Source organism: Bordetella tumbae, from assembly GCF_965139195.1.
In the GTDB taxonomy this organism is placed as follows: Bacteria; Pseudomonadota; Gammaproteobacteria; order Burkholderiales; family Burkholderiaceae_B; genus Bordetella_A; species Bordetella_A tumbae.
The window spans coordinates 1-52,402 of the sequence record NZ_CBCSJH010000008.1; the positions used below are offsets into that span (position 1 = coordinate 1).

Here is a 52,402-nt window from a genome sequence, read left to right on the forward strand (position 1 = left end):
AAGAGGGTCTGAAGAGTGCATTGCTCCACCTATATAAATGGAGACTTATGCTCATCGATACGCCCTAACGTATCAAGATGGGTTGCCCGGACGCTAACCTTTGACTCGCTGAAGGCGGTGATCTACGACTTTGCGCAGGGCCGTGCCGGCGAGGAGCAACGCGCCCGGGTTCCTATAACGACTCAGCCACGCTCCGCAAGTCTGAATCAGCGCGGCTTCGCTCTGCCTGCTTCGATCCGCTCGTGGCGTTCCTGTGCTTCGATGCACAGCTCCGCAGTAGGCCGAGCTAATAGCCGACCTAGTCCGATGGGCTCCCCGCTGTCTCGGCACCACCCGTAAGTACCCTCCTCGATACGCTCCAAGGCCTGATCGACCTTGCGCAATTGCTTGAGTTCTCGATCGCGCAACCGCAGTTCAAGCGTATGCTCTTCTTCGATTGACGCTTTGTCAGAGGGGTCAGCGTGGACCTCGTCCTCTTTAAGCCGAATCTGCATGTCGTACGCGGACGCCAACAGCTGCGCACGAGACTTGATCAAAAGCAGGCGAAAGAACTGCAATTGCCGCTCCGACATGTAATCGCGTTTGGGCGCTTTCAATAGTGCCGCCAGTGTCAATGGATGATCGGCCATTGCTAGCGCTCGGGCCTGTTGAGTGGACGGAATTTTCATAGCCACCTCCTAAATGAGCGGTCACTTGCCCGCCGGCCAATGCGGCCCCCGATTCTCACGGTTGCAGGGGCAGCGATACATCAAGGTGAGGACTACGATCCAACTCGGCTGACGCAATCACATGTTCTGAGGCTTGCGCCAGGGACAGTTCAAGTTTGGACGCAGTCAAATGTTCGGAGACATCGGCCAACAGCAAGGGCAACGATGAGCATGGCCCACGCGTGGCGCCCGCCCCCAGGTTGTACTTCATTATTGGCGCATCACCGGCATAAGTCCCTATGCTGATGATTCGGCCAGTTTCTCCACGCAACAGGAGCCTTGAATTGATCGCATACAAGCGATAAATCCGCCACGGCGACCGCATAGCGTCGCCATGACGTCGCGAATGCGACGACACCGGAGTTTCACTTCGTGTGGGGCCATTGGCGCGTGGCAGCAATTTCACAAAAACGTGCAGCACGCGTGCCAAGAAGCGTTCCAGGATCTTCATGATCATTCGCGCCTTGAATGTAGTCCGGCAATGATGAAGTGCACCGCAACATGCACGCTTGCATCCAGCATACACCTCTAGCGTGTAAATAACGATCTTTGCGTGGCCCCTCGGTGCGAGCTACGCCGATGCCAGTTGAAAACGCTCGAATCTGCCGAGCGTGTCCCTCCACCGCCGCCGTCGACGCCTTGCTGCGCGGTGCGATCCTGGTCCATTTTTGCACCAGCAGCTCGCGCGCTTTTCGGTCGACCTTCAGATGGCTGGCGCTACGCAACGTGCTGGCTAACTCCATAAAGGCGGCCTTCGACTGAAAAGCCGCCATGAATCAGCGTCTGTCAATGGAAACGATCACGCGGCTTACCTTCGATCCAACGAAGCGCGTTGTTAAGTTGCATTGCCAAATCTTCTGCTTGACCATTGGTCAGCGTGAAGACCTTCACCCGCGAAGTGGTGGTGGCACTATTCTCTCCGTGGACACCATTTGTGACATAGTCTATACGCAACATCAGGACATCGCTGGGGCCCGCAAGTGCACCTACCCGAATACTGACGACGCTTTGCGCGTCGCCCTTTGATTTGCTCATGATACGACGCCTCAGACTGGTATGTTGAGCCTTTACAGTATCGCGTGGGTCCGACCTGCAGAACGGCTAAGCAACCGCTGTGACCTTACGTCTGCATTGGCATTTGGATCTAGCAGACCCCCTCTTATCGAGACGCAAGCAACTCGGGAGAGTTGCGTATGGCGCACAGTATCGAGGCTTCAGCCACGAGCTCTCCATCAACAAATGCTTGCCCATGATACTTGCAAATCGCGCGGCTTAACCTCAATGCCTTTACCTCGATGCACAACTGATCTCCAGGGACGACCGGCTTCAAAAACCTTGCATCATCGATCCCAAGAAAATAGTAGACGGCCTTCCCCTGCTCCGGACGTCGCTCATCTCCCTCATCCGCAAAGGAAAACAAAGCTGCCGACTGTGCCATTGCCTCGACAATGAGTACGGCCGGCATGCATTGACCATGGGCGATAAATGGATCATTAGCTGACACATTTTTAGTGGCCGCAATCTTGCTCCGGGGAACAATTTCGACGACATAATCTATTAGGAGCATGGGGTAACGATGCGGGAGGCGCCCCATGATAGATTTGATGTCCAGGTCCATAGCAACCTCTAGTAGTATCACTGGAACCCGTGACTAAGGCATTGATCCAGACATGGATCAAACGCCTAGTATCCCACACACATCCTATCGAGCGACTCTTATCGCGATTGCCTTGGCATCAAGGGGCGCAAGCGGGCAACCCATACGGCGCCCATAATTATGGTAGGGAGTATGGCAATTACGCCTAAGGGCGAGATCGGTCAAAGAAGGCTAATTTACGGGTCAGGTTGAATCAACCCAACAGCGCTGCCGACGTCTCTACGCGCGGCGTCAATTAAACCATTGCGGCACTGGCATCTACGACACCGAAAATAGAATCCGTCTTCGTCATGCTCGGCGTCAGTTTCTCCGGCCTTCGCCTCTACTCCACAATGTCTGCAAATCCACATCTCCCCTCCTGGACATCGATCGGCGGCATCCTCTGCTACTTGAATAAGAGAGCAAGTCGAGCTTTCACGACAGACTCATCAAACGTTCTTTGAACCAACTCTCCGTTAAGAACCTTCTGGCGCGCGTCGTCTGGGAGCTCGTCCCACAAGCAAAGAACCGACGCGCCCAAAAACGCAAGAATGCGCCGATCCGTCTCCTCCAACTCATCTATTGCTAATGATTTAGCTAGCTCAGCAATTTGCGACCCGCCCTCACTATCCCATCGCTCATTGTCAGACTGCTGTGTTGACTTGGTCATATTGGTCTCCCGAAGTCCACGATTAGTGTACAGCTCACCAAATGATTAATTGTTTCAATTAAACGCTAGGGGATAAGGCAGCAAGAGCGCACCGTGAAGAGGTGGCATCCTGCCACAGCAACCTAAGAGGTACCATCATGACATTTCCCACCCGCTTCGCTGCTTCCGTCACCCCAGACGAGCCGGACAAGAAGCAAGCACCCAACCAATCGCAAGACCAGCAAACGCAGCAGCAAAAAGAGGATGCTGCGCGCAAGCAGGCTCAAAGCGATCCGAACAAACAAAGCACCCCCCAATAGCCTAGATCTGGGTTAGGTAACCCGATCCTATGTCCATATTGCCCCCAATCGAAGATAGACCGTAGGTACTAGATCTAATGTTTCTTTGGGGGAGCGCCGAGTGGCAAGGGGCGGGGCACCGTTGTGTGCTGACTCATCGTCTGAACACGAGGGTCGGCAGCAACAGGACATCCTGGTAACTCAAAGCGTCAAAAGCACGTAATGCGAGATGACTGCAATAGACGACATCGAGGTCGTACGAAAAAAGTACTTCTGCTCTTTCTAGGAGCACTCAATGAATAGCCAAAATAGCACCGATTCCCAATCACAACCCCAGGGCAATACATCTCCGGTAACTTCGGATAATGAAGTCAAGAACCTTCCTCAAGGAAGTGGCGAATCGCCAAGTGACGACAGTAATCGTTGGTTTGATTCTGTGCACGCCGCGACGAAGCATAATCTGGAAAGCGCAGCGGACGCCTCAGCCGAATTCGTGCGCGATAATCCATGGAAAATGATAGCTATATGCGCCGCCGCAGTGGTGGCGCTTGGCGTTCTGCTGGGACTACGATAAGGCACCCTTCAATTTGCGAGCGGTTCTGACATCCGCCATTGATGACGATTTGATCGACGCGAATCCAATGCGCAGCTGGACGTATAGGCGCAAAGAGGCACCAAAATCACGAGACAGGATAGACCCGTTTAAACCGGACGAGCGGGCACGAATTCTCTCATGTTGCCCGCCCACTCTTCTCAATCAATGGCAGTTCATGTTTTGGACCCGACTGAGAACGAGCGAGATGGTCGCCCTGAAATGGGGCGAGATCAAGCTACTCGGACCGGCACTGCACACGCTGTCACAACAGAAGGCAACTGCGTTCCTAGCTGGCGGCCCGGTCTTCGCTCATCACACAACCGGGCGTCGATGGGAGGGAGACCAACAGGTCAGAAAATCTACGTTGAAGCGGGTAGCAGGGCCGCATCGAAATTCTCCAGCCCTGAAGTCAATATATGGAAGTTAGTGTCCTTGACCGACAAAAAAAGGGCGGACCGGTTAACCCGTCCGCCCCTGTCCAAGACTTGCTAATTTGGTGGAGCCGGGGGGAATTGAACCGCCGGCAACCCCAAATTGCAAGGGGGAATTTATCCTACGAATCAAGCCTTTACGGACGCGCCCTTCAGGCTTTCTTCTTCGCCGTGCGAATCCCGTGCGAATGCGCCGGCCTTCTGGTAATTCCGGGGAATGAACTTGCCGTAGATTTTAAACACCATCTCAACATCGACGTGCCCGAGCTGGCTAGCCACCCAATAGGGGTTCGCACCGGCCGTCAGAAGTGTGCTGGCGTAGGTGTGTCGCAGCTGATAAGGGTTACGGTATCGGACCCCTGCCCGCTTGCACAGTGGTTGCCATAGACTCTTGCGGAACTGCGCTTCTGATTCCCACGGGGCGTTCTTCCTGGGGTCATGCCAGATCCGGCCGTCAGCCAAAAATGTGTATGCTTTCTGCGCCTGGAGCGCGGCCATGGCATCAGCATCGAGATCCACGTCGCGAACGCCGGCCTCGGTTTTGGGCTTTTTGATGACCTGCTGTACCTTGCCGTCCACCATGCCGGTCACCATGTTGTCCTCGATGCGCATGCGACCGTGCACCCAGTCCGTGCCGGTCCACGGCATAGCCAACATCTCGCCAGGCCTTGGCCCGGCCCTCAGCCAGAATTGGATCATCGGCCGTTCATCTGATCGAGCGGCATTCAATAACGCGGCCACCTCGTCCATGTCGAACGGATCGACAACGTACTCCGACTTCTTGGCAGTCTGCTTAATCAGCTTTTTCAGGGCAATCCGGTTCAACGGGTTGCTCTCGAGCAGCTCGTCATTTACAGCATCGTCCAGGACAGATCGTAAGGGCGTCAGCCGATTGCGCACGCTCTTGCTGGTGACACCCATCCCTGCAATCCATTCTCTCAACATCGAGGGTGTTAGCTCATCGAGCGGAGTGTTCTCCCAGCGAGGCAATAGATAGATCCGAATGGCCTTGTCGTAGCCCAGGAGCGTAGAGGCGGATAGGGTCCCGTTTTCAGCCTGTTTCTCGTACAAAGCCTTCTGACGCTTCAACATAGCCCCCAGAAGTATTTTCCCGCCTGGCCGACCACCATCGTCAGCGGGGTCCAGGCGAGCGGCTCTGGGAGACTCCGGGAAATATGCCCGGTAGCTGAACACGCCGTCTTTGATTTTGCGCCTGATCTCAGCTCGCAAGCCTGCCGCGTAGTCAATATATGACTTGGTGATCCTGCCAGGAGGGAGCAACTCGCGGCACTCTTCCCCCTTATAGCTGAACGCGATCTGCAGCCGCTGGCCATCTTTCAGATCGCGGATCGTTACGCCGCGCGGCGGCTTTGGCTCTGATCCTGCTCGACCCATTTATCCACTTCCTCGGTGTTGATCCACAGGCAACCGTCAGCCGCCTTCTTGTAGTGGACGCCATCCGTCCAGATCCTGCGACGATTTTTAGCATAGATGGCGTCAGGGGTGTCGCCGCTCATCTCGCAGTACTTGGCAAGTTTGACCCATTTCATGACTCACCTCCTTCAGCCCGGTTCAGCGTGGCGGATACCGACCACGCTTCATGACGTCGAAATTGAGATAAAGTTGAACCACAATGCATTGCCCCGTTCCATCTACCACGGAGAGTGTCATGTCGATTGCACGAGTTGTAGTGGCTTCGTTGATGATTGGTTTTGCGGCCAACGTCGTGGCGCAGGAAGATCCGATCTTTCGAGTACACATCGGCGCACCGCCGGGATATCCTGCCGTGTGCAACAGAGTGGATGGACACTCTAACGACTACGAGAGCGACACAAGGACTGTGACCATTGCACAAAACTGGCAATGCAGCCCGGACAGTGATTGCTCCACATGGCGGCTGAGGTTCCAGCGGGTGGACGATACAAACGCACATGGAGGTCGCTGTGCAACGAGACTTTCTTCGACGATAAAAGGTGATGGAGTGTTTTCTGCTCGCCTGTACATTCACTCGAATATCGCGACATCCGACGGGGTATATACGATAAACGCATCTCCAGTGCCATTCGAATCTGAGGAAGAGTTGGACCTGATCGTTGCTAATGTCGAAGAGGGGGTAGCCAAATTTGGTATGCCGGGGCAGGCCTTCGCCGTGCCCCTGGCTGAACTCCAGCAACGCTGGATCGTTGTTACGATGACCAAGAGTGGGAATTCGTGCAACTTGCTCATAGCGAGAGAGGATGGTGCGCCGTCGATCTCGAAGAACAACCTTTATTGCAACCTCAACCCCACTGAGAGTCGAGTGGTCATCAATTCTCGCGCCAGGAACCACGTAAGCGACACCAGTTCGTTTATGACAATTTCGAACGTGAGTTGGGTACCTCAATAGATAGGTGGGCGGATTGCTCATTGCTTCGCCTCCTTGCCCTGCTCGGCTATGGCGGCGTCGTATTCCGCTCGCACGATAGTGATGCGTTCGACGGGAATGGCATTACCACTGGTAAATTTGTCCTTGACCAAACGATACAGTGGGTCAGATTCACGCAAATCCGGATAAAGCTGGTTCCCGTCCTCATCCCACGCTGCTCCGATGTTGCCAAACGCATCGACCAGGTAGGTCATGCCGCTGCGGAATGGGTGGATGGCATCTTGCGCTAGCAGCGGAGTTCCGCAAGCCAGGCCGTAAAGTCTTTCGCGCTCGACGCCAGCAACTTCGGAGGCATGTCGTATAGCAAGATCGCCAAAGGTGTCTTGATAACGATGGGCGAATCCAGTGGGCTCTCGGTCACCCGCCAGGCGCAGCTTGGATATCTCTTCGTTGATCTGCGCAATTTCCGCTTTGTGCGCAATCTCGGTGCACACACAGCAATTAGCGGGATGGGTTCTACCGTGGGTACATTGGTTTGGATTGGCCGTCATGATCATCCCGCTATCCGATGCTGACGAATGCCAGTGACGCCCGGTGGCAAATCTTCCTTTTCCTTAAGGAAAGGCGATTCATGGCCACCGTTGTTGGCCCGGATGTAATCGACCTCGACCTTGGCGCTATTGATGATCACCTGGCCAACGTCGCTGATCGCCTTGGCCTGTTCGACCGTTATCTTCCCAGCCCGCAGATCGGCCAGCGTATCGAACATGGCTTCGCGTAAATCACTGATGTTTCTGGACACGATTAATTCTCCGATTGAGGACGGCGCGGGCGCGGATGACGTCCACGATTTCTTTGGGATAGTTGTGAAGGGTGTTGCGCCGCATGTTGTCGGCCTGGCTGATGCACTCGAGGCGATCGACAGTGATTTCCTCGAGGACGGATGTGCGCATGCCTGGCTTGAAGCAGACAATGTGGCCCTTGGGAATTGGCCCATGCTCGGCCTCCCAGACCACTCGGTGCACGGCCACCCAGCGCCGGACAGGCACCGGATGATCGTCGTTGGTCTTGACCTCGAGGTAGCCATCCTTACTCATACGGGTGGTCCCGATCGGCACGTAGTTATGGCGTGCAGCACCGCACATCTCGCCCTTCTTGAACTGCGTCCGTCGCGAGTTGGGATGGAGTCCCGCGGATCCGGGCTTGCCCTTGTTCCACGGGACGATACCTGGCTGAAACCGGCCGGAGACGCCGAGCGTCCCATCGGTAAGGCGCCCAGAGTGAGGGCCGTTGTAGAAAGATTCGGACTTGGCCAGGCCCAACTTCCTGGCTTTGCCATAGACCTGGGAAATTGGACGGCCCAGCGCAGCGGCGATCGCAGCGCCGGGCATGTCAGCATAGAAGCGCTTGAGCACCTTGATTTCGGTGTCTGTCCAAGGTTTACGAGTCATGCCGCGGCCCCTGCACCGTTCATGCGTGCAGCTTTCGCCGCAACAACGTACGCATGTTCTGACTCCGCCAAGGTCTCCGTGTCCAGCAAGCCGAGAATCGTATCGATGACGCTGGCCGTGTTCGCCAGGATGTGGCGGTCGTCATCACTGAGTACCGCCGGCGCGCGGTAGGCATTGAGCACGGTGGCCGCTTGCTCAAGCACAGCCTGCTCCTCGAGGAAACGCCGATCTCCCTGGATACACAAGCTGACCACGTTGAGAATGTCTGCGACATCGTCCCGTGCATCAGACGATGGATATACAAACAGCCGAGCTAAGGCCGTGTGCATATCCATGCTGATGCGATCGCACGACCGCCCCAAGAGCGGCGTTCGCTTCGGGTAGCGCGGCACGCCGCGCTTAATACGCCTGGCCTTGCGGTGCGGGTTGCTCATATCAAGCCGCCTCCGCCGCCTGCAGATCCTGGATGGCAAAGTACACGTCCATGCAGCCTTTCACGTCGGTCATGGCGCTGTGCGCGTTCTCCAGCGGCTTGCCGGTGAAGTGCAGCACCGCCTCGCTCAGGTTGGCGGTCTTGTAATGATTCCGGCCGGCGGCGACCATCTTGGCCGTGGGGGGGCATTTCACGATCGGCGTGGCCAGGCGTGCGGTACATTCTGCGGCTCCCCCCTTCCAGGCCTCGAGCTCGCCTTCCAGCTCGCCCGCTCGATGCTGGGCGATGCGGATGATGCGAGCGTCGAACTGTTCGTTGTGGGCAATGCGACGGCTGCACGCTGACCACATCTCGAGAAACAGAGACAGGGCCAGCGACTCGGGCACACCCAGCGCGGCTGCACGCTCAGTCGTGATGCCATGGACAGCTGCGACCGCGTCTGGGATCTCCCAACCATCCGGGCGGACGATCACATCGAGGCTGGCCAACGTTTCGCGGGTGTCCAGATCCACCAATGCAGCTGCCAACTGCACAATGTGAGGCTGGCCAGGATCCTCGGATGGCGCGCTAAAAATCGGCAGACCCGAGGTTTCTGTGTCGTAAAAGAGAGCGGTATTCATGGTGGTCCTTTCGTGAGGCGGTCGGCGGATCAGGCGGTTTTTTGCAATGGCTGTGCGCCGATATGGCCCTGCTCTACCCAATAAACGGTGAATGCATCGCTGGGCGCCGCGGGCGCGGTTTTGAGCGTGCCAAGCAACAGAACGGTGTCGATGTCCCCGTCGGCGGCGATCGCGTCGAGCAGGCCCAAGGCCTCCGATCGGCCGGCCAGGTCGAGATGGTCAAAGCGATCAAGGATCACGCAGCGCAGGCCAGATAGAAATGCGATCGCCAGGGCCAGCAGCGCATCGGCACGCCACTGTTCCGATTCCGACAGCAGACGATACGGACGGCCTCCGGCCGTGATGGCCATGTCGCCGTCGATCTGCACTGCACGCCAGCCAGCGCAATCGGACATGGACAGCAGCTCGTCATTGAACGGCTTGAGTGCCTTGGCCAGAATCTCGCCGGGGATGCCGTCGGGCGACAACGCGCTGCCGATCGCATCCCATGCCATGACCTCGGCGTGGTACGAGGCGGCGTTCTGCGTGCGCTGGTCTGCGCTGACGGCGGCGCGCTTGGCCTCGAGGAGCTTATCGACGCGGGCGCGCAGTTCCTGACGTTCGCCATGCAGGCTGGCCAGGTTTGTGCGGATCGTTGCCACATCGCTTTCAGAGATCGCCTCGGGTGCGGCGCTGCCGCTCTGTTGCTCTGCAGCAGCTTCAGCTGCAGCGATATCGCGCCGCGTGTTCTCAACCGCACGAGCAGACAGATCCCGCGCTTCGATGGCCTTGGGCAGCGCGGCAGACGACTCGGCGTCGCCTACGGCGTCTAATGCGCCGTACTGGAGCTCGTAGGCATTCAAGGCTTTCAACGCAGCACGGTCGCCGTCGTCCGCCATCTCCGATTTGATTCCGATGGCCTTGCTGGCCAGATGATCGAGACCTCTTGCCAGGTCATGCACCAACCCGTCACGTGGCCCGGTACCGGCCTTGGCCTGCAACTCTTCGACCTTTCTCGTCCACGTCGCCAGATCCTGCTGATCACACTCGAGTTTGGCGCGCAGCGCACTCACCCGCCCTGCCCGCTCCTTCAGGCTGGCCAACTGATCCTTCTGCGCTTGAAAGGCCTTGAGCTTCTGTTCCATGCCGCCTAGTGACTTCGCGACGATCTCGGCACGGCGTTCAACGCCGGCGAGCTCGGCCTGCGCTGCGTCCACCGCCGCTTGGTCGTAGGAAGGAACATCGGCCTGCCAGCTCTCGCCCTTTTGGCTGCCCCAGGTTTCACTGGTCACGCCCCGCCAGGCGCCCTTAGCCTCGGTCGCCTGCTTTTTCGCGAACTCGGCGCCGGCGGAAAAGCCGCTGCGCAAGATGGGTTTCATCTGCGTCACCAACGCCTTGTCGCACCCTCGCTCGAGTAGCTTGCGCTCGATCTCGTCAGGCGTAGCGCGAGTGCCGGTCAGAGTAAACAACAGCTGGCGGCGCTCGTCGGGCTTTGCCGCTGCGAACAGCTCAGGCGACAGCACGTAGGGCAACGCGGGACTGGTCGGCACAGCATCCTCACCAGAACGCTTACCACTGGGCAGCGCAATCGACACTGGTGCACCGTCCACTTCGACCTCAACGGCGGCCAGCTTGGTGCCCTCGTGCACGACCAGGCCGAGTTCCTTTTTCAAGGTCACGCGATCGGCGGCACCGAACAGGGCAGCGCGTACCGCGTCCGCAATGGTGGACTTGCCCGCGCCATTGTGGCCAGTGATAAACGCCACGGGTGTGGGCAGCGGCAGATCCGCTGCTGCAATGCCCTGAAAATTCGAGATAGATAGATTGGTCAAGCGCATGGCGTCAGGCCTCCGCGTCAGCCGGTTCAACCAGGCCATCGACAAACTGGCGGAAACTTTCGAACGCCCGGCCCTTCAGGCCGCTGTCGCTGCCCTTGGCATAGATTTGAATCAGGCGGCTTTGAATAGTGCGCAACGCATCCTCGCGGCTGTCGGCCGAAGCGTGGGATGACAACGGGCTGCTGCTGTACTGGCCATTGATGTTATTGAGCTCGACGGCGTACAACCATTTCCCGTTCTCGAGCTCAATCAACTCAATGATCACGGAATGCTTCAGACGAGACCATTCGATGGTGAGATCTGGATCTGCCTCATAAACGCCATTCTCGTTGGGCAGTTCGCCAGCGACTGTGCGCACAGGTTCGCTGTCTTCGTGGTAAGCCTTCCAGCCCTTAACCCACTGAATGCAGAGCTGGCCATCCATGACCGGGCACGCCGACTCTGGCTGGCCTTCAGATCCAGCGGCATAGCCATCGTTCCAAGCCTGGTCCAGATCCTCTTTCGTAGGGCCCTGAGGTCCCTCGAGTTGCGGCATATCCCGGAACTCAGCATCGACCACGTCATCGTCGTCCTGGTCGTCCATGCCGTCGCCGTCCTCATCGGTGTACTCGTTGCCGAGATCCATGGAGCGCTGATCGCTCTCACCGCGCACAGCACCCATCCCACTGGTGTGGGTCTGGCTATCGGCCACGACGATCAAGACGGCCTTGCCCTGCGAGTCGTACAACTCGTGCAGCGATTCGGCGCCGCGGCCGACCTTGATCACGCATTTGGCACCGTCTTTGATCGTCACTTGCTCGAGGTCGCCTTGCACGACCGTGCGGCCTTCGCTGGCGATCAGGTGGACGGCCATCTTGATGTTGTACTCAACGCGATCGCGCAGGCGGTCAATGATGTCGTCCTGCTTGGCCTGCGACAGCTTCGGCCAGGTGTCGGGCAGCAGCTTCAGTTCTTGAACGAGAGCAGATAAGAGATCTTTGCCGATGGTGGTCGCGGTCATTTCGCGAGGATCTTGGTGTGTCATGTTGTGGGGCTCCGGGTGGGATGAAGTGGGGGCTTATTCGGGCGCCGCCATACGGCGGCGTTGCGTGGTCCGCGGTGCTTGCTGCTGTTCGACGGGATCAGCCTGCGTCGTTTGTGCCGGGCGGGCCATAGCGATACGACGCTGCTGATAGATTTCATGTAGTCGTGCGCGCGCGGCGGCGTCTGCCACTCCCTCAATGGAATCGGCGGCGATCTCAAGCACCTGCAGATCCTTGGCGGCATTGAGCTGAGCCGCGACCTTCACGGGATCCAGGCCCGGATCATCGTCCGCTGGAGCATCCTGCCCTTCGTCTGCAGGGGCGGCCACTGTCGCGCCCTGCGCCGGGTTACCGGCCTCGGCTTTCGCCTGCTCTGGGGAGGAGTTCAGTACTTCGCCAGTTTCTGGATCGATGCTGTCGTCGGCACCGTCAACGCCGTCCTCATCGCCGGTCGGGATAACCGTAAACTCGCCATCGATCGTGTTGATATCCAGCTCTTGCGACACGCCGCGTGTCGTCAGATCGTCCAGTGCCGAGGCAGTGGCCAACTCGATACTGACCGGCAGGTATTTAAAGAGACGACGCAACACCGTCTTGCGGCCCATTTCAACAAAGTGCTGACCCCACACGCTGCCAGCCTTGTCTTTGGCGAACTTGTAGTTCTGGCTCTCGTCGCGGATCTTCTCGACCTGGGCACGGCTCATGACCTCAAAGGCATGGCCACCGTCTTTGAGCTTGGCCACCGCGTAAAAAGCGATGACCTTGCCGCGTTCACCCATCGCAGGACGGTGGTCGAGGCGTTCATCCAGGCCATAGGCATAGTCGAACTTGTCGTGTTCGCACACCTCGTGCGCGGCGATGCTTACGACCTGGCCGGAACGGCGCGACAGGTCGATCAGGCCTTTGTAGCCCAGTACGATCTGGACCTCGGTGACTCCCTTCTTGCGGTTATCGAATGGGATCAGATAGGCATGGCCCAGCGGCGTATTGGGCTCCAGACCCAACTGCGAGCACTGCACCACGCCACCGAGCAGCGACTCCAGCGTGCAGTTCATCAGCTTGGGCGTCGTGCGCATTGCGCCCAGCGCAATCTTCAGCATGCGATCGGGGCTGACGTGCTTGGGCAGCACCGCGGCAAGCGTGCTTTTCTGGCTTTCGAAAAACGTTTTGATCGTGCCGGCGCCGACCTGTTTGGCGACCATCTTGGACGTCTGTTTCAGGTTGGCAATTGAGGTGGTGTTGTCGGACATTGATGGCTCCAGGAATTACTCGTGAAAGATGCAGCTGTTCCAACGGGCGCAATACTTCTTGCTGCACAACACGCTGGAGGGGTTGGGAGGAAAAAGGCCGGTACGAAACATCGACGCGGCGTGCTCGATGAGGCCGGGTTCTGAATCGGTACCGACCATGACGCGGCGCGCGTCGAATACCTTGCTGACGGCGGTGTCTGTGCTGCCGCTGGTGGACAGTGCGATGATCTGAGCCCCAGCGGTACGCAAACCCTTGGTCGCGTCGTACATGAGCTGATAGGTACCGGTCTGAGGTGATCGGCCGTGGATGTTGGCCTCGCCTTTCGTGACCACGCGCAGGCCCGTTTTGATGTCAGGTATCACGACGCCTTCGCCGGTTTCGGCCACGCGCGCCCGGTCCATCGATCCTGTGAGGCGCACGGTCATGCCGCCACCACAATCGATATCCAACGGATTGAGCTGGGTTTCGACGTCGATGAAATCGAACTGCGGCGCCACGTCGGCGCAGTAGCGAACCAGCAAGGGCAGCGCAATGCGTTCGGCCTGGCTGATCGAGATCCCGTCTGAGGTCTGGTCAACCTCGAAACCAGGATCTTTCAGTGTGTCCACCAGTACGCCGGCCGCATCGTCCGGGGTGCACGGCGTGCCATCCAACCGCGCGCGATCAAACGCAGCGGTACCGGCGTGCACAGCAGTGCCGAGCAAGGCGCGCATACCGGAGGGTTTACGAATACCCAGGATGTGCACTCCTTCCCAGGCATGTGCGCAGTCGAACAAAGAACCCCAGCTGCTGGCGCGGACAGTGAATACGCTAGATTGCATGTTCGATGTCCTCTCAGCGTGCGGCATAGGCCGCGTTGTCGCCGGCCGCTTTGGCTTGGGCCTGGCTATCGAGGGTCGGCCCGATAACGCCGGTACCGATGCACAGACCAACGGTGGCGCAGCTCACAGCCCAGGCCGCGACAATGGCGTCACGGTGGTCAGCTAGGAATTTGAAGACGCGGCCGATCATGCCTGTTCCCCCTTGGCCTTAGCGATGGCGGCACGCAAACCATCTAGATCGGGATCTCCCACGCCAGCCCAGTCGGTCAACTTGGACAACCAAGCCGAGTGCTTCTCGAGCTGCTCGAGCAATTCAGGCGCGGCGGTGATCAGGTGGGCAGTGGCCTCCAATTCTGGGGAGCGTTCGTCGTCTTCCATGCGCCACACAACCAACGCGAAGCCGGAGTGCTCTGGGCTGTTGATTTCGACCCATCCACCCTCACTACCGACGAGCTCGGAGAACGGAACAGGATCAAATCCAAGCGACCATGGCCCGATAACGTGCCTGGGGTTTTCTTGTGTCATTGCTTTGGCTCAATCAAAGGGTGTGTGCTGATCTGCCGCGACGGCAGACACGCGAATTTCACGGTGTGGGCTTGGAAGATGACCAGGCGCGACTCGCAGTCAGCCTGTGAGGCAAACCGCTCAATCACCATCACCGGCGGGCGGTTATGGCTCGGCGGAATGAAAGCCATCAACACCCAGATCGTCACGGCCGTCATACCAAGCCCCCGAGCTCGAGGCGGCAGATCTCCCCTGCCCTTTCGGCCTGCTCTTTCGTGAACATCCCGAAATGGCAGATAGAGCGCGAGATCCCCAGGACTTCAGCGAGCCATGCGTAAGCGCGGCTGCGATCGCCGCCAAAGCGGCTTACCAGCAAACGCTGAAACGGGGCCTTGCTATGCTTGCGTGCATTGGTAGTCGCACGATCCGCCATCAGACCCAGCGGCAAATCAGTGTCCGGATGCAGGCCGATGTACGCCTGGCATTGCGTGCAGCGATACACGAACGGCCAGTCGCCATACGAGCGGCCGTTGTAGATCACGCTGTTGTCGCTGAGCCGCACCGGACCGCCGCAGCAGTGGCACGACTTCGGCGGTTCGATGCGATCGCGCACTCGAGCAAGCGCACGGCGAGAGACATGAGGAAGTGGCGCGGGCGCCTGCAGCTTGTTCTTGCTGCGGCTACGTGGGTCGATACCCAGCACTTGGATAGTCATGCTTTGCCCCTGAAATGAGTCATGACGCGATCGCCCAACAGGGCGAGAGGAAATGCGGCAACAAGGCCGGATACGATGAAAGTCAGCGTGGCGATCACTGGAGTACCTCCAGGTCCTCGGCAGTCATGTTGGTGAGCAGCTGCCGTGCGCGTTTGACGAGCTCGGTTTTCAGCTCGGCAATGCCCGGTTCGCCCCGTTTGCGATCGAATGGCCAACTGCTCATGCAGACCAACGCGACTTGGCCCATGGTGACGGCGCCGATATCGCTGAACGTCTCGGCCCACCACTCGAGATCCTCGCCATAGGCGCGAGTGATGCGGCCGGCGAATAGGTCATAGATCGGGCCCAGGATGCACTCGTCATCGGGCTTGGAAACTGCGGTGTCGTCAGCCTGGTCGGCTTCACCGACGCGGGCGGCGTCATCTGGTAAGGCTGCTAGGTTGGTGTGCATTTCTTTCTCCCTGCCCGGCGGTTGTGATGGGCTTGGGAGAAAGTATAGAAAAACTAGACTTTATGTGTCAAGAAAATCTAGACAATGGCTAGAGAATCTTGACTAGAGCAAACCCTGATGCGGCACACATCCAACAAAAAGCCGCTCAGCGGCGGGCGTAGGCAATAAAAAACCGCCCGGAGGCGGTTGTTGTGTGAGGCCGGCTAACCCGTTCCCTCTCAGCTACCGACAGTTTTCAGCGGACCGCCGGATGCAGCGCTACTCCCATGTATATGGATTACGTGGCCATCGCTCGTGTGGGACCATGTTACCCAAGACTCTTCATTCTGTGCGGCGCACCGTCGATGGAAGTCTAAACAGCATTGGAAGCATAGTAAGTCACGCTCGCACAAGGTTCGCACCAGTTTGGGTGCAAAGCATCTCGACCGATCATGGCCATTAAGAGCTCTGCCCCCCCGTTAGAACCGGCTAAATATCGACGAAAGGTATACGCACATGCATCAGCCAATTGCAACATCGGAGATTCCTTTTTTTGGGCAAATGCAGGAGCATCTACAAATAGATCAGCAGAGAAAAGTAATCCATCTGGATGGGAGTATCCTAACGGTAAAGGTTGAACTTGCTCCGGCGATAGTTGAACACTCACCTGCCTCGCAACTTGATAGACTTTGCTCAAAAATTGTTGCCGCTCTGGAATACTTTCGTGTACAACGAGTATTCGCTCGCCTTTGCCTGCCATGCGTTTAATGATTCGATTTGCCGCTTGAAGCATAAAGGCGAAAGCCATCATATGGTCGCGCTCAGATGCACTGATCTTATCTTCCGGAAAATTTCCATTTAGTGCGTTTGCCTTCGTAGCGCCCACATGGATTGGCATTCCCAAGCTACGTGGGATAGAGACAAATGATTTGAAAAAATCCAGCCTATCGCTTAGCGGCCAGCGTTCGCGAGGGACTCGTTTACCGCCGTTGATAATCTCTTTCCCATGAAAGATAAAATCTTTACCTAGATCTGCGGGGACAAATTTATTAACAACAGCTCGAATCGCGTTTTCTGCTCGCGCTGACATTTCGCTGTCAGCAACCTGAACTCCTACAACTATGCGATGAGGTTCGGAGTCAGAGGTTCCAGCTTCATCTACATAGACAACTCTCATGCTTTCGCTCCTTGCTCGTCGGCTTCTCGGTGGGGGGGGGTTGGTCACATACCTTTATTGGCAGTGATATAGGCAGCAAACATGGTGGTGAACACGGCCAACGTGACCGTTGTTAAATCGATGTCGGCACGCGTTGTACTCTGATAGACCGCTGTGCCGACGAACGCGAGGGCAATGCCCCACGAATACGTCAGAGGAAATGGAGTGCCGCGCTTGCGCTCCAGGACAAAACCTAAAATGAGTATTGCCAGCATGTAGAAACCCGCGATCAATTCCATGCATTACCTCGTCGGCTGATATGTTGGGCTTTTCGGACTAGAGCGTCGGATCCCTGCGCTCTGGGAAGGTCACTCTTCCGTGCAAATCATCGGTTGGATATAGCCTGTTGTAATAGGTATTACGGACTCGCCTCGATCGCTTGAAATACCAAGTCCACAGCGCTGCAACGATCATTCCACCGAGAGCAGACCCGACTCCCTGAGGATCGAAGTAATCATTCAAACGAAGTCCCAAGAACACATTCGCGCTGATAGCGTCCAGCAGCAACGTAATTACGGGCAGCCATAATGCAAACATTGCTAGCTTTACAGATTGTGGTTTGTGGTCTTTCCACAACCGATATCCAGCGGCGATCGATATAGCGCAGCCTGCGACCACTAAACACCAAGTGGCAGTTTTGTAGTTAGACCAATCAGGGATGCCAATTATTTGCGGATACAGTTTCTCCGTTTCATCGATATTTCTTAACGTCGCTCCAAAGCTACCTAGGGGACGAAAGATCATCAGGCCAACTATTGGAAGCCAGAGCCACCCGCCGACTCCCGTAGGTCCGACAACATCTCGAGCTTGAACTGTCCGCGCTGGCTTAGAACTTCCTGACGGCGTGAATAGATCACGAAAAGAACCGATGACGGCTGCAATTACCCCAGGAACAATCAGAGCCAGACCTGGAGCGGCAAACACCAAAGCCATCACCCAATGCCAATGCCAAACGTCCATCGCCCCAAAGAACGCCCCGATTGTCACAGGAAGAGTGAAGCGAAATACAAGACCTACGGTTAGCGCTGCCCAAGCCCAGCCCACACCAAGGTGATATTCAATGCCGATGTAGCCGGCCACGAGTTGCGCTATTCCATAGGCCGTAAATGCCAGAAACCCGATAAGAGGTACCAGTGCTCTCATGACATCCCCAATAAAAATAGTTGTTTCACCATTCTCATTTAGTCACACTCATGGCAAATATTTTCCCTCGGACCAGATCAGTTTTAAGTATTTCGGTTTAGGCAGCGGCCGCGCCTGTCGCAGGGCTTTTTCCCGCCTTGCCCTCAATCAGGGTAAGGGCGCGTTCTTCCACCTTGGCGCGGTCAGCCTCTGAAAGCAGAGCAAACTGATCTGGCGTAATTTCCTTAAAGGGCCAGCCAGGCATCTCAATTCCAGGCAGCGGGACTTTAAAAAAGGCAGCTTTGGCTATTTCCACCATCTGCACGTAGCTGGGCTCATGCTTATTGGTCTCCCATGCCGAGACATTTCCTTTGGAAACGCTCAACTTCTCGCCTAGTTCGGTCTGCGTGAGCCCTGCCTCATTACGGCATTGCTTGACCCAATGTCCTATGTTCATGCGGGGAGTGTAGAGAAAACCTAAACGGCACAGGTCTAGTTTTTCTTGACTTTCAAAGTCAAGAATTTCTATACTTTCATGCATGAAGCCACCTATTGAACATCCTCTCGACAGAGCGGCCCGCGTTATTGGGTCCGCTGCTGCATTGGCCCGCCTGCTCGGGGTCACCCGCGGCGCGGTGACTCAATACAAAGAACAGGGGCGCCGCATTCCGGCCGAGCACTGTCCGATCATCGAGCGAGAGACAAAAGCTCGAGGAGAGGCTGTCACCTGCGAGGCGCTGCGTCCCGACGTAGATTGGTCGGTTTTGCGGCAGGCGGTTCCCGAACTCGCCCAGCAGCGGGAGGTGGCTTGATACCCCTCCCTCTCTATGCGTACTTACTGTGGAGGGGTGGCGAGCGCGTTGTATGTCGCCCAATCTACCGATTGATCGACGCAAAGCCCATCGTCCTTGTCGATGAACTGCTTGAAGTGGTCGCGCAATTGAGCGCACGTAACTCCATCCAGCTTGAACGCCCACAACGATTCCAGAACGCGCACTGCGTTGACGGCTTTGAGCGCGTCGTACAGCGGCTGGTAATTCCGAGCTTTCCTCAAGTCGTAACTCAAAAAGTAAAGGGCCATGATGACTAAGTCTCCTGATATTTCGCTGCGCGAATGGACGCTTCCTGAGGGAAGTCTGATCAAGATCGGCGGCATCCCGTACGAACTCACGGCGGCAACCGTCGTCCGGGGCAACTCCGATCCGACACAAGTTGTAGCACAAGTTGAAATTCGAAACCTCAAGGATTCGAGCGCTCAGGAGTCGCCTCATGAATGACCCAGATCCCAAAGACGAGCGGATCCCGATCGGACCGACCGATGTTTGAACCTGCCTGGAGAAAACGATGAGCGAATCAATAAAACGGGGCGAGATTCCCGACGCAATCCAGCAAGCGATTGTCGATGCCGCATTGAGAGCAGCGACAAATGCTTTGGTGAGAGGTCTAGAAACTACAGAGGCCACTGAGCACGCCCGCACGACAGCCGAGGCCGGCGTACGAGCGTGGCAGGCCACAAACGGGATTACGTCTTGATCGCCTCTCCCCTTACCTTTTCCTGGTACTGCCGATTGAACTCGTCGATGAACCCCCAGACGAATTGGGCTACGAGTTCGCCGTTCTTGGAAGTGTGTGATGCATTGACAAGCAGTCCCGGTTGGGACTTGGACAACTCGATGAAAGTAGACAACGCACGCTTGAAATCGTGGTCTCTCATAAGAACCCCTCCTGTGGGGAAAGTGGGTTGTGGTTGGTCGCCACGCCCGTTGTACCCGGGCACTGCTGATCGTAGCCGCAGGCAGGGGTTCTCGCCAGTATCGATAGGTGGTTGTGATGTCCATCCCTGAAGTTTCAGCCGAGGACGTTGAAAGCACACGCAAGACCGGTGCACGCATACGTGCCGAGATCGGTCAGCGTCTTGCAACAGTCACTCAAGCCCGTGCAGCGGATTGCATGGGCGTTTCTGCGAGCACGGTAAGCCGGGCGGTACAGGACTTGGATTCCGTGTGCCAGCTGCTGGCAGCGCTCGGGCTGCAGGTCGCACCGCTCGACGCCATGGTGGTGAGCAAGGCCCGCATTGAGGCGCTGGAGCTGTTCACGTACGAGTACCTGCGAACGAAGATTGAGAGTCGGCAGTTATGAAGCGGCCATCGTTCCAGTTTTATCCCGCTGACTGGCGTAAGGACGCAGCCTTGCAGAGCTGCTCATTGAGCGCCCGCGGACTCTGGCACGAGATGATGTGTCTGATGCATGAATGCGAGCCTTATGGCCATTTGTCGGTCAACGGCAAACCTATGCGGCCGGCTCAAGTAGCCCGTCTGGTCGGTGTCGCCGAAAAAGAATATCTGAAACTTTTAGCGGAGCTGGAGGATGCTGGTGTGCCCTCCGTGGCCGACGACGGCTCCATTTATTCAAGACGCATGGTTAGGGATGAACACATCCGTAATGTACGCGCTGAAGCAGGAAAGAAAGGGGGAAATCCGAATTTGGTTAGAAGTAAGGTTAAGCAAAAGGATAACCAAACATCCAACCAAACCATCAAGCAAAGTCCAACCCCTTCATCTTCATCTTCATCTTCAATAGAAAAAGAAAAAGAAATAGCGGCGGCGGCATCTCTCGCGCACACACGCGCGTGCGAGGCACAGGCCACGCCGCCGCCGCTTGACGGCGACAAGACGCCCGACGAAAAAGCCCTGGCCGTGGCCGTCTGGCTACGACGACGGGAAAAGGATCGCGGCAAGCAGCCTCGAGGAACGCAGGCCAGCGACCCGCGCATTGCCGCCTGGATCGAAGCCGGCGTAACCGGCCTGCAGATCTCCGAGGCCTACTCGCTCGCCCTGCTCGACCGCGATGCCACAGGTGATTCCGGCCCGATTGGCCCCGGGTTCCTGGACATCTTCGTCGCGAAGGTGCTGCACCCGCCGGCGGCCAACAGCGCCGTCAACGGCAAGCGCCCTGCCCCTGCAGATCCGCTGACCTGGGCACTGACTGCCTCGGGCATCGAAGCCAAGGGCGCGGAGCTCGGGATCGTGCAGGAGCCCGGCGAGATCTTCCCAGCGTTCAAGGCCCGGGTGCACACGGCGGCAGGGATAACCGATGCCGACCGAGCGCGTCTGCTGGCCGACTACCAGGTGCGGATATGACCACGACGGTGCAATGCGTCCAGTGCCGCATGTTCTCCCTGCAGAAGCACGGCGGCATGGCCCAGCAAGGCTTCGGCGTCTGTCTCCTCGAGGCCGACACTCACCCGGGCCGATTTGAAAGCGCAACGTTCCAGCGGCGTTGTACCGACTTTGCCGAGGCCTTGCCCGCGGTGATCGAAAAACGAGTTTTGTGGCTGCAAGCGCAGCGCGAAGAGGGTTGATGTGATCGAGTTCGTGATACCGGGTGTACCCCAAGGCAAAGGCCGGCCGCGCGCCGCAATGCGTGGCAAGCACATCCGCCTGTACACGCCGGAAAAGACCGCGACGTACGAGAGCACTGTTTCGCTGGCCGGGTACAAGGCAATGGCCGGCCGCGCGCCGATCGAGGGGCCCGTTATGGCCATGCTGACGATCAAGCTGCCGATTCCGGCGTCCTGGTCCAAGCGCAAGCAAGCTGCAGCGCTGGCCGGTACCGAGCTGCCCACCAAGAAGCCGGATGCGGACAACGTGATCAAGGCCATTTTCGACGCCATGAACGGCGTCGTGTGGGTGGATGACACCCAGGTCGTGGACATGGTCGTACGCAAGCGCTATGCCCTTGTGCCCGGCGTAGTCGTACGGATCTCGACCGTGCAGGCCCAGGACCTGCTGACCAGTTCTGGAGGCGCATGACCCGTGCAGTGATGGATCTCGACTGGTCGGAGATTGTGTTCGACCTCAAGCGTGCAGGGATGGCGCATCGCGAGATCTGTGAGGCGCTCGGACCGGCTGCGAGCGAATCGATGATTCGGCAGTACCTGGCGGGCGCCACACCAACCCATTGGCGCGGCGAGCTCTTACTGGATCTATGGGAGGCAAAGACAGGGCGCGAGCGCCCCTCGGCACCACGCAAACCCGCCGAGCTGCGCCGCGTCGCCGAAAGGCGGGCCCACAGCGCCCAGACTGCATTTATGCCCACCGAACACCTGCCCGCCGTGGCGCAAGCCTACGGCATGACGGTGCCCGATCTGCTGCAACTTTTGCATAAGCGGCCTAGACGGAACAAGAACATGGGCGAAAGCCTATTGCTTCCTGGATTTGAAGAATGATGACCCCGAAGAAGTGGCGATTTGCCGAGGAGTACTTGAAGGACCTGAACGCCACGCAGGCCGCCATACGCGCTGGGTACAGCAAGAGAACCGCACATTCGCAGGCCGAACGGCTGTTGAGGGATGTTGAGGTCCAAGCTGCGATCCAGTCAGCCATGGCCGAGAGGTCTGAGCGTACGCGCATCACGCAAGACAACGTGCTGCAGGAATTGTCCGCCATGACGCTCTACGACGCCGGCGAGATCGGGCAGTACAAGATCCAAAGCCCCGAAGACGTTCATAAGCTACCGGAACGCCTACGGCGCTGTGTCGTTGGCTGGTCATGGGACAAATCGGGCAACTTCACGCTGAAGCTGGCTGACAAATTGGGAGCCGCCACGCTGGCCATGCGGCACCTTGGCATGCTTAACGACAAGCTGACGATCCAGCGCCCGAGAGTGACACGGCGAGACCTGACAGGCCGCAAGAGCGAGGACAACTCCTGATGCAGCCCGAAATCCACTACGACTACGCCGCGCAGGGGGTGGTGCTGGCCGAATACATCGCCAGCCGTGCGCCCCGTACGATGATCATGGGCCCGCTCGGCAGCGGCAAAACAAACGCCAGCTGCTGGCGCGCCATGGACATTATGTGTCAGCAGGAGCCAGACGAATACGGCGTTCGGCGCACTCGAGGCGCGGCAATCCGGAACACCTATCCGGACCTGATGAGCACCACGACCAAAGACTGGCTGGAAATGTTCGGAGATCTGGGCCGCTGGGTCGCAGGCGGCCTGGAGCCTCCTACGCATTACCTGTCGTTCGATCTGGACGATGGCACGAGTGTCGAGGCTGAGCTGGTATTCATCGCCTTGGACCGGCCGGAACACGAGCGCAAGCTGCGTGGTCTGCAGCTGACATTCGCCTGGCTCAACGAAGTTAAGGAACTGGTCAAGGCCATCGTTGACATGCTGGACCTGCGGGTAGGTCGATTTCCCAAAGATGTGCGCCCGACCTGGTTTGGTCTCTTTGGCGACACCAACGCGCCCGATAGCGATCACTGGTACTACAAGCTAGCCGAAGAGGACAGGCCCGAGGGCTGGACGTTCCTGCGTCAGCCCGGTGGCGTTATCAAGATCGGCGACAAGTGGCAGGTAAACCCTGATGCCGAGAACCTGAAGAACCTGCCGCCGGGCTATTACGAACGCGGGATGCAGGGCAAGAAAGAGGACTGGATCAAGGTCAACCTGGGCAATCAGTACGGTTTCGTGGTCGATGGCAAAGCCATTCACCCTGACTACCAGGACTCGATGCACTGCCGTGACTTCGAGCTGGATCCGCGCCTGCCTCTCATGATCGGCATGGACTTTGGATTAACGCCGGCGGCCGTGTTTGGTCAGCGTCGAGCCATGGGAGGATGGCGCATTCGAACTGAACTCGTAGCCACTGATATGGGGGCCGAAAAGTTCGCCCACGAGATCCATCTGCACCTGGCTCAGCAATACCAGGGATTCAAGATTGGGGGCTTCTGGGGCGACCCATCGGGGGACAACCGGTCGCAGGCCGACGAGAACACCCCATTCCGCATCCTCAAGGCGGCAAATCTGCCGGCGAAGCCTGCACCTACCAATGATCCCGTGCTGCGTTGTGGCGCCGTGGACAGCGCTCTCAGTCGAATCATCGATGGCGAACCCGGGCTGATCGTACACAGCGACTGCAAGACCCTGCGCAAAGCCTTGGCCGGCGGCTACTGCTATCGGCGTCTAGCCGTGTCCGGTGAGCGCTTTGCCGATGCTCCGCTCAAAAACATGTTTTCCCACGTAGCCGAAGCTGCACAGTATCTGCTGGTCGGTGGCGGGGAACATAAGCCGTTGGTGAGCATCAAGCGCCCGGCTGGCTATAACAGGCCCAAACGCGCCATTATGGATTGAATACTCAGGTCAATACCTGACCTGAAAGCGATCTCCCAGCTATGCCAGATAATGAAACTACCGCAGCCAGCGAGGAACATATGCAATTGCCAACGATATAGGCTCGCAGCAACCGAGTTGTTCTTGTCAAAGTCGTCTTGTAAGACACCGGCTGCAATGCGCTGCCGTTCAGGATCTCGGCCGCAATGTGGGTCTGTACCACTGTAAATGCCTATCATCTTGGCGTTGGTCAATTTCATTACCGAACTCTTGTGTAGGTAACGGCAGCCGCAATAGAAACTGACTCCCCATAACGCAAGCGCCACAAAGGCGGGGATCAGCCGAACTGTGAGGAGTGCTTCGCGCGTTTGAGTGACACCAAATCCAACACCGGCACCCACCGCGGCAAGTAGGAAATAGGCAAACTTCTCGCGCATTTCCTGCCCGGCACGCATCAATTCGAATTGGTACTCTAGACTCATATCGGCTCTCCCGGCCATTGAACACCCAGATTTTCGCAGACTACTGCGCGCGCGCGTAACCACACTGGCGGCACATTGTTTCGACAAGGCCCGCCATGTCCAGCTTTCTCGGTGGCAGCAAACCCAAGCTGCCCGACCCTCCCGCACCAGCCGCTCCGCCGGCAACCACTGATGCCGCCGCCGCTGGTCAGGCCGAGGCCGATCGTGTACGCCGTCGCCGCGGCACGGCCAGCACCATTCTGACGTCCGATACCACCGCCCGCCCGGGCTCAGTGGCCACCAAGACGTTATTGGGCTCCTGATGGAAAACCAGGACGTTGATCTGATCCGCGAGATCCTGGCCGACCATGAGGCCATGAAGCAGGCGCGCCAGTCGTTTGAGTCCCAGTGGGACCAAGTGATTGAAACGGTGCTGCCACGCTATCGCAAATTCGGGCAGACCAGCGACAGTAACCCTGGCGACAAACGCACGCAGGACATTTTCGACTCTACGCCGATGCTGGCCCTGCGGCACTTTGCGGCGGCGATGGACTCCATGATCACGCCGCGCACGCAGAAATGGCACGGCTTGACCGTCTCCGATCCTGACCTGCGGGACAACCCGGCCATTAAGAAGTACCTGGAGACGGTCACCGACATCCTGTTTTCCCACCGGTACCGCTGGCGCGCCAATTTCGCCTCCCAGTCTGGTGAGAGCTATGTTGGCTATGGTGCATTCGGTGCTGGTGGCATCATGATCGATGACGTTCTTGGCCAAGGCATCCGGTACCGAAACCTGCGTATGAACCGCCTGTGGTTCGCCGAGGATGCATTCGGCGTGGTCGACAAGGCGCATATCGTCTGGACGCTGACGGCGCGCCAAGCTGCTCAGAAATGGGGAGCAAAGTCCCTGCCTTTGTTCATCCGCAACGCGCTCGACCACAACGACCTCGAGCGCAAGTTCGATTTCCTGCATGCGATCCGGCCGCGCCGCGATCGTGAATACGGCAAGGTCGATGCCCGCAACCTGCCGATCCAGTCGGTCTGGATCCCGTTGACTGCTGAGTCCCAGATCGTCGAGCACGGCGGCTTTCGGGTGTTCCCGGCTGCGATCGGGCGCTTCTATGCGGCCGACGACTCGGCCTACGGGTACTCCCCTGCAATGGAGGCCCTGCCGGACACGCGCATGCTCAATCGCATGGAAAAGACCAACATCAAGGGCGCTGAAAAGGCCGTTGATCCCCCGTTGGTTCTGGCCGATGACGGTGCCCTTGAGGCCTTTGACCTGCGTTCTGGCGCCCTGAACTTTGGCTATCTGAACGAACAGGGCACGCCTTTGGTGCAGCCGCTCAATCTGGGCAAGAACGTCCCGCTGGGCAGTGATTACGCCAGCCAGAAGCGCGAGTCCATCAACCTGGCGTTTTACGTGACGCTATTCCAGATCCTGGTGGACAACCACCAGATGACCGCCACCGAAGTGCTGCAGCGCGCCCAGGAGAAAGGAATTCTGCTCGGCCCGACCATGGGCCGCGTGCAGTCCGAGCAGCTCGGCGCACAGATCAGCCGCGAGCTCGACATCCTTAACCAGGCAGGCGCACTGCCGCCCATGCCGCCGGAACTGGAAGAAGCGGGTGGCGTCGTCGAGGTCGAGTACAACAGCCCGCTCAACCAGGCCATGCGTGCAGAAGAAGGCACCAGCCTGTTGCGCCTGGCTGAAGCGTCTGCGCCTTTTGTGCAGGCTGATCCGAGTGCAGCGCGAGTGTTCGACGGCGTGAAGATCCTACGCCGCCTGGCCGACGTATTCAGCGTGCCATCCGAATGTCTACGTACTGACGATGACCTGGCCGAGCAAGACGCAGCTGCTGCACAACAACAGCAGGCCGCCCAGCTGCTCGAGGCCGCTCCTGTCGCCGCCGGTGCAGCCAAGGACCTTTCGTCAGCCGCCCTCAACGCCTCCAACGCACGCATATGAGCATCCCTTTCAAATTCCGCATGATGTTCGGGCGCCGTAGCGCATACCGCCGCGCCTTCCTCGACGACAAAGGCGAACTCACGACCGCCGGTGAACGTGTCATGGCCGACCTGGCCAAGTTCTGCCGCGTCCGCGAGTCCATCACGATCGTCTCGCCCATCACGCGCACCGTAGACACCCACGCCTCCTTACAGGCGGAGGGCCGTCGCGAGGTGTTTAACCGCCTCGCCTACTACCTCAATCTCAGTGAACAAGACATCTATCAATTGATGGAGCGAGAAAATGCACGCCCTGAATAAACGTTTCCTGTTTGCCCGGTTGCTTCGCGAAGAGGCTGCGGCCGATACTCCACCCGCTGGTGATGGCGGCGCGGTCGCGGATCCTGCGGCTGTTGCTGCCGAGGCCGCAGCTGCTGAGGCTCAGGCTAAAACGGCACCGCCGGCCTGGCACGCCAGTATCGAAGACGCCGGATTGAAGGCGTTCATCGAAGGCAAGGGATTCAAAGACGCCGGTGAGGCGGTCAAAGCCCTGCAGGATCTAGAAGGCAAAACCACGGTTCCCGAGTCCGCCGACGCCTACAAACTGCCTGTGCCGGATGGCCAGGACGGTGCATTCGTCACCGAGGCCGCTAAGTGGATGCACGAGGCCGGTGTGCCAATCGCGCAGGCTCAAGCCCTGGCCACCAAGTGGAACGAATACCAGGCCTCACAGGCGCAGGCCGCAGATCTGGCTCGACAGCAGCAAGGCGAGGCCGATGTGGCCGCCCTTCGCAAGGAATGGGGCGGCCAGTACGACGCCAACGTCGAGCTCGGCAAGCGTGCTGTACGCACGTTCGCTGGTGAAGGCGGAGACGCAGAGCAGCTGATCGGAAAGATCGAAGGTGCGATTGGAGCAGCAGAGACGCTCCGCCTATTCCAGCGCATCGGCAAAAGCATGGGCGAAGGCACCCTGACGCCGACAGACAGCCCAGCTGGTGGATCTGGCGAGCCGGCGGATGCCGCGACCCTGTTCTACCCCAGCATGGCGCAAAAGAAATAGCAGGACGCACAGATTTAGGGCCTTGGCCCATAACCGCCGAAAGGCAACTTAAACGGCCAACTCTAAGGAGCTAAAATGGCTACTCTCTCCACCCAGAACCCGACGTTGGCCGATGTGGCCAAGCGCCTGGATCCCAACGGCAAGATCGACAGAATTGTCGAGTTGCTGAACCAAACGAACGGCATTCTCGAGGATGCCACGTTCATCGAAGGTAACCTGCCCACCGGTCACCGTACCACAGTGCGTACCGGTATCCCTCTGCCGACCTGGCGCAAGCTGTACGGCGGTGTCCAGCCGACTCGCAGCACCACGGCGCAGGTCACCGACAACTGCGGCATGCTGGAAGCGTACGCCGAGGTCGATAAGGCCCTGGCTGATCTGAACGGCAACACCGCTGCGTTCCGTCTCTCCGAGGATCGCGCTCACGTCGAGGGCATGAACCAGGAAGCGGCCCGCACGGTCATCTATGGCAATGAAGGTACCGACGCTGCCAAGTTCACCGGCCTGGCTCCTCGCTACAACTCGCTAACCGCCGAGAGTGGAGAGAACATCATCGACGCCGGCGGCACTGGCAGCGACAACACCAGCATTTGGCTAGTGACGTGGGGCGAGAACACCATCCACGCCATTTATCCCAAAGGCTCCAAGGCTGGTTTGAATCAAGAGGACAAAGGCCAGGTCACCATCGAGAACGTCGATGGCAACGGCGGGCGTATGGAAGGCTACCGCTCTCATTACAAGTGGGACATCGGCCTGACGGTTCGCGATTGGCGCTATGGCGCACGCATCGCCAACATCGATGTGTCCGCTCTTTCCGATCCGGCCACCGCCAAGGATGCCACGGCCGCTCTGATCGAGCTGATGATCGAAGCGTCCGAGCGCATCCCCAACTTCGGCATGGGTCGCGCTGCCTGGTATGTCAACCGTACCGTTCGCACCAAGCTGCGTTTGGGCATCCTCAACAAGATCGCCAACAACCTGACTTGGGAATCCGTAGCAGGCAAGCGCGTGATGATGTTCGACGACATCCCTGTCCGTCGCACGGATGCGCTCCTGAACACCGAAGCCCAAGTCGTTTAACAGAGTCTGGGCCCATTGATTAACTGAGTATGGGGCTTCGGCCCCAACTGGAGCAAATTATGTACATCGATTCTCGTTTGGAGTTTTCCGTCAAGCAGGTGGTCGCTGCCGCCGGCCCTTCGACCAATGTCGTGGATCTCGGCGCACCGGTTCGCAAGATCGGTCCAGGCCGCACTATGTGGGTCGTCGTGCAGGTTGACGCCGTTCCCGCGGCTGCGATCACCGCCTCGATTCAAACGTCCGCTGCCGAAGGCTTTGGCACCTCTAGCACCATCGGAAGTGTCGTCATTCCTCAGGACGCACCGATCGGCACTCGCTTGGTGATTGGGTTCCCCTACACCAACCAACGCTATCTGCGCATGAATTACAGCGCGGCCGGCACGCTCTCGGCGTGGTTGACGGACCAGGAGCCGCAATCCTGGGAACCGTACCCCGCCCAGGTTTAAGGAGCACATCAGATGAAAGTCCGAGCGATTAAGCAGGGTTTCTATGGTGGCGACCTGAAAGAGCCTGGGAAAGTGTTCGAAGTGAAAGACGGCAGCAAAGCGAAATGGTTTGTTCCCGCCTCGAGCGGTAGCACAGCCGAGGCTGACGCGGGAAACGGTCGTGGCGCTGGCTCTCGCCAGACGAACGCTACGAAGTCGGGAAGCGGCGCCGGCGCCAAGCCGCAGTAATGGATTGATCCCATGGCCGTCTCCCAAGTAGACATCGCCAACCGCGCCCTCACCAAACTTGGTGCAGGGCGCATCATTTCTTTGGACGACGATTCGCAGGCGTCGAACACACTGTCGTCCATGTTCGATATCGTGCGAGATGCCGAGCTGCGCAAGAACTTGTGGCACTTCTCCAAAGCGCGCGCGCAGTTGCCTGCTTTGAGCCAAGCGCCGCAGTTTGGCTTTACGCATCAATTCCAACTGCCGTCAGACTTTCTGCGTCTCATCGAGGTCAACGGCCGCCGCTGCCATCCCAAACCGCAGTTGGATGGATGGTATTCGATCGAGGCGGGCCGGATCCTGATTGACCAGGCCGGGCCCCTGCGTATCCGCTATGTCCGTCGCGTCGAAGATCCCACTCTGTTCGATGCACTGTTTGTCGAGGCCTTTGCCTGCAAGCTGGCGTTTGAGGCGTGCGAAACACTGACCCAGTCCAACACCAAGAAACAGACCGCCGCGCAGGAGTATGAGGTGGCATTGAAGGATGCACGGCGCATGAATGCGATCGAGCGCCCTGCTCAGGCCATTTCCGACGATTCCTGGCTAGAGAGTCGCAACTGATGCCTAAAGATACCCCGATCCAGAATACGTTCGATGGCGGTGTGCTTAGCCCCATGCTCGCCGGTCGCACAGACTTGGCCAAGTACTTCAACGGCTGCGCGGTGCTCGAGAACTTCCTGCCGTCCGTGCAAGGCCCTCTCGTGCGCCGCGGGGGCACTCAATTCATTGCGCCGATCAAAGTCGCATGGGATAGATCGTGGCTCGTGCGATTTCAAGTGTCTGAGCGGGTCTCGTACATGCTGGAGTTCGGCCACACCTATATCCGCTTCTATACGAATCGCGGTCAACTGATCGACGGTGGCGTACCCGTTGAGGTCCAAACTCCTTACGCCGCCTGGGACCTGACCAATGACGATGGAACATGCAACCTGCGCGTCGTTCAAAGCGCTGACACCATGTACATCTTTCACGGAAAATTCCAGCCGAGAAAGCTGCTGCGCAACGCGGCCAACGCGTTTTCGTTGACAGTGGCAGAGTTCACCGAAGGCCCTTTCGATGACGTGAACTCTGACGAGAGCATCACCGTCACAGCAAACGCAGAGACAGGCCCCGTTACGCTGACGGCGAGTGCTGATATCTTCAAGCCCGAGCACGTCGGTACGCTGTTCTATCTGGAAACCGCCGACCTATCTGCCGTCAAACCCTGGGGCGTATATCAAGAGGTGTCTGTAGGCGATCGCCGTCGCGTTGACAATCGCGTGTACCAATGCACGCAGGTCGGGCCTACCAACTCCGAAGGTCATCAGGTGACGGGCAACCAGACGCCGATTCACACCGAGGGCAAGGCGTGGGACGGTGACGGCCAGCCTGTAGAGAACGATCAGCGCGGATCCATTGGCGTGGAGTGGGAGTTCTTGCACGCGGGCTATGGCATTGTCCGCATCCAGGGATACACGGACGCCCGGCATGTCACTGGCACCATCATCAAGCGCCTGCCTACTGAACTCCAACCAGGCGGAGGCTCGAGCACGACCGTCACGCCCTACCCTATCAGCTCAATAAGCCCTGTTGGGACCAATCTCAACGACACTTTTGTCAGTGCACCTGGGCACCCGTTTGCAAATGACGATCCTGTCGTCATCACGGGAACCGCGTTCTTTGACACGGACAGCGTGGGAACAGATAAAACCCGTGACGGCTCCTATGTGGTCAGCGATCGTTCCTCGAGTGGCTTTCGAATCGGCGTCAGCTATCCAGGATCTACCTACGCTTACGACCCAGATTCCGAGGGCGTGGCCACACGAACCATTACTGTCAACTACACGAGCCACACACCGTCCTGGAAATGGGCGTTTAGCCTGTTCTCTGATGCCAACGGGTGGCCGGAGCATGGAGCATTCTGGCGTCAGCGCCTTGTGCTGATGAGCGGCCGCGTGGGCGCGATGTCTGTGACGAGCGATTTCGAGAACTTTTCCGCTAAGTCGCCCGGTGGTGAGCAGGAAACGGACTCGAGCATCGTATTTCGCCTTAATGCCCGCCAGATCAACCGCGCAGTATGGCTGGTCGAGTCGGACAATCTCATCATCGGCACCGACGGCGATGAATGGATTGTCGGACCGATCCAGACGAACCAGGCAGTAGGACCTGCCAATCTTCGCGCCGAGCGGCGCACTGCCTACGGCTCTCGGTCCATTCAGCCGGTCGAGGTCGGTGGCCGTGTGTTGTTTATCCAATCCTCGGGCCGAAAGCTGCGGGACTACGAATACAGCTACGACACCAATAACTTTGCATCGTCCGACACCACCAAGCTGGCATCCAGTATCCTGCAGAGTGGCGTGATCGATATGGCCTATCAACAAGAGCCGGATTCGATCATTTGGGCCGCACGAGCCGATGGTCGCCTTGTTGGCTGCACCTACGATCAGGAAACCGGCCGTAGCGACGTGTATGCCTGGCACCCTCACCCGATGGTTAACGGGTGGGTAGAATCTGTGGAGACGATGCCGGCGCCCGACGGATCTGCCGATGACGTGTGGATGATTATCCGGCGCGAGGTCAACGGCCAGACCGTTCGGTATGTCGAGCTGCTGCGTGCTCCGCTCAAAGACGATGAGGACCAGGCCGAGGCTTTTTATGTGGACAGCGGCCTGACGTATCGCGGCCCGACCACCGCCGAGGTTTCTGGCCTGTCCCACCTGGAAGGTCAGGCAGTCGATATCCTCACCAACGGCGCGGCACATCCTCGCCGCACGGTGGCTGATGGCAAGGTGCAGCTGCAGTTCGAGGCTGAGATTGTGCATGTCGGCCTACCGACGTCCTGCACCATGGCCACCATGAATATCGAGGCCGGCGCAGCCAGCGGTACGGCGCAGGGCAAGATCAAGCGCATCACAAACCTCATCGTCCGGATGTTGCGCAGCCTGGGCGGCCAAGTGGGCCCGTCGCGCACCGAAATGAACACGCTGAACTTTCGGCGTCCGTCTCAACCCATGGGCAAAGCACCGCCGCTCTATACCGGCGATAGCGACCCAATCCCATGGCCTGGCGGCTATTCGCGTAATACGCAGGTCTGGTACACGAACGATCAGCCCTTGCCGGTAACGCTGGTGGCCTTAATGCCGGTGGTCGGCACGAGCGATGACCGATGAAGATTGTTCGATTGCAGACCGAGCACGTTCTCGCCGTCCAGCTGCAAGAGGCTCAAGCTTTCGCGCTGCCCATGATCGATATCGGGCATGCACGCCAACTTGTTGAATCTGAGGGAGTCGGCTGGGCCGCCCTGGATGGGGACGACGTCATTGCCTGCGCCGGCATTGTCCAAGCCCACGCTCAACGCGGTATGGCCTGGGCCATGTTTTCCCAACGGGCACTACAGCAATTCAAACTCATCCACCGGGTAACCCGTCACGTGCTGGCCAGCGCCCCATGGCGGCGCATCGAAATGACGGTGGACGCACGTCACGAAGCGGCCATCACCTGGGCGGAGCGCCTGGGATTCGAGCGCGAAGGCCTGATGCGCGCCGTAACCCCGGATGGCCGGGATTGTTTTCTTTATGCGAAGGTGAAGTAATGGATCCTATCTCAGCATTCCTGGTTGCCAATGCAGGAACAATTGCTGCTGTGTCCGGCGGCGTTAGCGCCGTTGGTTCGTATATGCAAGGCGAATCTGCCGCCAGCGGGTACCGACAACAGGCAGCAGCTGCCGAGCGCAATGCGGAGATCGCAGACGTTCAGGCCCGTCAGGCTTATGACGCCGGCCTGCAGAACGAGCTGACGCAGCGGCGCAGCGCTTCACAGCAGCAGTCAGATATCCGCGCCTCTGTCGCCGAATCTGGGCTGGATCCGAGCAGCGGATCGGCGCTCATGCTCCAGCAGCAGTCCGTCGAGAACCTGGAAATGGACGCGCTGACGACTCGGTACCAGACGCTGCTGCAGGGCAGCGCTTACGAGCAAGAGGCCGCGATGAACCGATATACCGCCAGGACGTTGCGCGGCTCTGCACGCGATGCACGTCGATCTGGGACGCTTGGTGCTGCGACCTCACTGCTGACGGCGGCAACAGGCTATGGATTGGCCCAGCAAGCAGGATCCGCTAGCGCCATCGGTGGTACAGGTCTTCGCTCTGGCAGCGGGCTAGGCCTTCGCGTCGGCAACGTTGCGCAATACTGGAGGTAAGCATGGCCACAGCTCGAGTTCCGATTCAAGTGGCGCAGCAGCGCCAAGGTGTACCAGTGGGCATGCCGGCCGCGCGCGCACCGATGGTGGCAAGCGCGAATACGACCGGCGACGCCGTCTCGCGTTTGGGTGCAGGCCTGGGGCAGATCGCATCCGCTGCCGATCGCCTGCAGCGCGAGCAATCCACCGCCTGGGTATCGAAAGCGGCCAGTGACGACTCCATCAAGTGGATGCAGCGGCTAAACGAGCTGCAGGACAGCGCTGCACCTGGTGCGCCTGACTTTACCCCCAACCTATTAAAGGAGTTCGACGACTACACCTCTCAGGCGATCGAGAATGCGCCCGAGAGCGCACGTCCGTTCTATCGTGAGCAGCTGACGCGGCAGCGCACGTATCTTGGCCTAAAGGCTGTCGAATTTGAGTCAGGCAGTCAGCGGGCGTACATCACGTCGCAGTATCAAACGGGCATGGAGTCTGATGCAGCCGCGATCGCCCTGGATCCTGCCTTGTACCAGGAACGCCGCGCTGCACGCGTAGCGGCCTTGAATTCGTCCAGCCTGCCCGATGGCGTCAAGGCCAAGCTGCTCGGGGAATCTGAATCGACCCTGGCGTACGCCGCCGGCGCGGCACTCATTGATCGAGATCCGCACGCAGCAGCTCAAGCTTTCGACGCGGCCTCCCGCGGCGAGGTGTCAACCGGGTTCGATTGGATTGCTCGCCTGGACTCCGACAAGATCCAGCAACTACGCACTCGAGCGCAGACCCAGACCGATCGTTTGGACAATCGAGCTCGTGTTGAACAGGACCGCGCCACGGCACGCGCCCAGCGTGCAATTGGCGAGGTGGATAAACAGATCGCCACCGGCGTCCCGGCGCGCACTGATGACATGCTGCGCTGGGCAGGCATGGTTGCAGGTACGGACTTTGAGCCGCAGTACCGCGAGATGATGCGCGGGCAGGAAGAGGTGCAACAGGTATTGCGCCTGCCCATCCCTGAGCAGGCCGCCTACATCCAGGAAAAGCGCCTTGCCCAGCAGCGGGGCGGAGCCAGCACCACGGATATCGCAAACCTCGATCGCCTGTCCCGTGCGTTCGAAGCCAACACCAAGATGCTGCAGGAAAGTCCGCTCTCATGGGTTGAGAACCGCGCGGGCTCGCCAATTACACCTCTGGACGTAAGCCAGTTGGCCGCGCCCAATGGCCCTGCGACGATCGGCCAGACCTTGCGCGATCGCTCTGACGTTATCCGCGGCCTGCAAGCTGCAAATCCGCCTGGCGCCGTGCAGATGCGCCCTCTTCTAGCCCCAGAGGCAGAGCAGTTGTCGACGACATTCAAGAGCGCCGGTGCTCGGGAAAAGCGGCAACTGCTCGGCCAGTTGTATTGGGCGGCCGGATCTCCGGATACGTACCAGGGCATAGTCAACCAGGTGGAGGGGATTGATCCATTCATGGCCCGCTTGGGCCGCCTGGCCGGCAGCTATGAAGAGGCCAAGCTGACGAATAATTGGCTTTCGTCAGATGTGGTGCAGTCTGCGGGCGATGCAGCCGCGACCGCGATCGCGGGAGACGAAATCCTGCGCGCAGGCGGAAAGTCCGGGACGCTCAGCTACCCGCTGCCTAAAGACGCCGAGTTCACGCAGGCGATCGCGGATAAGGTTGACAACCTCTATCGGGGCGCAACTGCCGGCGATAGCGGCGGCCAAGCATTCCTGCAGGATGCCTATGCGGTGAAAGCGTATTACGTGGGTAGGGCAGCTCAAGAAGGCGACCTGTCTCCCGACGTGAATGATGAGCGCCTGAATCAGGCTGTCACCGCGGTGCTTGGCCAACCGGTCGATTTCCATGGGAATGGCCAGGTGCTTGCCCCCTGGGGCATGAACGAGGAAAACTTTCTCGCTCGAGCAAACAAGGCGGTGTTCCGCGAGATCTCGTCGCGCGGCATGCAAGAGCAACTCGGCCGCAGTATGTCCAACACAGGACTGATTGGTGTCGGCGCCGGCGCGTATGCGGTGACTCTGGGCGGGCTTCCTATTCGAGATCCCGCCACCGGCGAGCCGGTGATCATTCAGATGACGCCGGATGCCGACGCAGGCCGCGATGAATTTGGCCAACGCTTGAGCGACCAGATCCCGGGAGCTACGCCATGATGACGGTAGATCCTCGCCGTCTGCGTGAAATCAACGCAGCGGCCAAGACGCCGGCGGAGATTCTTGGCCAGGCGGATCCGGGGGCACTCTCCGGATCTCTATCGGCGATTTCTCAAGGCATTGTTACTGGTACCGCCCAGGTAGAGGGATTGGTGGCCGGTGCCGCCGAGCGTGCGTATCAACCCGTATTGAACGCCATTGAGGGTGTGACGGGCGTCACGCCTTGGAACCCGTTCTCTGCGGTCCGAGAGCAAGCCGATACCTGGTCCCAACAGTATCAACCGGATCCGCTCACGACCGGCACGGTCGGGCAAATCATGTTCGACGTGTCACGAGTCATGACTCAGGTAGGCATCGGTGCAGCGGCGACCGCTGCCACAGGCGGAGCGGCAGGCTCCACCCTGCTTGCTGGGGCAGTAACGACTGGCACGGCCACCGGGCGCGCGACGTTCCAGGAAATGCAGCGCAAGGGCGTAGATGCAAGCACAGCTATGAACGCGGCGTTCGTCGATGCCGTTACGACCGGCGGCGGTGTGCTGCTGCCTGGCGCGATCGGCTACCAGAGCCTGGCTGCGCCCTTTGCTGCGACTGGCGCAGGCCTGAGCCGGGGCGCGTACTACGCCGCCAATACGGCCTATGGCATTGGTGCCAACGTCGCCATGGGCGTTGCCCAACGCGGTTCGACTCATGACCTGCTTGAGTCCGGCGGCTACACCGCAATGGCCAAGCAATACGCGCCGCTGGACGCCGCAGCCGTGACGGCCGAAGGCGTGTTGGGTGGCGTGTTCGGCGCGTTCGGCGCTCGAGCAGGATTACCTATGCGGGCCCAAACCGCTGCAGATGCCGCGCTCGCCGCACGTGACGCAAAACACGCGGCAATCGACACGGCGCCAGGTGTGCCAGCAGATCCCGAAACGGCCAGCGCTCATAACCGTGCCCTGGATGGAGCAATCCAGAACCTGATGGCCGGCCGCCCCGTCGATGTCTCGCGAACAGGTGTGGTTGATGGTCAATATGTGATGGGCAGACGCGATCAGTCCGCCATCGATGCTGCCCGCACAGAATACGGCAACGAGTTGCCGGTCTCGATGCGCTACAGCCCCAGCAACCGTCTTGCCGAACTACCTGCGCCGCAGCGTGCCGCCCTGCGCTACGACGCACCGGAGCTGAACGAATATGCCGCACAAGTTGAGCAACAGTACGGTCTACCGCCAGGCCTCATCAATGCACTGAAAAACGCTGGCGAGCGCAGCAACAGCAATCAGACCAGTCCCGTCGGCGCTCGAGGCGTGATGCAGTTCATGCCAGAGAACCTGCGCAAGTATGGCGTCTCAGACGCGACAGATCCGGTGCAAATGATCGACGCCGCTGGCCGCTACCTGCGCGACACGATGCGCCAATACGGCGGCAACGTGGACGCGATGATCGCGGACTACAACGGCGGTCCGAGGCAGGCCCGGGAGGTGTTGGCCGGCCGCCAACCTCGAGCTGCAGAGACACGCCAATACCTAGCCCGCGTCCGTGAGTGGCTCGGAAGAGACCGGGCTGCAGATCTGCCAATAGCCGCCCGACAGGCCGACGACTTCCCGACCGTCCCGGTCGAGCAAACTCGAGCGGCGGCAGCTATTGAGTCCGAGATCCAAACACTGGAAACCGAACGCGCAGATCTGCTAGCCACTGCTGGCAACGCGGCCGATCTGGGTCAGATCAGCACTGTGCGTGCCGACCTGCTCGACTTGCAGGCCCAGCGCGCCCCACTGGACGATGATTCCACGCTTCGAGCTGCCGCAAAGGAGATTCAAACCAGCACGCCACAGACCAGCTACAAACAGGCGGTATCAATCGCACGGCGAGAGCGAGACAGCCAAGCTGCCGAGCTCGACACCAGAATTGCACGCCTCGAGGGCGTCATTCGAGGAAATGCTGACGCCGATCGCGCAGCACAAAGGCTGGCCAGCATTGACAGCGAGCTGGATAACTTGCGCATCAATCGCGCCGCGATCGCAGAGCCTGCGGCCACAGAGCGCCAGTCAGTGAAAGCAGTCCGCAGCGCCCTGGCGGATATGGGTTTGGATCGGCCCGCTCCTACCGCTATAGACGCTGGTCGGCCATCAGACGCCAGTCCGACGACTGCTCGAGCGGGAGTGCAACCAAGGACACCTATGCCTCGTGAGCCACGGCAGGCCATGGCCCAAGACGGGCGCCCCAATGGCGAGCGTCCCGCTCAAGACGGAGGTGAGCAGCCCTCTCCTGCGCAGGTCATGGATGATCCGGAAACTCAAGCCGGGATCGCCCTGCTGGACGAACAAGGCGATATCGTCGTGCCGGTAATAGGTGCGGACGGCACCGAGGCAAACATTTCACTGCGCCAGGCATTGACCGAGGCAGATGCAGAACTTCAATACGGCCGGCCCGAGGCGTTCAACGCCGCAGTGGTCTGCGCCATGACCAGGGGCACGTAATGCGCGCTGAATGTATCGAAGCAGTTTCCCAGGCCTTGGGCCGGTCTATCACCCAGACCGAGGCTCAGAACATTGAGAACCGGATCGCACAGGCCATGCGGCGCGTGGCGGCCGAGGATCGCCAAGGATGGTTGGGCATGTCGCAAGGCGATCGTTTTATGGCAGCAGCTGAGCGAGCTGCTCGGGATGTTGCAGCGGATGCAGCACTCAAGCGTCGTCGCGTAGCGCTGACGGCCCTGAGACATGACGCGATGCGGAATTATCTCAATGGATCCGCTCATACCCCGGTCGACGCATTACGCCGCGCCCTCGCCTTCTACAGCGACGGACGCAGCGGCACCATCTCCATCGAAAGTACTGCCGCAGCAATCCGCAACGAGTCCATCGGCCAAATGCTTGATGTGTTCGACGTGACGCGCGGCAAGGTGCTCGGCCTGTTCACCAACCAGGAAGGCGTTGTAAACCTGGTGCGCGAGTTGCGTGGCCAGGATTCGGGGAGTGCCGAGGCCAAGGCTGCTGCCCGTTCGTTCCAGGATGTGGCCGAGCGCCTGCGGCAGCGATTCAATCGTGCCGGCGGCGACATTGGCCGATTGGAAGACTGGGGTATGCCGCAGTCCCACAGCCAGCGCCTAGTCGCTCTGGCAGGCAAAGAACGATGGACGCAGGACGCACTGAGCTTTGCCGATCGAGAGCGCTACGTGAATCCCGATGGCACGCTCATGGACGACGCCCAGCTCACTGAGTTCTTTAATGCGGCATGGGACAGCATTGCCATGAACGGAGCGAACAAGCTCGAGCCGGGCCGCCCCAGCGGCATCGGCATGCGCGCGAACCGTGGGAGTGCCGAGCGGCAAATCCATTTCCGTGACGCCGAGTCCTATCTCGAGTATCAGCAGCGGTACAGCGACACGCCTATGCTGCAGACGCTACTGAACCACGTCGATCGCATGGCACGCGATGTGGCGTTGGTTGAATCACTGGGCCCGGACCCCAACCTGATGATGCAGTACTGGTCGGACGTGGCCAAGAAACAAATGACCGAGGCAAACCCGGCCCAGGCTGACGCCATCGATGCCGAAATCGCCAAGCTCGAAACCCTGTACAACGAGGTCTCCGGAGCTCGCAAGAGCGTTGGCAACGTCCGGGTAGCTGAAGGGTTCGATACCTACCGGTCGTTGAACGTTGCAGCGCGACTTGGCTCGGCGGCAATCACTGCAATAACGGACGTTGGCACACAAGCCCTGACCGCTGTCTATAACGGTCTGCCCATTACCCAGCTTTTCATGAACGAGCTGCGCGCGCTAAACCCGGCCTCTGCGGCCGATCGGCGGCAGGCACTGCGCGCTGGCTTGGGCGTTCAGCAATTCATCGGCGCCGTGAACCGCTGGGGTGTGGATGGCCTCGCGCAAGACGCGCAGGTATCCGGTCGAATCGCTCGGTACGCCCAGGGGGCCGCCGCTGGCGTCATGAAACTGTCTGGCATGAATGCCCTGACCGGAGCTGGCCAGCAGGCATTCGGTACGGTCATGATGGACAGACTGGGCACTCTATCGCGGCTCTCCGGCCGGCTGGAGGAAATTGCCGCTGGCACCAAGGGCGATGATGCCCGCCTGGCGCGTCGATTGCAGTCCTATGGCATTGGCGAAGCCGAGTTTGACGTCTGGCGCCTGGCCCAGCCCGAGGACTGGCGAGGCCTGGGCGATACCGTTCTCACCGCCGAGAGCGTTTACCGTCTTCCGGATGAAGCCCTGGCATCCCTGGCAGCTCGGAACAGCACCACGCCGGCGTCACTCCGGGAGCGTGCAGCGACCAAGCTGATGGCCGTGGTGGAGGCCGAAACCAGCATGGCAGTGATCGAGCCCGGAGCTCGTGAGCGTGCAGCCATTTACGGCCGGTTTGGTAAAGACCGAGGTAGTCTTCCCACCGAGATCTACCGCTCGGCATTACAGTTCAAGAGCTTTCCTATTTCCATGATGATGCGCCATGGTGCTAGAGCCATGGGACAGGCCACGGGAACTGGAAAAGCCGCCTACGTTGCAGGCCTGGTAGGTCTGACCACCGTAATGGGCGGCTTTGCACTGCAGCTCAGCGAGCTGGCCAGTGGCCGAGACCCTATGGACATGACAGACCCTCGATTCATCGGCAATGCCTTTATGAAGGGTGGAGCCCTAGGGATCTATGGGGACTTCCTGTTTTCCGACTACACAAAGTTTGGCGGCACGTTGATGGGAGTTTTTGGCGGCCCAATAGCAGGCGACGTTGAGACGCTGATGCAAGCCACCATGGGGAACATCCAGAGATCCGCCGACGGCAAGGATGCATCCGGCGCTGCTGCGGTGCGACTGTTGAAAGGCAAGATCCCATTCGCCAACCTCTGGTACACGAAAGCGGCCACCGATCGGCTGATCTTCAACCAGCTGCAGGAACTCGCGTCGCCAGGCTACCTGCGCCGCATGGAGCAACGGGCGCGCCGCGAGTTCAAGCAGCAGTACTTCGCATCGCCGGACGGGCGCAGGCTAAGAGCGCCGGATCTAGGGGCAGCGCTAGGTCAGTAGGTCACCCGCGCCGAAGCTCATTGAGCGCCCGTTGGATCTGCGCCTCTGCATCCTCTAACTCGCTCAAAGTTCGGCGGACGTTTTTTGCCACATCTGGGTCGTCGCTACTACGGAGTCGACGCAATTTAGTTTTCGCATCGTCGATGCTGCTCAGGGCGTTTCGCAGGCTGTTTTGGGCTGACATGACGAGTGTCTCCTGTGTTGTGTGCCAGCCGATCATAGCGCCTTTCACGCAAGTTTCGCAGAAGTCTGCGCGCGCGCGCGAGGAAAGTGGCGGGCAATCTCCCCGGATTGCTCGCCATGACTGTCTCCACTGACGTTTCTTCCTTCGAATATGACACGGACGGTGTAACCACATCGTTTCCTGCCCCCTTTTACTTTCTGGCAAAGAGCGATCTTTATGTGACGCTCTATGACCCTGCGACAGAGACATCCACGGATTTGGTGCTTGGGTCAGCTTATGACGTGACCGGTGCCGGGGACCCTGCCGGCGGGGCTGTTATCACGTCCACGGTTTACCCAGCTGGCTTGAAGCTTCGCGGCGAACGCCTAGTAGATGTCACGCAGGAAACCGCGTACCAGCGCAACGACCCTTTTCCAGAGCGTGCGCATGAGCGTGCCCTCGACAAGCTGACGATGATCTCTCAGCAGTTCGAGAACTGGTTGGGAACGTTGCCGGGCTCTATGGGGCGAGTGCTGCACTTACCCGTCGAGTATCCGCGCCGCTCCAGCCTCGTGCCCCCTGTGTCGGTACGTGCCCGCAAGGCACTCATCTTTGATGACAACGGCAATGTCACTGTCGGCAAAGACGATTACGAGGACCAAGCAGCAGATGCGGCCGCGAGCGCTGCAGCAGCTGCACAGTCGGCAACCGAGGCTGACGAAGCGCGCGACGAGGTAGTACGAATCGCCAACGAATTTGGCGATCTGGAAACAGCAGTTGATCGCGCCGAGACGGCGGCCGACAGTGCGGAAGCTGATGCCGACCGCGCTGAAGCTGCGGCGGCGTCGGCCGCTGCTATCTCAAACCCGTTCCCAACGATTGCCGAGGGCATGGCTGGTACGACAGACGGTGATTACTTTACTGTCGCGCCGTCCCTCTACCCTCCAGCTCTGTACGACCTGTACCGCAACAACGCGGGCATAGCCCAGTACCTAGGCAGTTATCCAAGTCTGGATACCGTGCTCGACGCAATCGCTCGTATCGAGCGTCTGGAATCCATGGTTTGGACTGGCAACGGCGACGCTGTGGAGATCATCGATCCGTCCGGCAACATTGGATTGAGTCTTACCGGCAATGCCCTACGTACTGGCGGTGGATCGCTAGTGCGCACGTCCGGCAAATACGAGATTCAGGATATCGACGGTACGCCGCTTGTTGCCTATGTCCCGCATGTCTACGACCGGGATTGGGCAGAGGTGGTAGTCGATCTGATGGGATTTATTGGCGGCGGCATAACGACAGATGGCGCTCAAGCTGGCGGTCTTCTCGCTGTGTCTTCACCGGTTGATTTCTTTTGCGTCGTGGATGCTATGGGCTATATCGGATTCTTGGTATCGGGCGATGGCATCTATAGTGGTGCAGGATCACTTGCACAGATCGACGGCACCACTTCCATTCTCGGGCCGAGCGGTCTGTCCGTTGTGTCCTATTTGGCGGCAAACCTCGAAGGCTGGGCGGAGGTCGTCATTGATCCAATGGGCTTTATCGGTGCGGGTCTGCGTGACGATGGCCAATGGATTTCTAATGGGAACTCGCCTACGCCTGACACGGCTCCAGACACGCCGACATTTAATTTAGCTCGCATGCGCCAGACCCGGATGCGCGTGGCTCGGATTCAATACAAGGAAGGATCGAACAACACGCAGCTGCGCGTCGGGTTTCTCGGTGATTCGTTCACCGATGGCGCGGGCCGGTATGTGATGCGGTTTACCAACCGCATGATGCGCTTGCTGGGCGATGCCGGAGGCGCGTGGATCGGCTTTGGCTTTCTCGGTGTGAACAGCCACGGGAATGCCCGAATTGGAGCAACGGGCGGGACGACTGCCGAGGGAACTTACGGCACGCAAGCCGCTTATGGCGTCAGTAACCTGAGTACTGATGGCCGTTGGACGTGCGACTTCGCGGGCGGTGGGGGCCCTGATATCAGCTCGGTGACATCGACAGCGGTCGGCGCTGAGTTTGTGGTTGCCTACTATCCAGACAATGCGGTGGCTATGGTCGGGGGAGACCCGATCAACATGAGCCGCCTGGAGTTGCACTACAACGCGATCCAGGCCTGCACGCTGGAATACCAGTGGAACGATTCGGGTGTCTGGACTCCGCTAGAGTTGGCGGCATCTGGTGGCCCTGCGGTCATTGACCTGGGAGCACCACCGACAGGCAAGGCATGGGTACGGGCGCGGGTGGCAAGCGGCACGCTCACGGCGTTTGGCTGCTATGCATACTCCACAACGCCCGGGATTGCTGTGTCAAAGCTCGGCGCAAACGGCACCAGCGCACGGCAATGGGCGAACACGCCAGAGAGCACTTTCGTAGCGTCGCTAGCCAACCTCCCGTTGGACTCGATCGGCATCTTGCTCGGCACCAATGACCAAGGCCAAGCGCAGTCGGCAGAGCAGTTTCTTGCCAGCATGACGACGATCTACAACCGAGTGCGTGCCGCCAAGCCTGCCGCGGACATCTTCATTGTGATGCCAGAGGAAAACGTCGATCCTGATCGCGCACCGTACCCGATGGCTGGCTACACCAAGGCCATTCGGAAATTCTGCGCCGATAACAACGTGCCTTTCATCGATCTTCAGCCGTTCTTCGGCGTCACGCTGGACTATGGCCCAGACGGCATATTTCCTTTGTTGGAGGACCCGGTTCACCCCAATGGTCCCACCGGCGGTCAAGTCATCACCGACGTTTTGTATCGCGTGTGCATTACGAGCTTTTAATTCACTTAGTGAGGTAACACTATGGCCACTTCAATTCGTCTCGCAGAAAACGCGGACTTCTCTGGCGCTGGTTTGGGCATGATCCTACCGGTGCCCGACTTGCAGGTATTTAACTACTTCGGTGGCACGCTTGAAAAGTCGGTCGTCAACTATGCGGGCGGTGCGCCGCTGACGCCCAATGTATCGCCCACGGGAACACTGACCATCAACCCGACTTCTGTTGATTGCCAATCGGTTACCCCTTTGGCGTGCTTCGAAACGGGGATTGTCGAGCCGGAAGAATGGACGATGATGTTTGTTGGCATGGCCCCCAACCCCATTGCCGTCAATAACGATCGACCCTTCTTCATCGGTAACTACACCCGCTCATCCGAATCCTATTCGGGTGCTGGCGTTTATTTCAACCTGACTGGCGGGGCCGTTCTCATCCTCGGTAACGACACGGGTGCGAGCAAGGCGGTGACGTTGGCAACCACGCAAACCGCGCCGCATTTCTATGCCGCCCGGTTGAGCGGTGGCACGATCACGTTGCATGACAAGACGCAGGATATTTCTGCCTCTGCGACTGACGACCGAGCGACTCCGTTGGCCAGCAGCACCAACCTGCGTATCGGATCATCTGGGAACGCTACGACCATGTACGGCACGAGCCGACAGCATTGGGCGGGCATAGCTTCTCGCGGGCTGTCTGATGCTGAGATCACTGCCACGTATCAGCAAGTGAAGCGTGCGATGGCTTCGCGTGGCGTGACCATCTGAGTGTGGCGCGATGCACGACAACCATCAATCGCCCGATCCAGATCATCAATACGGGAGGCCCTATGCCTCAAAGGATCACAGAAATGCCTGACGATAAAGCCGCGCTCGTGAAAATGGGTATCGGGGCCTCTGGCGCGGTCTTTTACGGGCTGACGCTGAACGAATGGGTAGCACTAGCAACGCTGGTCTACCTTGCTATGCAAATCGGCCTGTTGCTGCCCAAGTACTGGAAACTTATCACCACCTGGGTCAAGGAACGCCAGCAATGAAGATCGGTACCAAGGTAGCAGGCGGTGCGCTGGCCCTGATCGCCTCTGGCGCATTGGCATTGTTTACGCCTGACCTGCAACAGATGCTCAGCCGCTGGGAAGGCGACGGCCAGAACGTCGTCTATCCCGACAAGCTGGCCAAGAACCTCCCGACTGTCTGTCGAGGAATCACCAAATACACGAGTCCCGAGCCGGTCATCTTGGGCGATTACTGGTCAGACGAGAAATGCCTAGAGGTGGAGCAGATCGTTGTCAGTGAGGGCCAGATCGAGCTGGCCAAGTGCATCAAGGTCTACGTGACGCAGCCAATATTCGACGCGTTCAGCAGCTTCGGCCATAACGTGGGCAACGCCAATGCCTGTGTGAGTGTGGCCATGGGCTTGCTCAATGCCGGTCGCGTGGCCGAGGCCTGTGATGCGATCGCTCACAAGGTGCCGACCAAGCGGCCTAATTGGTCCGTGGCTGATGGCAAGTATGTACCTGGCCTATACAGCCGTCGTCTTGATGAGAGAAAGCAATGTCTATCGGGACTGCACTAATCAGCTGGAAAGGCTATGCCGCTGCTGCTGCGGGTGGAGGGCTAGTAATGAGCGTGGTCGTGGGACTTGGTCAGGAGTGGAGATTAGGATCGCAGATCGCCGAATGCCAGCGCGAGCAAGCACAGACGAAATCTGACGTTGCTACGGCGTCGCTCAATCAGATTACCAACGACATACAGAACATTGCGACCGCGGCTCAACGTGCCAGGGAAACGGCCGAACGATTGCCGGACCAGATAGGAAAAATCTCAAAGGCCTTAAAAGATGCGCAACCTCTTCCTGATGGGTGTCGCCCTGATGCTGACCGCGTGCGCAGCCTCGCCGATTCAGTACGTGCCGCGAATCGTGCCGCCACTGGACAGCGAACTGGCAGCGCCATGCCCTCCAATTCCAGATCCCCCTCCGAACCCTGATGACTATGATGCATGGCAATTATGGATGCAGGAAGAGGTATTAGTGCTGTGGGCAATTTGCGCAAAACGGCATAGTGAAACCATATCGGCGTGGCCTAAGTGAGAACACAAAGCGCTAAAGTCTGATCTCGTCGCCAAAAACCTGCAATTACGATAATTCTCTCCAAGGAATGTCGCAGTTCAATCTTATATAGTCTTTTCCAGCGAGATATATTGTTCTCGTACCGTCTGGATGCTCACAGACAGCATTTACTAGAAAGCGGTACTCTCTTTCAGGAGCAAAATGAGAGGGTTTTGTAAAGGCTAGAGTACGAATCCTGGTAAAAACTTTATTTAGTTCGTCTTCTGTTCCAGATAGTATTTTTAATTCGCGATCAGAATAAAGAACTGCCCGATGATGTGTGTTGAACACGAGCTTACCAGCGGCGATCTTTCCGGACTCCCAGTCCTCTAGAAATCTCGGCTCGAACCAGCCCGGCTCGTGCTGCATTGCTACCATCCTTCCCAAATGCCACGCGAAGAGATCAGCTTTTTCCCACGGGATAGACCAAGAGTCTTCATAAGACTGAAATGGCCTAATGCTTGCATCGTCTAATTGCGACATGCAAAATGTGAAGCCATTGGGTAGCGCTCGGTGTATATCAAACTCCGCCTCAAATACTAAAACGGGATCGCCAAGTCGAACTCGCAGGATTTTTACATGAGTTTCGAGGGCAGTGGGGAGCTTGCAAATCGGAGGATAGCGCTCAGCTTCGAATGAGAATCTCTCGCCCACTAGAGCATTGTAGAAGCGAGCTGGAATCTTTATTGGACCACGTATGCTGACCGCCAGACTGTTGCTTGCTTCGAGCGAATCCGCGATCTCCTGATTTTCGTGTGCACGATAATAATTGAAGGTTCCTAGCTGAATTTGTGCCGCTAGGGTAGTCCTAACGTTATGTTCGGGCCTGCAACTCTTAACTAATCTCATATCTTCTCGCATTGGGTTGTGGCCAGCACGATTTCAACCGGCGCGGATTTTCTTCTTTTCTTATCGTCAGCCACAGAGTCGCTTGTGATGAATTTAGCTGGCGCTACGCTCCGGCAACTGATCGCCAGGCTGCCACTCAGCCAACTGCCAGCGCGCCTCGAAACCATCCTCTGTGACAATCCCAGCGCTCACATCCCCCAGCGCCTGCAACTCGCGCAAATCTGCTGGCGCAGTCTGAACCCATCGCTTGATCACGAACTCTGAGGAGGGAGTGTCTAAATGCTCGACAAGCGCAGGCGCGACGGTAGACAGATAGAGTAGGCCAACGAGGCGATCGCCAAGGATTGCGGCAAGCGCCCACTCGGCGCCCTCATGTGTATCTGATAGAGATTCGGGGATCGGATAGGTCATAGTAATCGTATGTTACAGCCTCATTCCGATCCGGTGCGAATTCGGTGCGAATTCCGTGCGAAACGGTAGACAGTTCCAGACAAAAAAGGGCGGATCGGTTTCCCGTCCGCCCCTGTCTGTCACTGTCTAAGACTTGCCAATCTGGTGGAGCCGGGGGGAATTGAACCCCCGTCCGCAAGCCCTCCGCAACCAGTTCTACATGCGTAGTCGACCTATTTAGTTTTAACCATGGACTTAGCCGATCGACAGGCCGGACCATGGCGATTCACGTAATTTAAGACTGAACCGTGTGACCCCAGTGCAGCCCGATTCCTTGTAAAGGACGCTGCTGCGATTCGAGGTTGCCCCCTAGGAAGTTGCCTTCCCTCGCCTGACCCAAGGACAGATCAGTGCAGCGGCTCACCGCTTAAGCGGCGAGAGCGAAACGCTCTTCGTTTGCGTTTAAAGTGTTCCAGTGGTTTTACGAGCTTACTGGTGCTCGGCATGCCCTGAGTTGTTTCGCGACCCACGTCGAATCCGGATCGGCCCCAAGATTCTCTATTGTACTCCAATTGGACCAGATAAAGCAGTCGCACACACCTCTCGCACAATCTGCGCAAACCGCTCCTCGGCGTCCAGCGGCAGGTCGCGTACCTGGCGTATCAAACTGACTGGCGGCAGCTCCCAGTTCCATTCCCAGGCCACGCGCGCAACGCCTCCGCCCTGCTCCATGTCATGCGCAATATCCTCTGGAACGATGGAAAGCAGGTTTTGATTGTTGCGCAACATCCCGGAGATCACATCGATGGAATAGGTCTCCACACGTGCGACGGGTGGGCGGACTTGTTCGCGGGTGAAGAGCTCGGTCACCATGTTGCCGATAGGGGTCGCCGACGACGGCAGGATCCAGTCTACGTCGGCCAACATGCGCCAGTCGGGTTTGGTGCGCGCGATGCGCCGGGCGAGCGCAGGATGGGCGATCAATGCAGGCCGCTGCGTGTACAGCACCTGGTGCCACATGTCGTTCATGCCAACGGCTGCTGCGGCGCGGCCGATGACGCAATCGATTTCGTGGGCGCGTAATTCCTTTAACAGCTGATCGGTGGTCGCTCGGTGCAGCACGACGTTGATGCCTTCGGCGCACAGGCGCTCCAGCGTCGGCGTCAGAATGCGGCCGGAAACAAAGGGAATCGCCCCTACCCGCAATTGGGCAGCTCGGCCTGAGCGTACGGCCTCCATTTCCTGGCCCCAATGGTCCAGGTCCAGCATCATCCGTTCCGCTCGCACCAGGGCCAGCTTGCCCAGCGGCGTAGGCTCCAGCCCCTGGCGCGAACGCACGAATAAGGGGGCCTCGAAGATGTCTTCGATTTCGGCCAGAGCCTTGGTCGCGGCGGGCTGGCTGATGCCCATCGCGTCCGCTGCGCGCGTCAATGAACGCAGACGCCCCAATCGAGTCAGCAACGTCAGGTGCCGCAATTTCAGCCGTGAAAACAATCGTGCGCCGGGTCGACGGCCGGCAGTATCGGAATGGGAGGAACGCGCAGTTGTCATGGCAATGACGAAGAAGAAAGACCGGTCTGGGTGAAAAAGAACCGAACGAAAAAACCGTGGTGGAGCCGGGAAAAAACGGCCTATAGCGCCGCTAAACGCCCACAAATGCATAACCAAATGGTTATGCATTGATTGGAAATACGCATATTACCGTTATTTGCACTCTTTATACTGACCTCCTCTTCCCCGCGCTTTCCTCCGGTATTCGCCTATGTCCTCCCCCAGTTTCACGACCCGCCCGGAAATCCGTGGCACGTTTGGCGTGGCATCGTCTACGCATTGGCTGGCCACGCAGGTCGCCATGAGCGTGCTGGAGCGCGGCGGCAACGCGTTTGATGCCGCCGTCGCGGGCGGTTTCATGCTGCAGATTGTCGAGCCACATTTGAACGGCCCTGGCGGCGAGGTGCCTATCCTGTTCTGGAACGAAAACGATCCGCGTATCCAATCGATATGCGGTCAGGGCACCGCGCCTCAATTGGCAACGCCCGCCTATTTCCGGAATATGGGCGTAGATCTGGTGCCCGGCGTGGGCCTGCTGCCAGCCACCGTGCCCGGCGCGTTTGGCGCGTGGCTGACGATGCTGCGCGATCACGGCACCTGGGAACTGGCAGATGTACTACGTCCGGCGATTGATTACGCTCGCAATGGTTTTCCGCTGGTGCCACGCATCGTGCAGGCGATTTATTCGGTACAGGATCTGTTTCGCCAGGAATGGCACAGCTCGGCCGATGTCTGGCTGCCTGGCGGCAAAGTGCCGCATCCCGAGCATCTGATGCGTACGCCTGCCATCGCCGATACCTACACGCGGATCGTTAGCGAGGCCAATAACAGAGGTAGCGATCGGCGTGCCCGTATCGATGCCGCACTGGAGATCTGGTATCGCGGTTTTGTCGCCGAGGCGATCGACGCCGCATACCGTACCCCGATGCGCGACTGCACCGGTGAACGGAATGCTGGCCTGCTGCGCCGCGAGGATATGGCGGATTGGCAGGCGACATACGAAGACCCTGCCATGGTGGATTTTGGCCGCTATACCGTCGCCAAATGCGGCGTGTGGTCGCAAGGGCCGGTGTTTTTGCAGCAGTTGGCGATGGCGCGGCATTTGCCGCTAGAGGGACTCGCAGCGGACTCGCCCGCGTTCGTGCACCATATCGCAGAGGCGGCAAAGCTGGCGTTTGCTGATCGACTGGCGTGGTACGGCGACCCACGTTGCAATGATGTGCCGTTGGCCGATTTGCTGTCAGATGATTATGCGCGAGCGCGCGCGGCATTGATCCGTGACCAGGCATCACGCGAACTCATACCCGGATCGCCTGGCGGGCGTACGCCACGGTTACCCGATCTGGACGCAGCACGCCGTGCGCTGGCGCAGGCCGATACGCGTTTTGGCGTGGGAGAACCGACCTTTGCCCAATTACCGCCCGTGGACCAATGGCTGGAGCGCGAGCTGTTTGTGGGGGATACCTGCCACATCGATGTCATCGACAAGGACGGCAACATGGTCGCCGCGACGCCATCCGGGGGATGGCTGTCGTCCAGTCCAGTCGTACCAGGGTTGGGGTTCTCTATCACGACGCGATTGCAGATGACGTGGCTCGACGAAGGTCTGGCAGGACAATTGCAGGCAGGTGCGCGGCCTTGCACCACACTATCGCCCGGCATGGCGTTGCGTGATGGCCAGCCGTATATGGCGTTCGGTACGCCCGGCGGAGATCAACAGGATCAATGGACGGTGGCGTTTTTCCTGCGCCATGCGCTATGCGGAATGAATCTGCAAGAGGCCATCGACGCACCGGCCTGGCATATCGATCACTTTCCAGGCTCATTCTGGCCGCGCACGACAACACTCAACCGTATCACGGTGGAATCGCGCATGCCGGAGAGCACATTGGACGCGCTGCGCGCGGCCGGTCACGAGGTCAAGGTCGGAGCGCCCTGGTCCGAGGGCCGCATCAGCGTATGTACGCGGGAACCGACCGGCAATGGCACGAGACTGCTGCGCGCAGGGGCAAATCCGCGCGGCATGCAGAGCTATGCCGCCGGACGTTGATCGCTATTCAACAAGCGGGCCCGCATTCGGGACTCGCATTTTGTATCGCGGCGCAGGCCGCACATAACAAGGGGATTGATCCATGACTTTTTCATTTCGCAGCGCATTACGCGCTTTCGTTTTAGCGGCAGGCATCGTGCCCGCTGCAGCAATGGCGGCATGGCCAGAGAAACCGATTACGCTGATCGTGCCGTGGGCAGCAGGCGGCTCGACAGACATTCTGGCGCGCATGTTGTCCGAACAGATGACCAAGACATATGGCCAGCCGGTGATCGTGGAAAATCGCTCGGGAGCCTCCGGCAATATTGGATCGGCGTTTGTGGCACGGTCAGAACCGGATGGCTATACCTTGCTGGTCGGGTCGATGAGCACCCATACGATGAACGAGGCGCTCTACGACAACATGCCATTTGATGGCGTGAAAAGCTTTACGCCGATCGCAGAACTCGCGCTGGTGACGAACACGATGGTGGTAAATCCTTCGCTGCCGGTCAATAACGTCAAAGAGTTCATCGACTATGCCAAGGCGAACCCCGAGAAAATCGCGTATGCCTCGGCAGGCCCCGGCTCGACCAATCACTTGAGCGCGGCCATGTTCGAGAAAGCGACCGGCATCAAGATGGTTCACATCCCCTATCGCGGCGGCGCACCAGCGGTCTTGGACACTGTCGCGGATCGTACGCAGGTGCTGTTCAGCGCGGGCACGCAGACTTTGCCGCACGTGCAGGCAAAGAAACTGAAGCTGTTGGCAGTGACCGAGGAATCGCGCTCGCCGCTGCTGTCCGATGTCCCTACCGTTGCGGAAACCGTGCCTGGCTATTCGATGGCGGTTTGGTATGGCGCCTTTGGGCCGGCCGGCATGGATCCTGAGTTGGTTGCCAAATTGAACAAAGAGATCAATCGCATCCTGGAACTGCCGGAGGTGAAAAAGAAAATGGGCGATATGGGAGTGCTGGTCATGCAATCGACACCCGAAGGCTTTGCCAAGACAGTGGCGGCCGATGCACAGAAATACTCCGCCATCGTGCGCGAATTGGGGATCAAGGCGCAATGACGGAATTGGACGTTCGAATCGCCCGGGCAGTACGCGACAGTGCCGCCGTGACCGATGCGCTGACCAGCGCCGATCCTGCGGCGGTATTTGCCGCCATGGATGAATGGTCTCAACCCGTGTTGCAACAAGCGCTATGCACCGTCAATCGTTTCGACTCGCTCAATATGGCTGTGGTGCGGCTCTATAGTTCGGATCCGGTGTCTTATCCGCCTGGCGGGTCGAAGCAGAAACGCGGCATGCCCTGGGGCGAACACGTGCTATTGCAGCGGCGTATCTATGTCGGCGAAGGCCCGGACGCGATCCGGGCCTCGTTTGACGATCATTCGGCGATCTTGGGACTGGGGCTGCAGTCGGTGATCAATGTGCCGGTGGTCGTGGGCGATGTATGCCTGGGAACGGTCAATTTTCTGATGCGCGAAGCACGTGTTCACGACGCGCATATCAGTTTTGCACGACTGGCGGCTTATTTGACGGTGTCAGGATTTCCGCGCTGATTCCGTTTCGAGCGATGGTTCGCGAACACTTTCCCGGCGCGAACCATGCGCCTCGGCATATATCCGAGTGAACTCCGCCCCGAGCAAGAATACCTGCGCGGCGTAATACACCCAGATCAGTACGATTACGAGCGAGCCTGCGGCCGCGTAGGAGGACGCGACCGAG

General features: G+C 58.8%; 67 protein-coding genes and 1 other RNA gene (1 of these 68 cut by a window edge). 35 read left to right on the top strand and 33 right to left on the bottom strand.

What is annotated here, in order from left to right:
- Window positions 1-206: 206 nt before the first annotated feature.
- The 5 genes from dksA to ACNA0J_RS11280 form a co-directional block, all read right to left on the bottom strand.
- Window positions 207-668: an RNA polymerase-binding protein DksA gene (dksA, locus tag ACNA0J_RS11260; protein WP_415818953.1), complete on the bottom strand. Its 462-nt coding sequence runs from the start codon at window positions 666-668 to the stop codon at window positions 207-209.
- 55 nt (window positions 669-723) lie between these two features.
- Entirely contained in the window at window positions 724-1,158 is a 435-nt protein-coding gene (locus tag ACNA0J_RS11265; RefSeq protein WP_415818954.1) for a hypothetical protein, read from the bottom strand.
- A 335-nt stretch (window positions 1,159-1,493) separates the two neighbouring features.
- The gene (locus ACNA0J_RS11270) at window positions 1,494-1,742 is read right to left on the bottom strand and encodes a hypothetical protein (protein WP_094837631.1); all 249 of its coding nucleotides are present in this window, start codon (window positions 1,740-1,742) and stop codon (window positions 1,494-1,496) included.
- A gap of 124 nt (window positions 1,743-1,866) precedes the next feature.
- On the bottom strand, window positions 1,867-2,325 hold the full coding sequence (gene fabZ, locus ACNA0J_RS11275; RefSeq protein ID WP_415818955.1) for a 3-hydroxyacyl-ACP dehydratase FabZ: 459 nt from the start codon (window positions 2,323-2,325) through the stop codon (window positions 1,867-1,869).
- Window positions 2,326-2,749: 424 nt separating this feature from the next.
- A complete protein-coding gene (locus tag ACNA0J_RS11280; RefSeq protein WP_094837629.1) occupies window positions 2,750-3,013 on the bottom strand; it encodes a hypothetical protein in 264 nt (87 codons plus the stop codon).
- A gap of 137 nt (window positions 3,014-3,150) precedes the next feature.
- Between ACNA0J_RS11280 and ACNA0J_RS11285 the strand changes: the two genes are divergently transcribed.
- Both ACNA0J_RS11285 and ACNA0J_RS11290 read left to right on the top strand, forming a co-directional pair.
- The gene (locus ACNA0J_RS11285) at window positions 3,151-3,312 is read left to right on the top strand and encodes a hypothetical protein (protein WP_179266633.1); all 162 of its coding nucleotides are present in this window, start codon (window positions 3,151-3,153) and stop codon (window positions 3,310-3,312) included.
- A 274-nt stretch (window positions 3,313-3,586) separates the two neighbouring features.
- A complete protein-coding gene (locus tag ACNA0J_RS11290; protein ID WP_415818956.1) occupies window positions 3,587-3,865 on the top strand; it encodes a hypothetical protein in 279 nt (92 codons plus the stop codon).
- On the opposite strand, the gene ACNA0J_RS11295 is transcribed toward ACNA0J_RS11290, so the two are convergent.
- From ACNA0J_RS11295 to xisR, 3 genes are all read right to left on the bottom strand, one after another.
- Window positions 3,857-4,039 carry a PmbA/TldA family metallopeptidase gene (locus ACNA0J_RS11295; protein ID WP_373558285.1) on the bottom strand — a complete coding sequence of 61 codons (183 nt, stop codon included), beginning with the start codon at window positions 4,037-4,039 and terminating at the stop codon, window positions 3,857-3,859. The two genes, ACNA0J_RS11290 and ACNA0J_RS11295, sit on opposite strands and share 9 nt — an antisense overlap.
- Window positions 4,040-4,446: 407 nt before the next feature.
- Complete coding sequence (locus ACNA0J_RS11300; RefSeq protein WP_415818957.1) at window positions 4,447-5,712, bottom strand: Arm DNA-binding domain-containing protein; 1,266 nt, start codon at window positions 5,710-5,712, stop codon at window positions 4,447-4,449.
- Window positions 5,670-5,867 (bottom strand): excisionase family protein, encoded by a 198-nt coding sequence (xisR, locus tag ACNA0J_RS11305; protein ID WP_415818958.1) that lies wholly within the window; start codon window positions 5,865-5,867, stop codon window positions 5,670-5,672. Before xisR ends, ACNA0J_RS11300 begins: the two co-directional genes overlap by 43 nt.
- 119 nt (window positions 5,868-5,986) lie before the next feature.
- On the opposite strand from xisR, the gene ACNA0J_RS11310 reads away from it, so the two are divergent.
- Window positions 5,987-6,703, top strand: coding sequence for a hypothetical protein (locus tag ACNA0J_RS11310; RefSeq protein ID WP_415818959.1), 717 nt, complete (start codon window positions 5,987-5,989; stop codon window positions 6,701-6,703).
- 17 nt (window positions 6,704-6,720) lie between these two features.
- On the opposite strand, the gene ACNA0J_RS11315 is transcribed toward ACNA0J_RS11310, so the two are convergent.
- Genes ACNA0J_RS11315 through ACNA0J_RS11355 form a run of 9 tightly spaced genes read right to left on the bottom strand, consistent with a single transcriptional unit; the run spans window position 6,721 to window position 14,097 of the window.
- Entirely contained in the window at window positions 6,721-7,239 is a 519-nt protein-coding gene (locus tag ACNA0J_RS11315) for a hypothetical protein (RefSeq protein WP_415818960.1), read from the bottom strand.
- Entirely contained in the window at window positions 7,236-7,484 is a 249-nt protein-coding gene (locus ACNA0J_RS11320) for a hypothetical protein (protein ID WP_415818961.1), read from the bottom strand. The genes ACNA0J_RS11315 and ACNA0J_RS11320 overlap by 4 nt, the downstream gene beginning before the upstream one ends.
- Window positions 7,465-8,133, bottom strand: coding sequence for an HNH endonuclease signature motif containing protein (locus ACNA0J_RS11325; protein ID WP_415818962.1), 669 nt, complete (start codon window positions 8,131-8,133; stop codon window positions 7,465-7,467). Before ACNA0J_RS11325 ends, ACNA0J_RS11320 begins: the two co-directional genes overlap by 20 nt.
- Window positions 8,130-8,567 (bottom strand): hypothetical protein, encoded by a 438-nt coding sequence (locus ACNA0J_RS11330; RefSeq protein WP_415818963.1) that lies wholly within the window; start codon window positions 8,565-8,567, stop codon window positions 8,130-8,132. Before ACNA0J_RS11330 ends, ACNA0J_RS11325 begins: the two co-directional genes overlap by 4 nt.
- Before the next feature lies 1 nt (window position 8,568).
- On the bottom strand, window positions 8,569-9,186 hold the full coding sequence (locus ACNA0J_RS11335) for a 3'-5' exonuclease (protein ID WP_415818964.1): 618 nt from the start codon (window positions 9,184-9,186) through the stop codon (window positions 8,569-8,571).
- Window positions 9,187-9,215: 29 nt separating this feature from the next.
- A complete protein-coding gene (locus tag ACNA0J_RS11340) occupies window positions 9,216-11,003 on the bottom strand; it encodes an AAA family ATPase (protein ID WP_415818965.1) in 1,788 nt (595 codons plus the stop codon).
- A 4-nt stretch (window positions 11,004-11,007) separates the two neighbouring features.
- On the bottom strand, window positions 11,008-12,027 hold the full coding sequence (locus ACNA0J_RS11345; RefSeq protein WP_415818966.1) for a ribosome modulation factor: 1,020 nt from the start codon (window positions 12,025-12,027) through the stop codon (window positions 11,008-11,010).
- Window positions 12,028-12,060: 33 nt separating this feature from the next.
- Window positions 12,061-13,275: a recombination protein RecT gene (gene recT / locus ACNA0J_RS11350; RefSeq protein WP_415818967.1), complete on the bottom strand. Its 1,215-nt coding sequence runs from the start codon at window positions 13,273-13,275 to the stop codon at window positions 12,061-12,063.
- A gap of 15 nt (window positions 13,276-13,290) precedes the next feature.
- Window positions 13,291-14,097: a RecB family exonuclease gene (locus ACNA0J_RS11355; protein WP_415818968.1), complete on the bottom strand. Its 807-nt coding sequence runs from the start codon at window positions 14,095-14,097 to the stop codon at window positions 13,291-13,293.
- Here ACNA0J_RS11355 and ACNA0J_RS11360 point away from each other — a divergent pair.
- Window positions 14,096-14,263: a hypothetical protein gene (locus ACNA0J_RS11360; protein WP_415818969.1), complete on the top strand. Its 168-nt coding sequence runs from the start codon at window positions 14,096-14,098 to the stop codon at window positions 14,261-14,263. The two genes, ACNA0J_RS11355 and ACNA0J_RS11360, sit on opposite strands and share 2 nt — an antisense overlap.
- A gap of 20 nt (window positions 14,264-14,283) precedes the next feature.
- Here ACNA0J_RS11360 and ACNA0J_RS11365 read toward each other — a convergent pair whose 3' ends face one another.
- The 8 genes from ACNA0J_RS11365 to ACNA0J_RS11400 form a co-directional block, all read right to left on the bottom strand.
- Window positions 14,284-14,622, bottom strand: coding sequence for a hypothetical protein (locus ACNA0J_RS11365; protein WP_415818970.1), 339 nt, complete (start codon window positions 14,620-14,622; stop codon window positions 14,284-14,286).
- Window positions 14,619-14,819: a hypothetical protein gene (locus ACNA0J_RS11370; RefSeq protein ID WP_415818971.1), complete on the bottom strand. Its 201-nt coding sequence runs from the start codon at window positions 14,817-14,819 to the stop codon at window positions 14,619-14,621. The genes ACNA0J_RS11365 and ACNA0J_RS11370 overlap by 4 nt, the downstream gene beginning before the upstream one ends.
- A complete protein-coding gene (locus ACNA0J_RS11375; protein ID WP_415818972.1) occupies window positions 14,816-15,316 on the bottom strand; it encodes a zinc-finger-containing protein in 501 nt (166 codons plus the stop codon). The genes ACNA0J_RS11370 and ACNA0J_RS11375 overlap by 4 nt, the downstream gene beginning before the upstream one ends.
- 94 nt (window positions 15,317-15,410) lie before the next feature.
- The gene (locus ACNA0J_RS11380; RefSeq protein ID WP_415818973.1) at window positions 15,411-15,767 is read right to left on the bottom strand and encodes a hypothetical protein; all 357 of its coding nucleotides are present in this window, start codon (window positions 15,765-15,767) and stop codon (window positions 15,411-15,413) included.
- Between the two features lie 352 nt (window positions 15,768-16,119).
- Complete coding sequence (locus ACNA0J_RS11385; protein WP_415818974.1) at window positions 16,120-16,923, bottom strand: DUF3800 domain-containing protein; 804 nt, start codon at window positions 16,921-16,923, stop codon at window positions 16,120-16,122.
- A gap of 44 nt (window positions 16,924-16,967) precedes the next feature.
- Complete coding sequence (locus ACNA0J_RS11390) at window positions 16,968-17,201, bottom strand: hypothetical protein (RefSeq protein WP_415818975.1); 234 nt, start codon at window positions 17,199-17,201, stop codon at window positions 16,968-16,970.
- A gap of 37 nt (window positions 17,202-17,238) precedes the next feature.
- Entirely contained in the window at window positions 17,239-18,105 is an 867-nt protein-coding gene (locus ACNA0J_RS11395; protein WP_415818976.1) for a DUF2569 family protein, read from the bottom strand.
- A gap of 97 nt (window positions 18,106-18,202) precedes the next feature.
- Window positions 18,203-18,625 (bottom strand): helix-turn-helix transcriptional regulator, encoded by a 423-nt coding sequence (locus ACNA0J_RS11400; protein WP_415818977.1) that lies wholly within the window; start codon window positions 18,623-18,625, stop codon window positions 18,203-18,205.
- Between ACNA0J_RS11400 and ACNA0J_RS11405 the strand changes: the two genes are divergently transcribed.
- Window positions 18,624-18,896, top strand: coding sequence for a transcriptional regulator (locus tag ACNA0J_RS11405; RefSeq protein ID WP_415818978.1), 273 nt, complete (start codon window positions 18,624-18,626; stop codon window positions 18,894-18,896). The two genes, ACNA0J_RS11400 and ACNA0J_RS11405, sit on opposite strands and share 2 nt — an antisense overlap.
- A 23-nt stretch (window positions 18,897-18,919) precedes the next feature.
- Here the strand turns inward: ACNA0J_RS11405 and ACNA0J_RS11410 are convergent, their stop codons facing one another.
- On the bottom strand, window positions 18,920-19,165 hold the full coding sequence (locus tag ACNA0J_RS11410; RefSeq protein WP_415818979.1) for a hypothetical protein: 246 nt from the start codon (window positions 19,163-19,165) through the stop codon (window positions 18,920-18,922).
- Here ACNA0J_RS11410 and ACNA0J_RS11415 point away from each other — a divergent pair.
- A complete protein-coding gene (locus ACNA0J_RS11415) occupies window positions 19,164-19,361 on the top strand; it encodes a hypothetical protein (RefSeq protein WP_415818980.1) in 198 nt (65 codons plus the stop codon). The genes ACNA0J_RS11410 and ACNA0J_RS11415 overlap by 2 nt on opposite strands.
- Window positions 19,362-19,606: 245 nt before the next feature.
- On the opposite strand, the gene ACNA0J_RS11420 is transcribed toward ACNA0J_RS11415, so the two are convergent.
- On the bottom strand, window positions 19,607-19,798 hold the full coding sequence (locus ACNA0J_RS11420) for a hypothetical protein (RefSeq protein WP_415818981.1): 192 nt from the start codon (window positions 19,796-19,798) through the stop codon (window positions 19,607-19,609).
- Between the two features lie 116 nt (window positions 19,799-19,914).
- Here ACNA0J_RS11420 and ACNA0J_RS11425 point away from each other — a divergent pair, with 116 nt between their 5' ends.
- Genes ACNA0J_RS11425 through ACNA0J_RS11455 form a run of 7 tightly spaced genes read left to right on the top strand, consistent with a single transcriptional unit; the run spans window position 19,915 to window position 24,221 of the window.
- Window positions 19,915-20,223, top strand: a complete 309-nt coding sequence (locus ACNA0J_RS11425; protein ID WP_415818982.1) for a CII family transcriptional regulator — start codon at window positions 19,915-19,917, stop codon at window positions 20,221-20,223.
- Complete coding sequence (locus ACNA0J_RS11430) at window positions 20,220-21,224, top strand: hypothetical protein (protein WP_415818983.1); 1,005 nt, start codon at window positions 20,220-20,222, stop codon at window positions 21,222-21,224. The genes ACNA0J_RS11425 and ACNA0J_RS11430 overlap by 4 nt, the downstream gene beginning before the upstream one ends.
- Window positions 21,221-21,445 (top strand): hypothetical protein, encoded by a 225-nt coding sequence (locus tag ACNA0J_RS11435; protein WP_415818984.1) that lies wholly within the window; start codon window positions 21,221-21,223, stop codon window positions 21,443-21,445. The genes ACNA0J_RS11430 and ACNA0J_RS11435 overlap by 4 nt, the downstream gene beginning before the upstream one ends.
- A gap of 1 nt (window position 21,446) precedes the next feature.
- Complete coding sequence (locus tag ACNA0J_RS11440; RefSeq protein ID WP_415818985.1) at window positions 21,447-21,896, top strand: RusA family crossover junction endodeoxyribonuclease; 450 nt, start codon at window positions 21,447-21,449, stop codon at window positions 21,894-21,896.
- Window positions 21,893-22,312 (top strand): hypothetical protein, encoded by a 420-nt coding sequence (locus tag ACNA0J_RS11445; RefSeq protein ID WP_415818986.1) that lies wholly within the window; start codon window positions 21,893-21,895, stop codon window positions 22,310-22,312. Before ACNA0J_RS11440 ends, ACNA0J_RS11445 begins: the two co-directional genes overlap by 4 nt.
- The gene (locus ACNA0J_RS11450) at window positions 22,309-22,797 is read left to right on the top strand and encodes a terminase small subunit (protein WP_415818987.1); all 489 of its coding nucleotides are present in this window, start codon (window positions 22,309-22,311) and stop codon (window positions 22,795-22,797) included. The genes ACNA0J_RS11445 and ACNA0J_RS11450 overlap by 4 nt, the downstream gene beginning before the upstream one ends.
- Window positions 22,797-24,221, top strand: a complete 1,425-nt coding sequence (locus ACNA0J_RS11455) for a TerL (protein ID WP_415818988.1) — start codon at window positions 22,797-22,799, stop codon at window positions 24,219-24,221. The genes ACNA0J_RS11450 and ACNA0J_RS11455 overlap by 1 nt, the downstream gene beginning before the upstream one ends.
- On the opposite strand, the gene ACNA0J_RS11460 is transcribed toward ACNA0J_RS11455, so the two are convergent.
- Complete coding sequence (locus ACNA0J_RS11460; RefSeq protein ID WP_415818989.1) at window positions 24,188-24,682, bottom strand: hypothetical protein; 495 nt, start codon at window positions 24,680-24,682, stop codon at window positions 24,188-24,190. The two genes, ACNA0J_RS11455 and ACNA0J_RS11460, sit on opposite strands and share 34 nt — an antisense overlap.
- A 95-nt stretch (window positions 24,683-24,777) precedes the next feature.
- Here ACNA0J_RS11460 and ACNA0J_RS11465 point away from each other — a divergent pair, with 95 nt between their 5' ends.
- The 19 genes from ACNA0J_RS11465 (at window position 24,778) to ACNA0J_RS11555 (ending at window position 45,727) form a co-directional block, all read left to right on the top strand.
- Window positions 24,778-24,984: a hypothetical protein gene (locus ACNA0J_RS11465; RefSeq protein WP_415818990.1), complete on the top strand. Its 207-nt coding sequence runs from the start codon at window positions 24,778-24,780 to the stop codon at window positions 24,982-24,984.
- The gene (locus tag ACNA0J_RS11470; protein WP_460490388.1) at window positions 24,984-26,633 is read left to right on the top strand and encodes a portal protein; all 1,650 of its coding nucleotides are present in this window, start codon (window positions 24,984-24,986) and stop codon (window positions 26,631-26,633) included. Before ACNA0J_RS11465 ends, ACNA0J_RS11470 begins: the two co-directional genes overlap by 1 nt.
- Window positions 26,630-26,932 (top strand): Bbp19 family protein, encoded by a 303-nt coding sequence (locus ACNA0J_RS11475; RefSeq protein ID WP_415818992.1) that lies wholly within the window; start codon window positions 26,630-26,632, stop codon window positions 26,930-26,932. Before ACNA0J_RS11470 ends, ACNA0J_RS11475 begins: the two co-directional genes overlap by 4 nt.
- Complete coding sequence (locus ACNA0J_RS11480; RefSeq protein WP_415818993.1) at window positions 26,916-27,671, top strand: hypothetical protein; 756 nt, start codon at window positions 26,916-26,918, stop codon at window positions 27,669-27,671. Before ACNA0J_RS11475 ends, ACNA0J_RS11480 begins: the two co-directional genes overlap by 17 nt.
- A gap of 75 nt (window positions 27,672-27,746) precedes the next feature.
- Window positions 27,747-28,751 carry a major capsid protein gene (locus tag ACNA0J_RS11485; protein WP_415818994.1) on the top strand — a complete coding sequence of 335 codons (1,005 nt, stop codon included), beginning with the start codon at window positions 27,747-27,749 and terminating at the stop codon, window positions 28,749-28,751.
- Between the two features lie 59 nt (window positions 28,752-28,810).
- A complete protein-coding gene (locus ACNA0J_RS11490; protein WP_415818995.1) occupies window positions 28,811-29,197 on the top strand; it encodes a Bbp16 family capsid cement protein in 387 nt (128 codons plus the stop codon).
- Window positions 29,198-29,209: 12 nt separating this feature from the next.
- Window positions 29,210-29,425 (top strand): hypothetical protein, encoded by a 216-nt coding sequence (locus ACNA0J_RS11495; RefSeq protein WP_415818996.1) that lies wholly within the window; start codon window positions 29,210-29,212, stop codon window positions 29,423-29,425.
- A gap of 12 nt (window positions 29,426-29,437) precedes the next feature.
- Window positions 29,438-30,025: a phage connector family protein gene (locus ACNA0J_RS11500; RefSeq protein WP_415818997.1), complete on the top strand. Its 588-nt coding sequence runs from the start codon at window positions 29,438-29,440 to the stop codon at window positions 30,023-30,025.
- Window positions 30,025-32,613, top strand: a complete 2,589-nt coding sequence (locus ACNA0J_RS11505; protein ID WP_415818998.1) for a phage tail protein — start codon at window positions 30,025-30,027, stop codon at window positions 32,611-32,613. The genes ACNA0J_RS11500 and ACNA0J_RS11505 overlap by 1 nt, the downstream gene beginning before the upstream one ends.
- Window positions 32,610-33,035: a GNAT family N-acetyltransferase gene (locus ACNA0J_RS11510; protein ID WP_415818999.1), complete on the top strand. Its 426-nt coding sequence runs from the start codon at window positions 32,610-32,612 to the stop codon at window positions 33,033-33,035. Before ACNA0J_RS11505 ends, ACNA0J_RS11510 begins: the two co-directional genes overlap by 4 nt.
- Window positions 33,035-33,640: a virion core protein, T7 gp14 family gene (locus tag ACNA0J_RS11515; RefSeq protein ID WP_415819000.1), complete on the top strand. Its 606-nt coding sequence runs from the start codon at window positions 33,035-33,037 to the stop codon at window positions 33,638-33,640. The genes ACNA0J_RS11510 and ACNA0J_RS11515 overlap by 1 nt, the downstream gene beginning before the upstream one ends.
- A gap of 2 nt (window positions 33,641-33,642) precedes the next feature.
- Window positions 33,643-35,787 carry a hypothetical protein gene (locus ACNA0J_RS11520; RefSeq protein ID WP_415819001.1) on the top strand — a complete coding sequence of 715 codons (2,145 nt, stop codon included), beginning with the start codon at window positions 33,643-33,645 and terminating at the stop codon, window positions 35,785-35,787.
- Window positions 35,784-38,249: a lytic transglycosylase domain-containing protein gene (locus ACNA0J_RS11525; RefSeq protein WP_415819002.1), complete on the top strand. Its 2,466-nt coding sequence runs from the start codon at window positions 35,784-35,786 to the stop codon at window positions 38,247-38,249. The genes ACNA0J_RS11520 and ACNA0J_RS11525 overlap by 4 nt, the downstream gene beginning before the upstream one ends.
- Window positions 38,249-40,804, top strand: coding sequence for a hypothetical protein (locus ACNA0J_RS11530; protein WP_415819003.1), 2,556 nt, complete (start codon window positions 38,249-38,251; stop codon window positions 40,802-40,804). The genes ACNA0J_RS11525 and ACNA0J_RS11530 overlap by 1 nt, the downstream gene beginning before the upstream one ends.
- A gap of 300 nt (window positions 40,805-41,104) precedes the next feature.
- On the top strand, window positions 41,105-43,747 hold the full coding sequence (locus tag ACNA0J_RS11535; protein ID WP_415819004.1) for a GDSL-type esterase/lipase family protein: 2,643 nt from the start codon (window positions 41,105-41,107) through the stop codon (window positions 43,745-43,747).
- A gap of 21 nt (window positions 43,748-43,768) precedes the next feature.
- Window positions 43,769-44,506, top strand: a complete 738-nt coding sequence (locus ACNA0J_RS11540; RefSeq protein ID WP_415819005.1) for a hypothetical protein — start codon at window positions 43,769-43,771, stop codon at window positions 44,504-44,506.
- Window positions 44,507-44,589: 83 nt separating this feature from the next.
- Window positions 44,590-44,775 (top strand): phage holin family protein, encoded by a 186-nt coding sequence (locus tag ACNA0J_RS11545; protein WP_415819006.1) that lies wholly within the window; start codon window positions 44,590-44,592, stop codon window positions 44,773-44,775.
- Window positions 44,772-45,314 carry a lysozyme gene (locus ACNA0J_RS11550; protein ID WP_415819007.1) on the top strand — a complete coding sequence of 181 codons (543 nt, stop codon included), beginning with the start codon at window positions 44,772-44,774 and terminating at the stop codon, window positions 45,312-45,314. The genes ACNA0J_RS11545 and ACNA0J_RS11550 overlap by 4 nt, the downstream gene beginning before the upstream one ends.
- A gap of 47 nt (window positions 45,315-45,361) precedes the next feature.
- Window positions 45,362-45,727: a hypothetical protein gene (locus tag ACNA0J_RS11555; RefSeq protein WP_415819008.1), complete on the top strand. Its 366-nt coding sequence runs from the start codon at window positions 45,362-45,364 to the stop codon at window positions 45,725-45,727.
- 148 nt (window positions 45,728-45,875) lie between these two features.
- On the opposite strand, the gene ACNA0J_RS11560 is transcribed toward ACNA0J_RS11555, so the two are convergent.
- The 4 genes from ACNA0J_RS11560 to ACNA0J_RS11575 form a co-directional block, all read right to left on the bottom strand.
- A complete protein-coding gene (locus tag ACNA0J_RS11560) occupies window positions 45,876-46,697 on the bottom strand; it encodes a hypothetical protein (RefSeq protein WP_415819009.1) in 822 nt (273 codons plus the stop codon).
- A gap of 93 nt (window positions 46,698-46,790) precedes the next feature.
- Window positions 46,791-47,108 (bottom strand): hypothetical protein, encoded by a 318-nt coding sequence (locus tag ACNA0J_RS11565; protein WP_415819010.1) that lies wholly within the window; start codon window positions 47,106-47,108, stop codon window positions 46,791-46,793.
- A 142-nt stretch (window positions 47,109-47,250) separates the two neighbouring features.
- Window positions 47,251-47,637: a transfer-messenger RNA gene (ssrA, locus tag ACNA0J_RS11570) on the bottom strand.
- Window positions 47,638-47,645: 8 nt separating this feature from the next.
- On the bottom strand, window positions 47,646-48,638 hold the full coding sequence (locus ACNA0J_RS11575) for a LysR substrate-binding domain-containing protein (protein WP_415819011.1): 993 nt from the start codon (window positions 48,636-48,638) through the stop codon (window positions 47,646-47,648).
- 211 nt (window positions 48,639-48,849) lie between these two features.
- On the opposite strand from ACNA0J_RS11575, the gene ACNA0J_RS11580 reads away from it, so the two are divergent.
- The 3 genes from ACNA0J_RS11580 (at window position 48,850) to ACNA0J_RS11590 (ending at window position 52,236) form a co-directional block, all read left to right on the top strand.
- Window positions 48,850-50,688: a gamma-glutamyltransferase family protein gene (locus ACNA0J_RS11580; protein ID WP_415819012.1), complete on the top strand. Its 1,839-nt coding sequence runs from the start codon at window positions 48,850-48,852 to the stop codon at window positions 50,686-50,688.
- An 82-nt stretch (window positions 50,689-50,770) separates the two neighbouring features.
- Window positions 50,771-51,742, top strand: coding sequence for a Bug family tripartite tricarboxylate transporter substrate binding protein (locus tag ACNA0J_RS11585; protein ID WP_415819013.1), 972 nt, complete (start codon window positions 50,771-50,773; stop codon window positions 51,740-51,742).
- Window positions 51,739-52,236: a GAF domain-containing protein gene (locus tag ACNA0J_RS11590; RefSeq protein ID WP_415819014.1), complete on the top strand. Its 498-nt coding sequence runs from the start codon at window positions 51,739-51,741 to the stop codon at window positions 52,234-52,236. Before ACNA0J_RS11585 ends, ACNA0J_RS11590 begins: the two co-directional genes overlap by 4 nt.
- Here ACNA0J_RS11590 and ACNA0J_RS11595 read toward each other — a convergent pair.
- Window positions 52,219-52,402, bottom strand: the 3' portion of a protein-coding gene (locus ACNA0J_RS11595; protein WP_415819015.1) for a YihY/virulence factor BrkB family protein. 710 nt of this gene lie beyond the right edge of the window; only the last 184 of its 894 coding nucleotides appear in the window; its start codon lies beyond the right edge, outside the window — the gene reads right to left on this strand; it ends in the stop codon at window positions 52,219-52,221. The two genes, ACNA0J_RS11590 and ACNA0J_RS11595, sit on opposite strands and share 18 nt — an antisense overlap.

What these genes read in the sequence shown, in the direction of transcription:
- ACNA0J_RS11380 (WP_415818973.1), bottom strand. Translation starts at nt 15,767, where the DNA reads ATGCACACCAACCTAGCAGCCTTACCAGATGACGCCGCCCGCGTCGGT.
- ACNA0J_RS11400 (WP_415818977.1), bottom strand. Translation starts at nt 18,625, where the DNA reads ATGCATGAAAGTATAGAAATTCTTGACTTTGAAAGTCAAGAAAAACTA.
- ACNA0J_RS11545 (WP_415819006.1), top strand. Translation starts at nt 44,590, where the DNA reads ATGCCTGACGATAAAGCCGCGCTCGTGAAAATGGGTATCGGGGCCTCT.
- ACNA0J_RS11280 (WP_094837629.1), bottom strand. Translation starts at nt 3,013, where the DNA reads ATGACCAAGTCAACACAGCAGTCTGACAATGAGCGATGGGATAGTGAG.
- ACNA0J_RS11395 (WP_415818976.1), bottom strand. Translation starts at nt 18,105, where the DNA reads ATGAGAGCACTGGTACCTCTTATCGGGTTTCTGGCATTTACGGCCTAT.
- ACNA0J_RS11370 (WP_415818971.1), bottom strand. Translation starts at nt 14,819, where the DNA reads ATGACGGCCGTGACGATCTGGGTGTTGATGGCTTTCATTCCGCCGAGC.
- xisR (WP_415818958.1), bottom strand. Translation starts at nt 5,867, where the DNA reads ATGAAATGGGTCAAACTTGCCAAGTACTGCGAGATGAGCGGCGACACC.
- ACNA0J_RS11310 (WP_415818959.1), top strand. Translation starts at nt 5,987, where the DNA reads ATGTCGATTGCACGAGTTGTAGTGGCTTCGTTGATGATTGGTTTTGCG.
- fabZ (WP_415818955.1), bottom strand. Translation starts at nt 2,325, where the DNA reads ATGGACCTGGACATCAAATCTATCATGGGGCGCCTCCCGCATCGTTAC.
- ACNA0J_RS11435 (WP_415818984.1), top strand. Translation starts at nt 21,221, where the DNA reads ATGACCACGACGGTGCAATGCGTCCAGTGCCGCATGTTCTCCCTGCAG.
- ACNA0J_RS11475 (WP_415818992.1), top strand. Translation starts at nt 26,630, where the DNA reads ATGAGCATCCCTTTCAAATTCCGCATGATGTTCGGGCGCCGTAGCGCA.
- ACNA0J_RS11590 (WP_415819014.1), top strand. Translation starts at nt 51,739, where the DNA reads ATGACGGAATTGGACGTTCGAATCGCCCGGGCAGTACGCGACAGTGCC.
- ACNA0J_RS11460 (WP_415818989.1), bottom strand. Translation starts at nt 24,682, where the DNA reads ATGAGTCTAGAGTACCAATTCGAATTGATGCGTGCCGGGCAGGAAATG.
- ACNA0J_RS11385 (WP_415818974.1), bottom strand. Translation starts at nt 16,923, where the DNA reads ATGAGAGTTGTCTATGTAGATGAAGCTGGAACCTCTGACTCCGAACCT.
- dksA (WP_415818953.1), bottom strand. Translation starts at nt 668, where the DNA reads ATGAAAATTCCGTCCACTCAACAGGCCCGAGCGCTAGCAATGGCCGAT.
- ACNA0J_RS11300 (WP_415818957.1), bottom strand. Translation starts at nt 5,712, where the DNA reads ATGGGTCGAGCAGGATCAGAGCCAAAGCCGCCGCGCGGCGTAACGATC.
- ACNA0J_RS11410 (WP_415818979.1), bottom strand. Translation starts at nt 19,165, where the DNA reads ATGGCCCTTTACTTTTTGAGTTACGACTTGAGGAAAGCTCGGAATTAC.
- ACNA0J_RS11580 (WP_415819012.1), top strand. Translation starts at nt 48,850, where the DNA reads ATGTCCTCCCCCAGTTTCACGACCCGCCCGGAAATCCGTGGCACGTTT.
- ACNA0J_RS11495 (WP_415818996.1), top strand. Translation starts at nt 29,210, where the DNA reads ATGAAAGTCCGAGCGATTAAGCAGGGTTTCTATGGTGGCGACCTGAAA.
- ACNA0J_RS11480 (WP_415818993.1), top strand. Translation starts at nt 26,916, where the DNA reads ATGCACGCCCTGAATAAACGTTTCCTGTTTGCCCGGTTGCTTCGCGAA.
- ACNA0J_RS11415 (WP_415818980.1), top strand. Translation starts at nt 19,164, where the DNA reads ATGATGACTAAGTCTCCTGATATTTCGCTGCGCGAATGGACGCTTCCT.
- ACNA0J_RS11555 (WP_415819008.1), top strand. Translation starts at nt 45,362, where the DNA reads ATGAGCGTGGTCGTGGGACTTGGTCAGGAGTGGAGATTAGGATCGCAG.
- ACNA0J_RS11265 (WP_415818954.1), bottom strand. Translation starts at nt 1,158, where the DNA reads ATGAAGATCCTGGAACGCTTCTTGGCACGCGTGCTGCACGTTTTTGTG.
- ACNA0J_RS11345 (WP_415818966.1), bottom strand. Translation starts at nt 12,027, where the DNA reads ATGACACACCAAGATCCTCGCGAAATGACCGCGACCACCATCGGCAAA.
- ACNA0J_RS11525 (WP_415819002.1), top strand. Translation starts at nt 35,784, where the DNA reads ATGATGACGGTAGATCCTCGCCGTCTGCGTGAAATCAACGCAGCGGCC.
- ACNA0J_RS11355 (WP_415818968.1), bottom strand. Translation starts at nt 14,097, where the DNA reads ATGCAATCTAGCGTATTCACTGTCCGCGCCAGCAGCTGGGGTTCTTTG.
- ACNA0J_RS11485 (WP_415818994.1), top strand. Translation starts at nt 27,747, where the DNA reads ATGGCTACTCTCTCCACCCAGAACCCGACGTTGGCCGATGTGGCCAAG.
- ACNA0J_RS11285 (WP_179266633.1), top strand. Translation starts at nt 3,151, where the DNA reads ATGACATTTCCCACCCGCTTCGCTGCTTCCGTCACCCCAGACGAGCCG.
- ACNA0J_RS11540 (WP_415819005.1), top strand. Translation starts at nt 43,769, where the DNA reads ATGGCCACTTCAATTCGTCTCGCAGAAAACGCGGACTTCTCTGGCGCT.
- ACNA0J_RS11430 (WP_415818983.1), top strand. Translation starts at nt 20,220, where the DNA reads ATGAAGCGGCCATCGTTCCAGTTTTATCCCGCTGACTGGCGTAAGGAC.
- ACNA0J_RS11585 (WP_415819013.1), top strand. Translation starts at nt 50,771, where the DNA reads ATGACTTTTTCATTTCGCAGCGCATTACGCGCTTTCGTTTTAGCGGCA.
- ACNA0J_RS11510 (WP_415818999.1), top strand. Translation starts at nt 32,610, where the DNA reads ATGAAGATTGTTCGATTGCAGACCGAGCACGTTCTCGCCGTCCAGCTG.
- ACNA0J_RS11290 (WP_415818956.1), top strand. Translation starts at nt 3,587, where the DNA reads ATGAATAGCCAAAATAGCACCGATTCCCAATCACAACCCCAGGGCAAT.
- ACNA0J_RS11450 (WP_415818987.1), top strand. Translation starts at nt 22,309, where the DNA reads ATGATGACCCCGAAGAAGTGGCGATTTGCCGAGGAGTACTTGAAGGAC.
- ACNA0J_RS11360 (WP_415818969.1), top strand. Translation starts at nt 14,096, where the DNA reads ATGTTCGATGTCCTCTCAGCGTGCGGCATAGGCCGCGTTGTCGCCGGC.
- ACNA0J_RS11550 (WP_415819007.1), top strand. Translation starts at nt 44,772, where the DNA reads ATGAAGATCGGTACCAAGGTAGCAGGCGGTGCGCTGGCCCTGATCGCC.
- ACNA0J_RS11425 (WP_415818982.1), top strand. Translation starts at nt 19,915, where the DNA reads ATGTCCATCCCTGAAGTTTCAGCCGAGGACGTTGAAAGCACACGCAAG.
- ACNA0J_RS11565 (WP_415819010.1), bottom strand. Translation starts at nt 47,108, where the DNA reads ATGACCTATCCGATCCCCGAATCTCTATCAGATACACATGAGGGCGCC.
- ACNA0J_RS11315 (WP_415818960.1), bottom strand. Translation starts at nt 7,239, where the DNA reads ATGATCATGACGGCCAATCCAAACCAATGTACCCACGGTAGAACCCAT.
- ACNA0J_RS11270 (WP_094837631.1), bottom strand. Translation starts at nt 1,742, where the DNA reads ATGAGCAAATCAAAGGGCGACGCGCAAAGCGTCGTCAGTATTCGGGTA.
- ACNA0J_RS11465 (WP_415818990.1), top strand. Translation starts at nt 24,778, where the DNA reads ATGTCCAGCTTTCTCGGTGGCAGCAAACCCAAGCTGCCCGACCCTCCC.
- ACNA0J_RS11530 (WP_415819003.1), top strand. Translation starts at nt 38,249, where the DNA reads ATGCGCGCTGAATGTATCGAAGCAGTTTCCCAGGCCTTGGGCCGGTCT.
- ACNA0J_RS11515 (WP_415819000.1), top strand. Translation starts at nt 33,035, where the DNA reads ATGGATCCTATCTCAGCATTCCTGGTTGCCAATGCAGGAACAATTGCT.
- ACNA0J_RS11505 (WP_415818998.1), top strand. Translation starts at nt 30,025, where the DNA reads ATGCCTAAAGATACCCCGATCCAGAATACGTTCGATGGCGGTGTGCTT.
- ACNA0J_RS11520 (WP_415819001.1), top strand. Translation starts at nt 33,643, where the DNA reads ATGGCCACAGCTCGAGTTCCGATTCAAGTGGCGCAGCAGCGCCAAGGT.
- ACNA0J_RS11375 (WP_415818972.1), bottom strand. Translation starts at nt 15,316, where the DNA reads ATGACTATCCAAGTGCTGGGTATCGACCCACGTAGCCGCAGCAAGAAC.
- ACNA0J_RS11535 (WP_415819004.1), top strand. Translation starts at nt 41,105, where the DNA reads ATGACTGTCTCCACTGACGTTTCTTCCTTCGAATATGACACGGACGGT.
- ACNA0J_RS11455 (WP_415818988.1), top strand. Translation starts at nt 22,797, where the DNA reads ATGCAGCCCGAAATCCACTACGACTACGCCGCGCAGGGGGTGGTGCTG.
- ACNA0J_RS11340 (WP_415818965.1), bottom strand. Translation starts at nt 11,003, where the DNA reads ATGCGCTTGACCAATCTATCTATCTCGAATTTTCAGGGCATTGCAGCA.
- ACNA0J_RS11335 (WP_415818964.1), bottom strand. Translation starts at nt 9,186, where the DNA reads ATGAATACCGCTCTCTTTTACGACACAGAAACCTCGGGTCTGCCGATT.
- ACNA0J_RS11575 (WP_415819011.1), bottom strand. Translation starts at nt 48,638, where the DNA reads ATGACAACTGCGCGTTCCTCCCATTCCGATACTGCCGGCCGTCGACCC.
- ACNA0J_RS11325 (WP_415818962.1), bottom strand. Translation starts at nt 8,133, where the DNA reads ATGACTCGTAAACCTTGGACAGACACCGAAATCAAGGTGCTCAAGCGC.
- ACNA0J_RS11560 (WP_415819009.1), bottom strand. Translation starts at nt 46,697, where the DNA reads ATGAGATTAGTTAAGAGTTGCAGGCCCGAACATAACGTTAGGACTACC.
- ACNA0J_RS11420 (WP_415818981.1), bottom strand. Translation starts at nt 19,798, where the DNA reads ATGAGAGACCACGATTTCAAGCGTGCGTTGTCTACTTTCATCGAGTTG.
- ACNA0J_RS11445 (WP_415818986.1), top strand. Translation starts at nt 21,893, where the DNA reads ATGACCCGTGCAGTGATGGATCTCGACTGGTCGGAGATTGTGTTCGAC.
- ACNA0J_RS11390 (WP_415818975.1), bottom strand. Translation starts at nt 17,201, where the DNA reads ATGGAATTGATCGCGGGTTTCTACATGCTGGCAATACTCATTTTAGGT.
- ACNA0J_RS11470 (WP_460490388.1), top strand. Translation starts at nt 24,984, where the DNA reads ATGGAAAACCAGGACGTTGATCTGATCCGCGAGATCCTGGCCGACCAT.
- ACNA0J_RS11500 (WP_415818997.1), top strand. Translation starts at nt 29,438, where the DNA reads ATGGCCGTCTCCCAAGTAGACATCGCCAACCGCGCCCTCACCAAACTT.
- ACNA0J_RS11330 (WP_415818963.1), bottom strand. Translation starts at nt 8,567, where the DNA reads ATGAGCAACCCGCACCGCAAGGCCAGGCGTATTAAGCGCGGCGTGCCG.
- ACNA0J_RS11490 (WP_415818995.1), top strand. Translation starts at nt 28,811, where the DNA reads ATGTACATCGATTCTCGTTTGGAGTTTTCCGTCAAGCAGGTGGTCGCT.
- recT (WP_415818967.1), bottom strand. Translation starts at nt 13,275, where the DNA reads ATGTCCGACAACACCACCTCAATTGCCAACCTGAAACAGACGTCCAAG.
- ACNA0J_RS11405 (WP_415818978.1), top strand. Translation starts at nt 18,624, where the DNA reads ATGAAGCCACCTATTGAACATCCTCTCGACAGAGCGGCCCGCGTTATT.
- ACNA0J_RS11365 (WP_415818970.1), bottom strand. Translation starts at nt 14,622, where the DNA reads ATGACACAAGAAAACCCCAGGCACGTTATCGGGCCATGGTCGCTTGGA.